Origin of the sequence: Mangrovimonas sp. ST2L15, from assembly GCF_001280515.1 — a bacterium.
GTDB classification, from domain to species: Bacteria; Bacteroidota; Bacteroidia; order Flavobacteriales; family Flavobacteriaceae; genus Mangrovimonas; species Mangrovimonas futianensis.
The window spans coordinates 1-57,671 of sequence record NZ_LBIQ01000019.1; the positions used below are offsets into that span (position 1 = coordinate 1).

The 57,671-nt window shown below is 36.2% G+C and carries 45 protein-coding genes and 1 other RNA gene (1 of these 46 running past the window's edge); 16 read left to right on the plus strand and 30 right to left on the minus strand.

Annotated elements, in window-relative coordinates; all coding sequences use genetic code 11:
- From ZA07_RS01720 to ZA07_RS01730, 3 genes are all read left to right on the plus strand, one after another.
- Window positions 1–2,465 (plus strand): gliding motility-associated C-terminal domain-containing protein (locus tag ZA07_RS01720; RefSeq protein ID WP_157492024.1); only part of this gene is annotated, 2,465 nt, incomplete at its 5' end.
- Between the two features lie 11 nt (window positions 2,466–2,476).
- Window positions 2,477–3,406, plus strand: coding sequence for a type IX secretion system membrane protein PorP/SprF (locus ZA07_RS01725; RefSeq protein ID WP_053970012.1), 930 nt, complete (start codon window positions 2,477–2,479; stop codon window positions 3,404–3,406).
- A gap of 11 nt (window positions 3,407–3,417) precedes the next feature.
- The gene (locus ZA07_RS01730) at window positions 3,418–5,340 is read left to right on the plus strand and encodes an OmpA family protein (protein WP_053970125.1); all 1,923 of its coding nucleotides are present in this window, start codon (window positions 3,418–3,420) and stop codon (window positions 5,338–5,340) included.
- Between the two features lie 367 nt (window positions 5,341–5,707).
- Here ZA07_RS01730 and ZA07_RS01735 read toward each other — a convergent pair whose 3' ends face one another.
- The 10 genes from ZA07_RS01735 to lon all read right to left on the minus strand — a co-directional run bounded on the left by ZA07_RS01735 (window position 5,708) and on the right by lon (window position 16,173).
- Complete coding sequence (locus ZA07_RS01735) at window positions 5,708–6,202, minus strand: CAP domain-containing protein (RefSeq protein WP_053970013.1); 495 nt, start codon at window positions 6,200–6,202, stop codon at window positions 5,708–5,710.
- A gap of 164 nt (window positions 6,203–6,366) precedes the next feature.
- A complete protein-coding gene (gene pdxH / locus ZA07_RS01740) occupies window positions 6,367–7,017 on the minus strand; it encodes a pyridoxamine 5'-phosphate oxidase (protein ID WP_053970014.1) in 651 nt (216 codons plus the stop codon).
- A gap of 40 nt (window positions 7,018–7,057) precedes the next feature.
- Window positions 7,058–7,963, minus strand: coding sequence for a ribonuclease Z (locus ZA07_RS01745; protein WP_053970015.1), 906 nt, complete (start codon window positions 7,961–7,963; stop codon window positions 7,058–7,060).
- A gap of 2 nt (window positions 7,964–7,965) precedes the next feature.
- A complete protein-coding gene (locus ZA07_RS01750; protein ID WP_053970016.1) occupies window positions 7,966–8,298 on the minus strand; it encodes a hypothetical protein in 333 nt (110 codons plus the stop codon).
- Between the two features lie 4 nt (window positions 8,299–8,302).
- Complete coding sequence (locus ZA07_RS01755; protein WP_053970017.1) at window positions 8,303–9,232, minus strand: aspartate carbamoyltransferase catalytic subunit; 930 nt, start codon at window positions 9,230–9,232, stop codon at window positions 8,303–8,305.
- 3 nt (window positions 9,233–9,235) lie between these two features.
- Entirely contained in the window at window positions 9,236–9,775 is a 540-nt protein-coding gene (pyrR, locus tag ZA07_RS01760) for a bifunctional pyr operon transcriptional regulator/uracil phosphoribosyltransferase PyrR (RefSeq protein ID WP_053970126.1), read from the minus strand.
- Between the two features lie 121 nt (window positions 9,776–9,896).
- Window positions 9,897–11,729 (minus strand): 30S ribosomal protein S1, encoded by a 1,833-nt coding sequence (gene rpsA, locus ZA07_RS01765; protein WP_053970018.1) that lies wholly within the window; start codon window positions 11,727–11,729, stop codon window positions 9,897–9,899.
- Between the two features lie 178 nt (window positions 11,730–11,907).
- A complete protein-coding gene (gene cmk / locus ZA07_RS01770) occupies window positions 11,908–12,603 on the minus strand; it encodes a (d)CMP kinase (protein WP_053970019.1) in 696 nt (231 codons plus the stop codon).
- A gap of 2 nt (window positions 12,604–12,605) precedes the next feature.
- Window positions 12,606–13,625 (minus strand): type IX secretion system protein PorQ, encoded by a 1,020-nt coding sequence (gene porQ, locus ZA07_RS01775; RefSeq protein ID WP_053970020.1) that lies wholly within the window; start codon window positions 13,623–13,625, stop codon window positions 12,606–12,608.
- A 97-nt stretch (window positions 13,626–13,722) separates the two neighbouring features.
- A complete protein-coding gene (gene lon, locus ZA07_RS01780; RefSeq protein ID WP_053970021.1) occupies window positions 13,723–16,173 on the minus strand; it encodes an endopeptidase La in 2,451 nt (816 codons plus the stop codon).
- A 226-nt stretch (window positions 16,174–16,399) separates the two neighbouring features.
- Here lon and ZA07_RS01785 point away from each other — a divergent pair, with 226 nt between their 5' ends.
- The 3 genes from ZA07_RS01785 to ZA07_RS01795 are packed head-to-tail and all read left to right on the plus strand — an operon-like array spanning window position 16,400 to window position 18,608.
- Window positions 16,400–16,963, plus strand: coding sequence for an RNA polymerase sigma factor (locus ZA07_RS01785; RefSeq protein ID WP_053970022.1), 564 nt, complete (start codon window positions 16,400–16,402; stop codon window positions 16,961–16,963).
- A gap of 12 nt (window positions 16,964–16,975) precedes the next feature.
- The gene (locus ZA07_RS01790; RefSeq protein WP_053970023.1) at window positions 16,976–17,536 is read left to right on the plus strand and encodes a hypothetical protein; all 561 of its coding nucleotides are present in this window, start codon (window positions 16,976–16,978) and stop codon (window positions 17,534–17,536) included.
- Window positions 17,514–18,608: a hypothetical protein gene (locus ZA07_RS01795; protein WP_053970024.1), complete on the plus strand. Its 1,095-nt coding sequence runs from the start codon at window positions 17,514–17,516 to the stop codon at window positions 18,606–18,608. Before ZA07_RS01790 ends, ZA07_RS01795 begins: the two co-directional genes overlap by 23 nt.
- Before the next feature lie 37 nt (window positions 18,609–18,645).
- Here ZA07_RS01795 and ZA07_RS01800 read toward each other — a convergent pair whose 3' ends face one another.
- The 9 genes from ZA07_RS01800 to ZA07_RS01840 all read right to left on the minus strand — a co-directional run bounded on the left by ZA07_RS01800 (window position 18,646) and on the right by ZA07_RS01840 (window position 30,870).
- The gene (locus tag ZA07_RS01800) at window positions 18,646–19,647 is read right to left on the minus strand and encodes a hypothetical protein (RefSeq protein ID WP_157492025.1); all 1,002 of its coding nucleotides are present in this window, start codon (window positions 19,645–19,647) and stop codon (window positions 18,646–18,648) included.
- A gap of 116 nt (window positions 19,648–19,763) precedes the next feature.
- Window positions 19,764–20,360 (minus strand): hypothetical protein, encoded by a 597-nt coding sequence (locus ZA07_RS01805; RefSeq protein ID WP_053970026.1) that lies wholly within the window; start codon window positions 20,358–20,360, stop codon window positions 19,764–19,766.
- A gap of 107 nt (window positions 20,361–20,467) precedes the next feature.
- Window positions 20,468–21,406, minus strand: coding sequence for a DUF6252 family protein (locus ZA07_RS01810; RefSeq protein ID WP_053970027.1), 939 nt, complete (start codon window positions 21,404–21,406; stop codon window positions 20,468–20,470).
- A gap of 31 nt (window positions 21,407–21,437) precedes the next feature.
- Window positions 21,438–22,772, minus strand: coding sequence for an MFS transporter (locus ZA07_RS01815; protein ID WP_053970028.1), 1,335 nt, complete (start codon window positions 22,770–22,772; stop codon window positions 21,438–21,440).
- A 62-nt stretch (window positions 22,773–22,834) separates the two neighbouring features.
- Entirely contained in the window at window positions 22,835–23,662 is an 828-nt protein-coding gene (locus ZA07_RS01820; protein ID WP_053970029.1) for a M48 family metallopeptidase, read from the minus strand.
- 82 nt (window positions 23,663–23,744) lie between these two features.
- Window positions 23,745–26,153 carry a glycoside hydrolase family 31 protein gene (locus ZA07_RS01825; protein WP_053970030.1) on the minus strand — a complete coding sequence of 803 codons (2,409 nt, stop codon included), beginning with the start codon at window positions 26,151–26,153 and terminating at the stop codon, window positions 23,745–23,747.
- A 120-nt stretch (window positions 26,154–26,273) separates the two neighbouring features.
- A complete protein-coding gene (gene glgB / locus ZA07_RS01830) occupies window positions 26,274–28,184 on the minus strand; it encodes a 1,4-alpha-glucan branching protein GlgB (protein ID WP_053970031.1) in 1,911 nt (636 codons plus the stop codon).
- Window position 28,185: 1 nt separating this feature from the next.
- Window positions 28,186–29,454: a glucose-1-phosphate adenylyltransferase gene (locus tag ZA07_RS01835; protein ID WP_053970032.1), complete on the minus strand. Its 1,269-nt coding sequence runs from the start codon at window positions 29,452–29,454 to the stop codon at window positions 28,186–28,188.
- 9 nt (window positions 29,455–29,463) lie between these two features.
- Complete coding sequence (locus ZA07_RS01840; protein ID WP_053970033.1) at window positions 29,464–30,870, minus strand: glycogen synthase; 1,407 nt, start codon at window positions 30,868–30,870, stop codon at window positions 29,464–29,466.
- A gap of 294 nt (window positions 30,871–31,164) precedes the next feature.
- Between ZA07_RS01840 and msrB the strand changes: the two genes are divergently transcribed.
- Window positions 31,165–31,578: a peptide-methionine (R)-S-oxide reductase MsrB gene (gene msrB / locus ZA07_RS01845; protein WP_053970127.1), complete on the plus strand. Its 414-nt coding sequence runs from the start codon at window positions 31,165–31,167 to the stop codon at window positions 31,576–31,578.
- Window positions 31,579–31,627: 49 nt separating this feature from the next.
- Here the strand turns inward: msrB and ZA07_RS01850 are convergent, their stop codons facing one another.
- A complete protein-coding gene (locus tag ZA07_RS01850; protein WP_053970034.1) occupies window positions 31,628–32,560 on the minus strand; it encodes a nuclear transport factor 2 family protein in 933 nt (310 codons plus the stop codon).
- Window positions 32,561–32,637: 77 nt separating this feature from the next.
- Entirely contained in the window at window positions 32,638–33,924 is a 1,287-nt protein-coding gene (locus tag ZA07_RS01855) for an NAD(P)/FAD-dependent oxidoreductase (RefSeq protein ID WP_053970128.1), read from the minus strand.
- A 107-nt stretch (window positions 33,925–34,031) separates the two neighbouring features.
- Between ZA07_RS01855 and lpdA the strand changes: the two genes are divergently transcribed.
- Together lpdA and ZA07_RS01865 are read left to right on the plus strand one after the other, a co-directional pair.
- Entirely contained in the window at window positions 34,032–35,408 is a 1,377-nt protein-coding gene (gene lpdA, locus ZA07_RS01860; RefSeq protein ID WP_053970035.1) for a dihydrolipoyl dehydrogenase, read from the plus strand.
- 165 nt (window positions 35,409–35,573) lie between these two features.
- Entirely contained in the window at window positions 35,574–36,119 is a 546-nt protein-coding gene (locus ZA07_RS01865; protein WP_157492026.1) for a hypothetical protein, read from the plus strand.
- Here the strand turns inward: ZA07_RS01865 and aroQ are convergent, their stop codons facing one another.
- From aroQ to ZA07_RS01885, 4 genes are all read right to left on the minus strand, one after another.
- The gene (gene aroQ / locus ZA07_RS01870) at window positions 36,120–36,542 is read right to left on the minus strand and encodes a type II 3-dehydroquinate dehydratase (protein ID WP_053970037.1); all 423 of its coding nucleotides are present in this window, start codon (window positions 36,540–36,542) and stop codon (window positions 36,120–36,122) included.
- 66 nt (window positions 36,543–36,608) lie between these two features.
- On the minus strand, window positions 36,609–37,199 hold the full coding sequence (locus ZA07_RS01875) for a porin family protein (RefSeq protein WP_053970038.1): 591 nt from the start codon (window positions 37,197–37,199) through the stop codon (window positions 36,609–36,611).
- A gap of 248 nt (window positions 37,200–37,447) precedes the next feature.
- Entirely contained in the window at window positions 37,448–38,107 is a 660-nt protein-coding gene (locus ZA07_RS01880; protein ID WP_053970039.1) for a porin family protein, read from the minus strand.
- A gap of 107 nt (window positions 38,108–38,214) precedes the next feature.
- Complete coding sequence (locus ZA07_RS01885) at window positions 38,215–38,742, minus strand: hypothetical protein (protein WP_053970040.1); 528 nt, start codon at window positions 38,740–38,742, stop codon at window positions 38,215–38,217.
- A gap of 192 nt (window positions 38,743–38,934) precedes the next feature.
- On the opposite strand from ZA07_RS01885, the gene xerD reads away from it, so the two are divergent.
- Window positions 38,935–39,831: a site-specific tyrosine recombinase XerD gene (gene xerD, locus ZA07_RS01890; protein WP_053970041.1), complete on the plus strand. Its 897-nt coding sequence runs from the start codon at window positions 38,935–38,937 to the stop codon at window positions 39,829–39,831.
- Between the two features lie 33 nt (window positions 39,832–39,864).
- On the opposite strand, the gene rny is transcribed toward xerD, so the two are convergent.
- From rny to ZA07_RS01905, 4 genes are all read right to left on the minus strand, one after another.
- Window positions 39,865–41,442 (minus strand): ribonuclease Y, encoded by a 1,578-nt coding sequence (rny, locus tag ZA07_RS01895; protein ID WP_053970042.1) that lies wholly within the window; start codon window positions 41,440–41,442, stop codon window positions 39,865–39,867.
- Between the two features lie 55 nt (window positions 41,443–41,497).
- A non-coding RNA gene (gene ssrS / locus ZA07_RS15840) (6S RNA) lies at window positions 41,498–41,605 on the minus strand.
- Between the two features lie 52 nt (window positions 41,606–41,657).
- On the minus strand, window positions 41,658–41,951 hold the full coding sequence (locus tag ZA07_RS01900) for a cell division protein ZapA (RefSeq protein WP_053970043.1): 294 nt from the start codon (window positions 41,949–41,951) through the stop codon (window positions 41,658–41,660).
- A gap of 18 nt (window positions 41,952–41,969) precedes the next feature.
- Window positions 41,970–42,260: a hypothetical protein gene (locus tag ZA07_RS01905; RefSeq protein ID WP_053970044.1), complete on the minus strand. Its 291-nt coding sequence runs from the start codon at window positions 42,258–42,260 to the stop codon at window positions 41,970–41,972.
- Between the two features lie 171 nt (window positions 42,261–42,431).
- On the opposite strand from ZA07_RS01905, the gene ZA07_RS01910 reads away from it, so the two are divergent.
- The 4 genes from ZA07_RS01910 to eutB all read left to right on the plus strand — a co-directional run bounded on the left by ZA07_RS01910 (window position 42,432) and on the right by eutB (window position 49,343).
- On the plus strand, window positions 42,432–44,120 hold the full coding sequence (locus tag ZA07_RS01910) for a M23 family metallopeptidase (RefSeq protein ID WP_053970045.1): 1,689 nt from the start codon (window positions 42,432–42,434) through the stop codon (window positions 44,118–44,120).
- Window positions 44,121–44,128: 8 nt separating this feature from the next.
- Complete coding sequence (locus ZA07_RS01915) at window positions 44,129–46,588, plus strand: carboxypeptidase-like regulatory domain-containing protein (RefSeq protein WP_053970046.1); 2,460 nt, start codon at window positions 44,129–44,131, stop codon at window positions 46,586–46,588.
- A 54-nt stretch (window positions 46,589–46,642) separates the two neighbouring features.
- Complete coding sequence (locus tag ZA07_RS01920) at window positions 46,643–46,855, plus strand: DUF2007 domain-containing protein (protein WP_053970047.1); 213 nt, start codon at window positions 46,643–46,645, stop codon at window positions 46,853–46,855.
- A gap of 157 nt (window positions 46,856–47,012) precedes the next feature.
- Entirely contained in the window at window positions 47,013–49,343 is a 2,331-nt protein-coding gene (eutB, locus tag ZA07_RS01925; protein WP_053970048.1) for an ethanolamine ammonia-lyase subunit EutB, read from the plus strand.
- 67 nt (window positions 49,344–49,410) lie between these two features.
- Here the strand turns inward: eutB and ZA07_RS01930 are convergent, their stop codons facing one another.
- Window positions 49,411–52,248 carry a pitrilysin family protein gene (locus tag ZA07_RS01930; protein WP_053970049.1) on the minus strand — a complete coding sequence of 946 codons (2,838 nt, stop codon included), beginning with the start codon at window positions 52,246–52,248 and terminating at the stop codon, window positions 49,411–49,413.
- A gap of 149 nt (window positions 52,249–52,397) precedes the next feature.
- On the opposite strand from ZA07_RS01930, the gene ZA07_RS01935 reads away from it, so the two are divergent.
- A complete protein-coding gene (locus ZA07_RS01935) occupies window positions 52,398–54,113 on the plus strand; it encodes a DUF5597 domain-containing protein (RefSeq protein ID WP_197276686.1) in 1,716 nt (571 codons plus the stop codon).
- A 68-nt stretch (window positions 54,114–54,181) separates the two neighbouring features.
- Window positions 54,182–57,671, plus strand: the 5' portion of a protein-coding gene (locus tag ZA07_RS01940; RefSeq protein ID WP_157492027.1) for a translocation/assembly module TamB domain-containing protein. Its footprint extends 1,547 nt past the window's final position; 3,490 of the gene's 5,037 nt are visible here — the first part of the coding sequence; it begins with the start codon at window positions 54,182–54,184; its stop codon lies off the right edge, out of view.

Sequence of the window (57,671 nt, forward strand, 5' to 3'; positions counted from 1 at the left end):
TCAATATTCAAGATACAACTGCTCCAGTGGCTCCTGACGCTCCTGCAGATATCACTTACGAGTGTATCGGCGATATGCCTGCTGCTGGTGAGTTGACTGCTACAGACAACTGTGCTGGTGACATTACTGCTACTGCTGTAGATAGCATGGACGATACAGATCCTTGTAACATTGTGGTGACCAGAACGTGGACATTCACTGATGCGTGTAACAACTCATCTTCGGTGTCACAGACCATCACCATTCAAGATACAACTGCTCCAGTGGCTCCTGACGCGCCTGCAGATATCACTTACGAGTGTATCGGCGATATGCCTGCTGCTGGTGAGTTGACCGCTACAGACAACTGTGCTGGTGATATTACAGCTACTGCTGTAGATAGCATGGACGATACAAATCCTTGTAACATTGTGGTGACCAGAACGTGGACATTCACTGATGCGTGTAACAACTCATCTTCAGTGTCACAGACCATCACTATTCAAGATACAACGGCACCAGTTGCTCCTGAGGCGCCTGCAGATATCACTTACGAGTGTATCGGCGATATGCCTGCTGCTGGTGAGTTGACTGCTACAGACAACTGTGCTGGTGATATTACAGCTACTGCTGTAGATAGCATGGACGACACAGATTCTTGTAACATCGTGGTGACCAGAACGTGGACATTCACTGATGCATGTAACAATTCATCTTCAGTGTCACAGACCATCACTATTCAAGATACAACGGCACCAGTTGCTCCTGAGGCGCCTGCAGATATCACTTACGAGTGTATCGGCGACATGCCTGCTGCTGGTGAGTTGACTGCTACAGACAACTGTGCTGGTGACATTACAGCTACTGCTGTGGATAGCATGGACGATACAGATCCTTGTAACATGGTGGTGACCAGAACGTGGACATTTACTGATGCGTGTAACAATTCATCTTCGGTGTCACAGACCATCACTATTCAAGATACAACAGCTCCGGTTGCTCCTGACGCTCCTGCAGATATCACTTACGAGTGTATCGGCGACATGCCTGCTGCTGGTGAGTTGACCGCTACAGATAACTGTGCTGGTGACATTACAGCTACTGCTGTGGATAGCATGGACGATACAGATCCTTGTAACATTGTGGTGACCAGAACGTGGACATTCACTGATGCGTGTAACAACTCATCTTCAGTGTCACAGACCATCACTATTCAAGATACAACGGCTCCGGTGGCTCCTGAGGCTCCTGCAGATATCACTTACGAGTGTATCGGCGATATGCCTGCTGCTGGTGAGTTGACCGCTACAGACAACTGTGCTGGTGACATTTCTGCTACTGCTGTAGATAGCATGGACGATACAGATACTTGTAACATTGTGGTGACCAGAACGTGGACATTCACTGATGCGTGTAACAATTCATCTTCGGTGTCACAGACCATCACTATTCAAGATACAACGGCTCCGGTGGCTCCTGACGCTCCTGCAGATATCACTTACGAGTGTATCGGCGACATGCCTGCTGCTGGTGAGTTGACTGCTACAGACAACTGTGCTGGTGACATTACAGCTACTGCTGTGGATAGCATGGACGATACAGATACTTGTAACATCGTGGTGACCAGAACGTGGACATTTACTGATGCATGTAACAATTCATCTTCAGTGTCACAGACCATCACCATTCAAGATACAACAGCGCCAACAGTTTTAACAGATTTGGCAGATATAACCGTAAGTTGTGATGATGTTCCAACTGAACCTACTTTAGAATTTGATGATTGTTCTGAAGTTACTATTACTGATTTTACGGAAGATAATGGATTTGATGGCACAGCAAATGATTACGATATTGTTTGGACATGGACTTTTGTAGATGCTTGTGGTAATGAAGCAACGGCGAGTCAAACCGTACACGTCTTGATAAGTATTGACGTAGTTGAAACTTTTGATCAGCGATGTAATGATGATGGAGAAATTGATTTATTTGATTATTACTCTGGTAATGATTTATCAGGAACATGGACAGTTCTTGCTGGAAATACCGAATTGAACGGTTCCATTTTTGATCCTTCAGAAGTTTTACTAGGTGACTACGTATTTAGTTACACCGTAGCAAATGGAGCGTGTTTGACTTCTTATGAAGTTACCATTAATATCAATGATGACTGTTTGGTTCTACCTTGTGGTGACAATATAGAAATTTCTAAAGCCATCACTCCAAACGGAGACCAATGGAATGAATTCTTTGAAATTACTGGTGTAGAAGAATGTGATTTCATAATTGATGTTAAGATTTTCAACAGATGGGGAGCTATGATCTTTGAAACTGACAATTACCAAAATAACTGGAATGGTCAAACCCATAAATCCTCTATTGGAAATGCCGATAAAGTACCTAACGGAACATATTACTATATAGTAACCCTAAAAAATAGTGGATTGAAGCCTTTCACAGGTCATATCTACGTTGGAACCAAATAAAACCATAACCTATGAAACTTATTAGAAATTTTGTAGTAGCGTTAGCATTATTGAGTGGTATCCAAGGAATTGCCCAACAATTGCCCCAATTTACTCAGTACATGTATAACACCATTTCTATAAATCCAGCTTATGCGGGTAGTAGAGAAACGCTAAGTATAGTGGGACTCCACCGAAGTCAATGGGTAGGATTTGACGGTGGACCAACCACCCAAACCCTGTCCATTCATTCCCCATTAAGGAATGAAAAAATCGGAATTGGTATGTCATTCATTAACGACAAATTAGGGGATGAACGATTCACTTACCTTTACGGAGACTTTTCTTACACCATTAATACCGGTGAGAAAACTAAATTGGCGTTTGGTATTAAAGCTGGTTTTACAAGCTATCGTTTAGACCGCTTAGCATTAGACCCTGGCGCAAACGACCCAAATATTTATGGAATTGAAGATCGCTGGAGCCCAAATATTGGAGCTGGTATCTTTTGGCACAGTCAAATGTGGTACCTAGGATTGTCAACACCAAGAATCCTGAATAACGACTACAATAGACATGATTCCAATGGACAAGAATTCCAAGCATTAGAAAGAGTCAGTTACTACTTTACTGGGGGATATGTATTCCCATTGGGTGACAACACAAAGTTCAAACCTGCATTCTTGGTTAAGGCTACCAATGGAGCGCCTATGTCATATGATTTAACTGGTAATTTTCTATTCTATGAAAAACTATGGTTAGGAGCAGGTTACCGAATTAATGAAAATACTTCAGCTCTAGGAGGTTTGATCGATTTTCAAGTTTCTAAACAATTCAGAATAGGTTACACTTATGAATACCCGCTTTCTGAAATCAACGATTACACTGGTGGTACCCACGAATTGATTGTTATGTTTGAATTATTTAAAATGAAAAGAATTAAATCCCCAAGATACTTCTAAATATGAACAGCATGAAAACAAAAGTTTTACTAATAATCATAGCATTATGCTCAACTTTTACTTTTGCCCAAGAAAAAGTTGCTGACAAATTTTTTGAGAAATATGCTTATTTGAAAGCTGCTGAATTGTATGAGGAAGCTGTCAAAAAAGGAGAGAATAGCGAGCATGTTTTAACACGATTGGGAGACTGTTATTACAACAATTCCAATTCGGAGCAAGCTGCCAAATGGTATAAAATGGCTTTGGACAAATATGAAAACAAAATCAGTCCAGAATACATTTATAAGTATATTCAAACCCAAAGAAGTTTAGGCAACTATGAAGAAGCCGAAAAGTGGTTAGCTAAGTTTAAGGACATTCAAAATGATGACAGACGTGCCGATGAATTGGCCTCTAGCAACTTAAGTCTTTATGAAAAATTATCAACTCCTAAAGGACTTTTCGTAGACGTAAAAGGATTGGATATTAATTCCACTTATGCGGATTTTGGTCCCGTTGTCATGGATAGCGTGATGTTCTTCTCTACTTCAAGAAATACGGAAAATGAAATTTATAAATGGAATGGAGAACCTTTTTTAGACATTTATGTAGCCGACAGGGTTATGGAAGATGGAAAGGCGAAATTTTCTGAGCCACAATTGGTAAATTTTTCTGGAGTTAAAAGAAAAAATATTCATAACGCCAATCCGGTATTTTCAAAAGATGGGAAGACCATGTATTTTACGAGGGATAATGTCGATAAAAGAAACAGACCTCGTTATGACAAGGAAGGAACTACCCATCTTAAAATGTATAGAGCTACTCTAGTTGATTCTTTGTGGAGTAATGTGGAAGAGTTACCCTTTAATGATGATGTCTATTCTACAGGACATCCAGCCTTAAGTTTAGACAACAAAACACTTTACTTTGTTTCTGACCGAGAAGGAGGTTTTGGACAAACAGATATCTATCAAGTAACCATTAATGATGATGGTTCTTTTGGAACTGTAGAAAACATGGGAGAAAAAGTCAACACAGAAGGAAGAGAAGTATTCCCTTTTATTGCAAAGGACAATACATTCTACTTTTCTTCTGACGGATTCTTAAATTTAGGATTATTGGACATTTTCAAATCGGATATCTTGAATAATTCCAATGCAGAAGCCGTGAATTTAGGTGCTCCTTACAATAGTGGTTACGATGATTTTGCTATCTACTTAGATTCTGATTCTGGAGATGGATTTTTCTCTTCAAATAGACCAGGAGGAAAAGGTAGTGATGATATTTACGGTTTTGTTTCTTATGATTGTCAACAAATCGTCCAAGGAATTGTGAGAGACAGTAAGATCCTTTCCATCCTTCAAGGAGCAACTGTTCAACTAATTGATGAATCTGGAAAAATTGTTGCCGAAACAACTACCGATGAAAATGGTGTTTATAAATTGGAAGCTGATTGTGATAAAAAATACACCGTTCTAGCCAGTAAGGCCGACTACAAAGATGATATAAAAGAAGTTGAAACTTCCAACGAGCATATGAAAGAACATCAAGTAGATCTTAACTTGATTCCTCTTATCAATCTAAATGAAATTGTGATCAACCCTATTTTCTTTAATTTCGATAAATGGGATATCAGAGCTGATGCAGCTTACGAATTAGAAAATATTGTTTCAGTCATGAGAGAGCATCCAAACATGGTTATTAAGATTGAGTCCCATACAGATAGCCGTGGTAGTGATAAATACAACATGAAATTATCTGATAGAAGAGCTAAATCGACCAGAGACTACATTCTATCCAGAAACATTGCACCAGAACGTATTGAAAGTGCCATTGGGTATGGAGAAAGCCAATTGGTCAATGAATGTTCCAACGGTGTTAAATGTTCTGAAGAAAGACACCAAGAAAACAGACGATCTAAATTCATCATTCTTTCTGGTAAAGAAGAAAAATAACATGGAGGGTTAAATTATTTTAACTTTTTGTAAGACTATTTCTGAGTAATAAGGTTTAGTGATTATTTAATATTATAGCTTACATATTATACCTTCCTAACAATGCCTTATTACTAAAAAGCCACCCAATCCTGGGTGGCTTTTAAATTTATAACATATTCTAATGTCGTTATACATTCTACCCATATTCCAAAAAAGTACTTACCCTCACCCTGAAAGGATACGACGAGGAATAAGTTAATTAGAATAACTTCCAAGCAAAAAAAAACCACCGATACCGGTGGTTTTCTCACAAGAATTGTTGTTTTGCTACTAATCAATCATGATTTTCAACAATCTTTGGTTATCATCTTAGCTTACATATAACCTATTTCTTTATGAATATATTGGTAAAATACCATTTACCTTGACTGTTCTTTTCAGCGGATACGTCAAAATCTGTAAAATCTCCTATAATATTTTCCCTGTGAGCATCACTGTTAATCCAAGCATTGACAACAGATTCAGCAGATGTAAACCCATAGGCTACATTTTCATTAACTTTAACTGCACCAGTATGGTCCATTAAAAAAGCCTTTCTTTGAAAAAAGTAATCGTGAGATACCGAATTTTGAGCTACCATATAATCTGTATGACTATAGGCTTGTGATTTGATTAAATCCATACCGTTTAATGGAACCAACCCATTATTAATGCGGTAATCATTAATCAACTCCAAAATTTCTATTTCTATTTCTTTGGCTTGAGGTACTACAATTTGCTCTGTGGCCATTTCGGCTTTGTCATCCACACTTTCGGTAGAGCAGGAAAAGCTTAACATGGCGCATAGTACCAAAACTGGTAATATAGTAGGTCGTTTCATGTTGGGCAATTAAGATTTGGTGCTATAAAATTAACCGCCTAACTCAAAATAAATGTTAAATAAATGTTAATTTCGATTAAAAACACGCTTTTAATCGTTATTTATTTCCTTTTATCGATGAAATGCAATTTTAGATATGGTTTTAATGTATTACATCGGTTTTTTTAGGGAGATAATCGTTTTTTTACCCAATTATATTCCGAATCTAATTGATATCTGATTCTATCATGAAGTCTGTTGGGGCGTCCTTGCCAAAATTCTATTTCTACAGGTCTTACAAGAAATCCTCCCCAGTATGATGGCCTTTCAATTTCTTTACCTTCATAAAGTGCTTCTAGCTCAGTCAGTCTATTCTCCAGTTCTTCCCTACTTTCTAAAACTTCGCTTTGTTGAGAGACGATAGCACCTAATTGGCTACCTCTTGGTCTCGATTCAAAATAACCATCACTTAAATTTTCGGCTATTTTTTCTGCCTTTCCTTTTATAATGATTTGTCGCTCTGCTCCAGCCCAAAAAAAAGACAAACAAACATTTGGATTCTTAGCAATAGCTCTCCCCTTTTCACTTAGGTAATTGGTAAAAAATATGAATCCTTCATAATTAAATCGTTTTAAAAGCACCACCCTATTTTTGGGATATCCATCCAACCCCATGGTAGAAATAGTCATGGCATTGGTTTCATCTTCAGGAAAAAACTCATCTACCTCGTGAAACCATTTTTGAAAGAGTTCTAGTGGATTATTTGGTGTTTCTTGAAGTAACAACTCATGTTTTTCATAGGACTTTCTATAATGACTTAAATCGTTATTCTCCATAATTAAAAATTGACCTTAAATTTAAGAATAATTAGATTAATTAAAATTCAAACACTTTCCCTGCCTCTGCCAATTCAACATTAGAAAAAAATTCAGAAGCTTCTGTTCTGAAATCCTCTAAATTGTCATAGCGAGTGGAATAATGTCCCATAATTAAAGTGCCTACATTAGCTAATTTAGCAATAGTTGCAGCCTCCTTGGCAGTGCTATGCTTGGTTGGAGAGGCCAAATGTGCATGTTTCTCAAGAAAAGTAGATTCGTGGTATAGCACATTTACTTCATTAATTATAGGTACTATAGACTTTTCAAATGCTGTATCACTGCAAAATGCATAACTCCTTGCAGGTAAAGGTGGTTTTGTAACCTCTTCGTTTTTTATAAGAGTTCCATCATTACTCTCTACATCATAACCCTGCTTTAATTTCCGATAATAGGCTACATCAATGTCGGCATTAAGAACTGCATTTAAATCTAGTTTACGTTCCCCTGGCTTTTCTTTATATAAAAATCCATTTGTATAAACTCTATGATTTAGCGGAATAGTTCGAACTTCAACTAAATCATCTTCAAAAATCAATTCAGATTCCTTAGAGGTTAGTTCATGAAAAATTAAAGGGTAATTGGTCCATGAATCTCCTAACTTCAAGAGCATGGTAATCGCTTCCTTAATACCTTTGGGGCCATAAATGTGAAGCTCGGTTTCCCGAGTCAACAATCTAAATGTAGATATCAATCCCACCAAACCATAAAAATGATCCCCATGTAAATGGGAAATGAAAATATGTTTAATGCGATTGAATTTTATTTTATTTTTTCTAAGCTGAACTTGAGTGCCTTCTCCACAATCTATCAAAAAAATGTGATTTTTGATTTCTAAAACCTGAGATGTGGGATGCGTATGAATTCTCGGAGTTGCACTATGACAGCCTAAAATGGTTAATTTCATATTTAAAAACCTAGATCTCTTTCCATCTCTTCCATTTCAATGACATCATAGGCCTCCTTAGTGGTTGGTACCACAACTATTTCGTTGGGCATTTCATCAAAATTGACTTTGTCAGTTACGATTACAAACGAATGTTTAGCTTTTCTATGCTTATTTGACAACCTTAAAAACTCAATAATTTGTTCTAAGCTAATGCTTTTTAAACTGTTCAGATTGACAATGATATTATCGTTTTTATAGCGATCATATATCACTTCCATTTTTTTTACCAACTCGACAATAGTTGCCTTTTCTTGAGTAATTATGGTAATATTTTCATCCTTATCAATAAGCATATCTCTAATTTTTAATTTTAGAAGCTAATAAATAGATTACAGCCATTCTAACTGCTACCCCATTTTGAACTTGATCCAAAATAATAGCTTGATCAGAATCTGCTACATCACTAGTAATTTCCACTCCCCTATTGATTGGTCCCGGGTGCATGATTACTATTTCCTTATCTAAAGAATCTAATAAGGCTTTATTTACACCAAATTGCTGTGTGTATTCCCTTGTTGATGGAAAATAGCTGATATCCATTCTCTCATTTTGAACTCTTAGCATATTAGCTACATCACACCATTCCAAAGCCTTTCTTAAGTTGGTTTCAACCTTAACACCCAATTTATCAATATACTTAGGAAGAAGTGTTTTTGGTCCGCATACCATGACATTGGCACCTTGTAATTGTAAGGCAAAAATATTTGAGAGCGCGACTCTACTATGCAATATATCACCTACAATAACGACATTTTTTCCTCCAACTTCTCCTAAACGCTCCCTAATAGAAAACGAATCTAATAGCGCTTGGGTTGGATGCTCATGAGCTCCATCACCTGCATTGACAATACTCGCATTGACATGTTGGGATAGAAAGACACCTGCTCCAGGATTGGGATGTCTCATAACCACCATATCAACTTTCATGGAGAGAATATTATTAACCGTGTCTATTAAGGTTTCTCCTTTCTTTACAGATGATTGAGATGCCGAAAAATTAATCACATCGGCCGAGAGTCTTTTCTCAGCAAGTTCAAAGGACAATTTGGTCCTTGTTGAGTTTTCAAAAAATAGATTAGCTATCGTAATATCTCTTAAAGAAGGAACCTTCTTAATAGGTCTATTAATGACTTCCTTAAAATGATCTGCGGTGCTGAAAATAAGATCAATGTCTGCTTTATTCAGATATTTGATCCCTAATAAGTGATTGACACTTAATTCACTCATGTTTTAATTATTTATAAGATAAACCGAATCTTCTCCTTCGTTTTCACTCCAATTTACCTTTACTTTTTCATTATTTATAGCATCAACTTGTCTGCCTCTATAATCGGGTTGAATAGGTAAATGTCTGCTAAACCTTCTATCTATAAGAGTTAATAGCTCTATTTCAGCCGGTCTTCCAAACGATTGAATAGCAGTAAGGGCTGAACGAATGCTTCGTCCAGTATATAGTACATCATCTATAAACACAATTCGCTTGTCTTCCACAATAAAATCAATATGGGTGGAATTGGCCTGTAATGGCTTATCACTCCTTCTAAAATCATCCCTAAAAAAAGTGATGTCTAGTGAACCCCATTTAATATCCTTTATTTGATAATCCTCTTGCAGAATTTTAACCAATCTATCGGCTAAAAATTTCCCTCTAGGTTGAAGACCAATGAGCGCTGTATTTGAGAAATCGTTGTGTTTTTCAATAAGTTGACAAGCCAATCTATGTAGAATGATGTTTACCTCTTTGTTGTTAAGTAAAACTTTTTGACTCATAGTATTCCCAAACATTGTTTGGTAAACAAAGATAAGCTAAAAATTGAGTTTTCGAATGCTCATAAAATAAAAAAGCCTTCAAAAATTGAAGGCTTTCTTTATTGGTAATGGATTGAAAAAATTATTTCTTTCCGTCCATTTTATCCTTAAGAGCTTGTAAAGCATCATTGGCATCACCTAATGTAGGCTTAGCTTCTGCTGCAGCAGCTTCTGCTTTTTTAGCAGCAGCTTTTACAATCTTAGCTTCTTCTTCTCTGAAGACTGCAGTGTGTGAAGCAACAACTCTCTTGAATTCTTTGTTGAATTCAATGATTTTAAATTCTGCTTCTTCACCTTTCTTAAGTTTCTTACCATCTTCTTTCTCTAAATGACGAGCTGGTACGAAAGCTACGATGTCTTCATTAAATTCTACAGTAGCACCTTTGTCAACGATTTCAGTTACCTCTGCAGTGTGAGATGACCCAACTGCGAAGTCTTTTTCGTATTTATCCCAAGGGTTCTCTGTAGTTTGTTTGTGACCTAAACTTAATTTACGTCCTTCAACATCCAATTCAAGAACAATCACATCCAATTTGTCTCCTACGTTACAGAATTCACTTGGGTGCTTGATTTTCTTAGTCCAAGATAAATCAGAGATATAAATCAATCCGTCAATACCTTCTTCTAATTCAACAAATACACCAAAGTTTGTAAAGTTACGTACAACACCTGTGTGCTTAGAACCTACAGGATACTTAGAAGTAATATCAGTCCATGGATCTGGAGTCAATTGCTTGATACCAAGAGACATTTTACGCTCTTCTCTATCTAAAGTTAAGATAACTGCTTCAACTTCATCACCGATAGCAACGAAATCTTGAGCAGAACGTAAATGTGTAGACCAAGACATTTCAGAAACGTGAATCAATCCTTCAACACCATCAGCAACTTCAATAAACGCACCGTAATCTGCAATTACAACTACTTTACCTTTTACTTTGTCACCAACTTTAACTTCTTCTCCAAGAGCATCCCATGGGTGCTTGCTCAATTGCTTAAGACCTAATTGGATTCTTGATTTATCTTCATCAAAATCAAGGATTACAACGTTTAATTTTTGATCTAATTCAACAATTTCATTTGGATGGTTGATTCTTGACCAAGAAAGATCTGTAATGTGAACTAAACCGTCAACACCACCTAAGTCAATAAACACACCATAAGAAGTAATGTTTTTAACAACACCTTCTAATACTTGTCCTTTTTCTAATTGACCAATGATTTCTTTCTTTTGTTCTTCTATATCAGCTTCAATTAAAGCTTTATGAGAAACTACTACGTTCTTAAATTCGTGGTTGATTTTAACAACTTTGAATTCCATAGTTTTGTTAACGTAAGCATCGTAGTCACGGATAGGCTTCACGTCAATTTGAGAACCTGGTAAGAATGCTTCAATACCAAATACGTCAACGATCATACCTCCTTTAGTTCTACACTTAACGAAACCATTAACGATTTCACCAGTATCATGAGCTGCGTTAACACGATCCCAAGCTTTAATCACACGAGCTTTTCTGTGGGATAATACCAATTGACCTGTTGCGTCTTCACGCACGTCAATCAATACTTCTACTTTGTCTCCTACTTTTAAGTTTGGATTGTAACGGAATTCGTTCAAAGAAACAACACCTTCAGATTTAGCATTGATATCGATAATAGCATCACGATCTGTAATGTGAACTACTTCTCCTTCTACTACTTCATCATCTAAAGTGTCTACGAAATTCTCTGCAACTAACTTTTCGAATTCTTTCAATTGAGAGTCTTCTACTTCGTCGATTCCTTCTTCGTAATTGTGCCAGTTGAAATCTTTTAAAAATTTCTCTGGGTTTGCTTGAGCCGCAGAAACTTGCGGTGCCTCAGCAGTTTTTGCTTCAGTTGCTTCAACTTCAGCTTGTTTTGCATTTTCAGCCATATGCTGATTATTAATTTGTATTCTGCAGTTGATGGAAGTTTAAGCGATGGCTACAGAAGATTATTAATGATAAAATTTTCGGTTCCTTTTTTCTATCCATTGATTCGCTAAAAAAGGAGTGCAAAAATAATACTTAAAATCCAATAAACCTAATGTTATATCGCTAAAAATTAAAGGCTTAGTTTTCAGAATCAATAGCCTTTTGAACCAAGTCCATTATTTCACTAAAAACTTGTTCTTCAGTCAAATAAGAATTATCAATATCAATAGCGCCTTCGGCTCTTTTTAAAGGGGATTGTTTTCTTGTAGAATCAATATGATCACGTTCTCTCACGTTATTCAAAACATCATCAAACGAAATTTGATCTCCGCGAGCCTTTAACTCCTCATAACGTCGTTGTGCTCTCACCTGCTCAGATGCTGTCATGAATATTTTTAATTCAGCATTAGGAAAAACAACAGTTCCAATATCTCTCCCATCCATAACAACTCCTTTGTCTTCACCCAGTTTCCTCTGCTTTTTAACCAAAAAAGTCCGCACCTCAGGAACAGCAGCTACCTGACTTACAAAAGAAGACACATCTAAGGTTCTTATTTCTTTTTCAACATTTTCTCCATTCAAGTAAACCTCTGCAAATCCAACCTCTGGATTAAAATGAAAAGCCAACTCAATATCTTCAAGTTTTGAGATTAAGGTACCCTTATCAAAATGGTTATCATCAATCCATTCGTGTCTCATGGCAAACAAAGTCACTACACGATACATGGCGCCGCTATCTACATAGACATATCCCAATTTTGAAGCTAATTTCTTGGCGACCGTACTTTTTCCTGTCGAAGAATAACCATCTATGGCAATTGTAATTTTATCCATCCTTATCTCAAATCAATTTGTAAGCCAAAGAAATTGGCATTTGATGCACTTGTATATCTAGCGTGTGTGTAGCTAAAACGAAATTTATTCAACTTCACACCAAATCCGGCAGAAATTCCAGAAAAATTTCTTTCATCAACAATCCTTAATTCCTCACCCCTCCTAAAATTATATCCAATTCTAATGTTGAATCCGCCTTTTGGAAAAAATTCTGCTCCTAAGATGGTATGCCTTAATACATTAGTAAAAAAACCAACTTCTTCTTGTGTTTGATTTCCTTCCAAATCGGTTTCTGCCCTAGAAGGGTTGGAAACTGAAATAGGCCACTTTTGAAGATTTTCAAAAGTGATGTGCCACCTTAAAGGAATATGCTCTAATGTTTGGGAAAGACCAAGAGCTACCTCAAATGGCAATGATTCTCTTTGTCCGGCATACGTAGTAATTTGAGTTCCAAAATTGCGTACTACCAAAGCTGCCTGAAATTCGATATCTTCATCTAAATATATCAAACCAGCATCCACAGCTGCACCAAAGGAATTATACTGTTCTAGTTTTGATGTTATTAATTTAATACTTCCGCCTAAGTAAAAATCAGACCAACCCAATTGTTTGGCATAACCAAAAGATACTGCCGCTTCATTACCCGTAAAGGAACCGGTGGCATTACCTAACTCATCATAACCGTCAAAGCTTCCGTAATTAATGTAATTGACACCTATATGAAACGTTTGTGTTCTACGATCGACTGTATAGGCATATGCTGCCGTACCATAATTGATTCCTCCAAGATAATTACTATAGTTTACGGCCAACTGACCGTCCATTTCAACATTTATAGTTGCAGGATTGTATATGGCTTGAGTGACATCATAATCAATGTTAGTGATCGTCTTGCCTCCCAATGCTGCTTGTCTTGGCGATGAAATTAAATTCAAAAACTGATAGGTTGACTCACCTCCTATTTGAGACCAGCCAACCAATGAAGTAAGAAAGAACAATAAAACCGGGTAGTTCTTTTTCATAGAGACGCAAAATAACTAAATCTATCTTAAAACGACTGTATGGTTTATTTATTTTTATTTAAAGAAAAAACCTCGAGGAAGTCTCGAGGTTACTCATTTATAATTCTTTTGCGTTATTGACTTTCTGATTGGTGAGTGCAATTTTAAGAACATCACTCATATCACTAACATAATGGAAGGTTAATCCTTTAAGATATTCTTCTTTTATTTCGTTAATATCTCTTCTATTCTCTTCACAAAGCACTATCTCCTTAATTCTAGCTCGTTTGGCCGCCAAGATTTTCTCCTTAATTCCTCCCACTGGTAACACTTTACCTCTTAAGGTAATTTCCCCAGTCATGGCTAAATTCTTCTTAACCTTTCTTTGAGTAAAGAGTGATACAAGCGATGTCAACATGGTGATACCAGCGCTAGGTCCATCTTTTGGTGTAGCACCTTCAGGTACATGTATATGCACATTGTATTTATCAAATATCTCAGGGTTTAGATTAAATTCATCAGCATGAGCTTTAATATACTCCATGGCAATGGTAGCCGATTCCTTCATCACTTTTCCAAGGTTTCCAGTAATGTTCAATTGACCTTTACCCTTTGACAATATCGATTCAATAAAAAGAATATCCCCTCCTACTTGAGTCCAAGCCAAACCAGTTACAACTCCGGCCACATTATTATTTTCATATTTGTCACGCTCTAATCTTGGTGCCCCCAATACTTCAATAACATCATCATTGGTAACTTTCACGTGATATTCTTCTTCCATGGCTATATTCTTAGCTGCATATCTCACCATTTTGGCGATTTGCTTTTCCAATCCACGTACTCCCGATTCTCTAGTGTAACCTTCTACTATTTTCTCAAGCTGGGTTTTACCAATTTTTAAATCTTTAGCCGTTAAACCATGTTCTTTTAATTGCTTTGGAAGAAGATGCCTTTTGGCAATCTCCACTTTCTCTTCAATGGTATAACCAGTCACATTAATAATCTCCATTCTATCCCTTAAAGCGGGTTGAATGGTTGCTAAACTATTGGAAGTTGCAATAAACATGACCTTAGACAAATCAAATCCCATTTCTAAGAAATTGTCATAGAAATCACTGTTTTGCTCTGGGTCCAATACTTCCAACATAGCAGATGAAGGATCCCCTTGATGGGAATTTGACAATTTATCAATTTCATCCAAAACAAACACAGGATTTGATGTACCTGCTTTTTTAAGGTTTTGAATAATCCTTCCAGGCATAGCACCTATATAAGTTTTTCTATGTCCTCTAATTTCAGCTTCATCTCTTAATCCACCTAAAGACATTCTGATGTATTCCCTTCCCAGTGCCTCTGCAATAGATTTACCCAACGAGGTTTTACCAACACCTGGAGGCCCATACAAACATAGGATGGGAGATTTCATATCGTTTCTTAACTTAAGAACTGCCAAATACTCAATAATTCTCTTTTTAACATCATCCAAGCCATAATGATCGCGATCCAAAATTCTTTTGGCTCGTTTCAAATCAAAATTATCCTTGCTAAATTCGTTCCAAGGTAAGTCCAGAAAAAGATCCAGATAATTTCTTTGGATTGAATACTCCGCTACCTGCGGATTCATACGGTGCATTTTGGCAATCTCCTTTTCGAAATGCTTAGCAACTTTTTCATCCCATTTCTTAGACTTGGAACGCTCCTTCATTTCTTCCAACTCTTCATCATAACTCACACCACCCAACTCTTCTTGAATGGTTTTCATTTGTTGGTGAAGGAAATATTCGCGCTGTTGTTGGTTCATGTCATTTTGCACCTTCAATTGGATGTCATTTTTCAACTCCAATTTTTGGTACTCTAAGTTCATAAACTTTAAGGTTTCCAGAGCACGATCTTTTAAATCACTCGATTCCAACAAAGACTGCTTTTCTTGAACGCTTAAGTTCATATTGGAAGAAACAAAATTGACCAAGAAGGAATTGCTTTGGATATTTTTAATAGCAAAGGAAGCTTCAGAAGGAATATTTGGACTTTCCTTAATAATCATCAATGATAAATCTTTGATAGATTCTATAATTGCCTCAAACTCCTTATTTGCTGGTTCGGGTTTTGTTTCAGAGACACCCTCTATCGTTGCTGTTATATAAGGTTCCTCAGTAATCACTTGATTGATTTGAAAACGCTTTTTACCTTGTAAAATAACCGTGGTATTTCCATCAGGCATTTTTAGCACCTTAAGAATTCTAGCTACCGTACCTGTTTGATGCAGGTCTTTAGCCGTAGGATTTTCAATTGCTTCATCCTTTTGAGCGACAACTCCAATTACTTTTCCACCTTTATTGGCATCATTAATTAACTTAATAGACTTATCTCTACCAGCGGTGATTGGAATAACCACGCCTGGAAACAAAACCGTATTTCTTAATGAAAGAATAGGTAATGTCTCGGGTAATTCCTCTTTATTAATTTCTTCTTCATCCTCGGGTGTCATTAAAGGGATTAACTCTGAATTCTCGTCAAAATCTTGTAATGACAAACTGTCAAGATTTAAAATACTTGTCTTCTTCATATATTTATTTAGGTCAAACTGTCATAACTTAGTAGAAATAACAGCTAATATCTTTTTAATTCATTAACAATTATTGAATCAATTGCCTTGTAACCCTTTAAAATAACTAAGGGAAGAAGGATTTGATTCCCCAATATTAGGCAATTAATATGCCAAGAAACTTTTTTTAATGCCAACTGTAACAATTTAAAAAAGCAATTATCTATATAATAACAAAACGTTTTAATTGTCACTAACCAAACAAAATATTGAGCAATTAGTCGAGCTATGTAAATCCGGTAACCAATTTGCGCAGTTGGAAGTATACAACAGATATTACAAAGCCATGTACAATGTAAGCTATAGAATTGTCAAAGACAGTTTTGAAGCTGAAGACATTATGCAGGATGCGTTCTTATCTGCTTTCACAAAGCTTGACACATTGCACGATACAGTGACTTTTGGTTCGTGGTTAAAACGAATTGTAATTAACAAGAGTATTTACAACTATAAAAAAAGTCATAAATACCAAAACGTTCCTTATGATGATGTCGCCTTTAAAATGGAACAGGCAGATGATGGCATATCGAGTGATTATGAGTATACCAATGTTAAGGCCCAAACGGTCTTGGATACTTTAAGCTCTTTAAAGGAAAGCTATCGAGTTGCCCTAACGCTTCATCTTATTGAAGGCTATGATTATGAGGAAATAAGTGATATCATGGATATGTCTTATGCAAACTGCCGCACCACTATATCGCGTGCCAAAGCTAGCTTAAGACAAAAATTACAACCACAGGTTGAACATTAAATAAACCAAGTTATGAATGATCCATTAGACAAATTATTTGAAAACCTTAATACATCCTTTGATGTGGAAGTGCCCAATGAAGGACACCAAAAAAGGTTTCTAGATAAACTGAACAACCAAAATAAAGAGGTATTGAAAAAACCTTCCAAATTGAGAACACTTTGGAAACCTCTTATGGGTATTGCCGCTACTGCTGCCATTGTATTAACAGTGCTCTTGGTTAATAAGCCTAGTGAATCATCCTATGATTTGGCAGCTGTATCACCTGAATTGGCTAAAACCGAAAGTTTTTTCACAGTCTCTATTGAGTCTGAAATGAAAAAACTGGAAAATGTTACCGATCATGATACCCAAGCTTTGGTAAAAGATGCCATGATTCAAATGAGCAAATTGGAAATGGAGTATGAAAAGCTCAAATCCGATTTGAGAAAAAGCGGCGATGACAAACGTGTGATTTATGCCATGATTTCGAATTTTCAAAATCGAATCAACATTTTAGAAAGTACCCTTAAACAAATTGAATTAGTTAAACAGTTAAAAAACAATAACAATGAAAGCAACCAAACTATATAGCATCCTTTTTATCTTACTTTTGGCACCTGCCTTTTTAATGGCTACAAACCCAACTGAGCCAAAAAGTAAGCATACTAAAGAGAAAACTATCAAAAAAAGCTTTTCGGTGAATTCTGATGCCACACTAAAAGTTGACAATAGTTACGGAAATCTAAATATCATTACTTGGAACGAGAATAAAATTGATATTGAAGTTACCATTACTACAGACGGAAATAACCTAGATAAGGTTCAACAAAAGCTTGATGAAATTACCGTAGATTTTGAAGCATCCCCTAGCCTGGTTTCTGCAAAAACCATTTTTAACAAGAATAAATCCAACAGTTGGTGGAACTGGAACGGTAATAACAAAGTGAATATGAAAATTAACTACGTTGTTAAAATGCCCGTTTCAAATTCTGTTGACCTTAGTAATGACTATGGAAATATCAATCTAGACAAATTGGAAGGTAATGCCAACATCAGTTGTGATTACGGAAAAATTATCACTAAAGAGCTCATGGGAGAAAGCAACCGACTAAATTTTGACTACACCAGTGGTTGTTATTTTGATTACATTAATAATGGATATATCAATGCTGATTACAGTGGGTTTACGGTTTCTAAATCAAAAAACTTAAAGATAAATGCAGATTATACCAATTCTGAAGTGGAAGCTGTGGAAAGTATTGAATACAATTGTGATTATGGCAATATGAAGATCAAAAAGGCCAATAACATTAAAGGATCAGGAGACTACCTTAATGTTATAATTGGAGAAGTATATCAAAATGTTAAGATAGATGCTGATTATGGATCTATAAAAATTGAAGAAATGACAGCTGGAGCAAAAAATATTGAAATCGATGGTGAATATACAGGCATCAAGGTAGGTTATAATGCCAACTATCAGTTTCAATTTGATATAGACTTGGAATATGCTTCCTTAAGTGGTGGAGATGATTTCACTTTTACTTCTAAAGAGAAAGATGGCAGTGATAAGAAATATGTAGGCCACTATGGCGGTCAAAGCAGCGGAAACTATGTTAAGATATCCTCAGATTACGGAGGTGTCACCATGCACAAAAAATAGCCAACTATATTAAGCCACTCAAATTTGAGTGGTTTTTTTAATTAAAATACGGATGATCTAGAGAGTAATCAAATGTTCCGTTCATGCATTGAAATGGACCCAATGCTATTTGTCCTGTATCGGCATATACAATTTCAAAATCAAATTCAAAAGTACCTTTTACAACTTTATCTATTAAATTAAATTCGGTAATACTAAAACTACCATTGGAAATGACCGAATAGACATCGCTATCGCCATCATTGTCTGTATCCCAATAACCGGTTCCATCTCGATATACAATACCTCCAAAGGGAATTGGTTGACCGTTACTATTAAAAGAATCTGAGTTTAAAACATAGGTACCTACTTGCCAATAGGCTTCTGGAATGTACAGGAATATTGTTTTGGTATTACTAGAATTACCTTCTGGGGTGTTAGTCCCACTTATCAAAAGATAATTATAAGAAACGAAATCATCGTTATTTATATGAGCAATGGTAACCACAGTGGGAATACTACTGTATGACGTTAAAAAATTGAACTGTTCTCCATTAATATTGGCAGTCATAACTGCATGTGCTTCACCATCCAAACTTGGAAAGGTAGTACAATCTAAATCATTTATTATTGCCTGCAATGTTCCATCATCCCCACATAATTGAATTTGATATTCCAGTGCCAACAAATAGTTATTGCACAAATCGTTATAGGTTTCTTCAGTTGAAAGATAATAAGCTGTTTGAGCTTCTTGAGTGGATAAGGTTGCAGTAAAACAATTTTCACAAGTGCCTAAGGAATCCAATTGACTCTGGAGTAATCCATCTGGGTCTCCACATGCTTGTATTTGATGCTCCAGAGCATCTGTTAAATCATTACAGAATACTGAATAGGTTGGTTCCGTAGCATTTTCCAAATTCTGAGAGGCCATTTCAACTGCTTGGATTGCTTGTTGACAATTCAAAGCAGCTAATTCATCTGGTAATAGACCTTCATATGGTTCATTATTACACGACACAGACAAAACTAAAAGAATTGTAATAATAATACTCCTACTCAAATCAAAATTAAGTTAAATGACTAAAAATAAGTCTTTTAATCTTGTTATTTCAATATAAAGTGTTAAAAAAAAGCCACTCAAATTTGAGTAGCTTTTATCTTTAATATAAAGTCAATTTATATTTTATAAAGAACGGTAGTTGAATTAATTTGAGTGGTTGTTTCTACTCCATTTACCGTTTCATTGATGGTTTCATTTTGAGATAAAGTTAAAATTTGCCCATCATTACTCAAATTGTAATCGGTGGTTTGTTGTCCTCCGAATTCTGACAAATCCATTCCTTGGAATTCAAAGGTAAAAAATGGATCGCTGATGGTCATCGTTCCATCTTCTGTTGTGTAGGTACCACTACCCGAAACATTACTATAGGTCTCCGATCCATTTTCCATTTCCATACCAGCCATATAAAAAACGGCATTTAGCGTATAACTTCCACTCGTAGTATAAGCATCCTCAGTAAAAGTCACTACATAATCAAAATCAGATCCTGTAATAACCCCATTGACAGATATAGCTTGTCCTAAATAATTGGAGTTTGTAGTTGTTTCAGCTTCAAAAGAAACCATTTCCCAGTCCCCTACTAAACCTGCGGGATCTGTATTGCCAGAGTCAGTTCCAAATTCACCTTCTAAAGTTTCATTGTCGCAAGATTGAAATGTGAAAACCGAAAAGGCTAAAAATAGAAAAGTAAGATATTTGATAGATTGGTTCATAATTTAGTTGTTTTTCGCAAACATAATGAATTTTTACTTTATGAAACCCCATAAATAAAAAAGCCACCCGGTCAGAGTGGCTTTTAAGTATCCTTAGGAAAATATTATTAGTAATAAACATCAAAACTACCATTCGAAATAGTCATGGTAGAACCATCACCAAGCTCTCCAACACAATTAAAAGTTCCTACTATATGGCCCGTAGACAAGTCATGGGTTGTCACATGAACAGTTCCCTCAAGAAGAGGTGTATTCGTAAGATCATTAAAGTCTTGATATTGAACATAAGGACTCATAAAATTTACTGGAATTCCAAAATTATAAGTTCCAGTTGACACATCGGCTGGAAGTGCCACCAGCATATTTTCAAGACTGTTTGTGGTAGCCATAATTCCTATACTCGTGCCGCTGCTTGTATCAATATTGATCGCATCCTCTACAAATTCTACCCCATCAATTTCGGCATAAAATTCATTGCCATTTGGATTATCATTAGGCAACCCAGCTTGAAAACTGATATTGGTGAAACTACCGTTGGTGAATTCAATGGTATTAGGTTGCATATTGGCATTATATCCAGAGAAGAAAAATGTTCCTGAAATGGTATTGTTTTGATTATCTATATTGGTAATAACTACTGTACCGGCCGAACTCATCGGATTAGTTGGATTGATTGAACCCCAAGTTTGGTTCTCTGATTCAGCTGGATTTTGAGTCCCAATATAAGCAGCTATACTTGGAACGCCAGGATTGTTTAAATCAACAATTCCTAGTTCGTAGGAACCTACAGAATTGCCTACAATAGCCAAAGTAAAAGTTTCATCTCCACTTACCGCCCCGATTGAAATCAAGTTATCGAGCACCGTAGCCCCAACTTGGTTTGTTTGAAACGTACTTCCGTTAAAATCTACCTGAAAATTCCCTTCTGAAGCTGGCATTTCCCCATTTCCGAACTCACCTTCCAAAGGTTCGTTCTCACAAGATTGTATAAAAAATAAGGCAATAAAAAGGAATAAGCTGGAATACAGTTGTTTGGTATAGTTCATAAAATTTGGGTTTTAGCAAACATAATAAAAATTATTCTTTTTGATATCTAGGAACCCTGAACAACAAAATTATCCCTAGTAAAAAGAATATAAACAAGAACACAATCGCATTTCTCATACTACCAGTAACTTGGTCAATGGTTCCATACAAAACCATTCCAATGACGATTCCTATTTTTTCAGACACGTCAAAAAAACTGAAGTAAGATGTAGTATCCTTGGTTTCTGGTAAAAATTTAGAATATGTAGATCTCGACAGAGCTTGAATGCCCCCCATTACCAAACCTACCATAGATGCTGTAGCGTAAAATTGGTAGGGTGTAGTTACAAAATAGGCTACAAAACACATTGTCATCCAAACAAAGTTTACAGCAATTAACGTTTTGATATTCCCAAACTTAGCCGAGGCTCTAGAAGTCAAAACAGCTCCTACTATAGCTAGTACTTGGATAACCAAAATACTCACAATCAATCCCATGGTTTTCTCTTCTTCTCCACCCCATTCAATTTCTTGCTCTCCAAAATAGGTTGCCACCAACATAATAGTTTGTACAGCCATACTATAAACAAAAAAAGCATATAGATACCTTTTTAATTGTAAGTTCTCTTTGAGAGCTCCCCAAACTGTTTTCAATTCCTTAAAACCATTGAAGAAAACATCCTTTGTAACTTTATGACCTTTGGAAACACCTTTAGGAAGCACATAAAAAGTGTATTGACTAAAGAGAATCCACCAGATCCCTACAGTAATAAAGGAACACCTCATGGCTTCAATTGCTGCTTCATTTTTTTGCTCCTCTGTGGTTCCTATATCAAACCCAAACCATTGTGGGTATAATACCATCGCCAAATTGGTTATCAATAAAAGAACACTTCCTATGTAGCCCATAGAAAATCCTTTGGCACTAATTTTATCTTGCTGCTCAGGATAGGCAATATCTGGCAAATAGGAATTATAAAAAACCAAACTGGACCAATAGCCTATTAATCCAAAAAAATAAAATAACAGTCCCCAATAAATGTGTTCTATTTTAAACCAATAAATACCAATACAACCTAAGCCGCCCAAATAACAGAAAAACTTCATAAAAGCCTTTTTATTACCAACAAAATCGGCAATTCCCGAAAGGATAGGCGATGTAAATGCAACAACCAAAAAAGCAAAAGCTGTGATAAACGAGATAAGTGCTGTGTTTTTAATCTCTAATCCAAAAATGGGTACTTGATTCCCATTAACGAAATTAAGGGTCCCATAAAATATGGGAAATATGGTTGAAGCGATGGTTAGGGTATAAACCGAATTGGCCCAATCATAAAAGGCCCAGGCATTTAATAATTTCTTGCTTCCTTTTTCAAATTGTGTCATAAAAAAAAACTGCTCATTTTATTGAGCAGCTCCTAAAGTAAGTATTATTTCTTTAACGTAATTTAAAATTTTGTTATGGGTCTGTAAGATGTCACTCCAAATTTTTGAGCTTCTGCCTTAGCCTTTGGAGCTAAAGCTTTTAAGTTTGCAATCCTGGAATCGGTAGATGGGTGAGTACTTAAAATTTCTGGAGGTGATTGTCCGCCACTTGCCCCCATTCTTACCCATAATCTTGAAGCCTCATCTGGATTGTACCCAGCGATAGCCATAATATATAAGCCTATTTTATCTGCCTCCTCTTCGTGTGATCTACTAAATGGTAGCATACCTCCCACCGTGGTCCCAATACCATAGGCTTGATTATATAAACCGATATTTTCATCATCTTGTAAAGCCACATTCAACCCTACAGCGCCAATTTGTTGTAACATACTAGCACTCATGCGCTGTTGACCGTGATTGGCCAAAGCATGTGCAACTTCATGTCCCATAATGGCAGCTATGGCAGTTTCATTCTCAGCAATTGGTAAAATTCCAGTGTAGAAGGCGATTTTCCCTCCTGGCATACACCAAGCGTTTGCCACTTCAGACTGAATTAAATTATATTCCCATCGATAATCCTTTAAATAACCTTGATACCCTAGAGCATTTAACCATCTTTCAGATGCCGTTGCAATTCTTTCTCCTACTCGTTTGATCATTTCTGCTTCAGCAGTACCTTTCACGACTTTACTTTCTGATAAGACTTGATTGTACTGTTGGAAAGATGATGGGAACAATTGGTCATTAGACACCATAGCCATCGTTTGTTTCCCAGTAAATGGATTTGTAGCGCACGATAAGAACAATAGCAACCCGCCAAAGGCTACTATTCTATTTTTAATATTCATAGTTAATGGTTTTGTGTTTTACTAAATTTACGAAAAAACCTACCTTTTGGATGGATATTAACAAAATTGTCACACTTTGAAGTTATTCCTTACCAGAAAAATCCAATTCTGTAAAACTCTCATCCACCACTATGGTTTGACAACCATTAACTTTAAGATGTTCTAATGGTTTTGATTCATTATCCAATTCGATATTGGTAATTTCAAAAGGCAAACCGTGAATTTGAATTTTGAACTTCTTGTACTCCGTTTCAAAGGAACCTTCCTTGTGTTGTTGAATAATCAACTGGTTATCTCTTCCCGTCAATTTAAATGTTCTAAGACAAAAGCGTCCTTTTGTGTAGTCATAACCATCATGTGAATCATCAAAAAATTGACTATCCTCTTTTCCTTTTTTATAATACACATCTAAGACCACTTCATCAATCACTTTTTCTCCCACATATTGTTGTACTGGATACTTTGGAATAATAGCTCCTTCTTTTATAAAAATAGGCATTCTATCAATATCTGCATCTACCCACATTTCCTTACCGCCACGTACTACGGTATCAGTCCAGAAGTTATACCATTTACCTCTTGGTAAATACATTCTTCTACCTTTTGCATTAGGTTCTAAAATAGGACAGCCCAAAATATGTTCACCAAAGACAAACTCATCTGTTCTGTAATGAGTGTGCGAATCTTCTTGATCAAACATAACCAAGGACTTTACCATTGGTGTTCCTTTTTCCACATAATGCCAAAAAGTGGTATATAAATAAGGTAATAATTGGTAACGAAGTTCAATAAATTTCTTTACTATCTCTGTCACATCCTCATCAAAAGTCCATGGCTCTTGATCTCCATGATGTCCTGAGGAATGCACTCTAAAAAATGGATGAAAAACACCCAATTGAATCCATCTAGCAAAGAGTTCGCCGTGTGGTTGTTCAGCAAATCCCCCTATATCACTACCGGCGAAAGAAAATCCTGACATGGCCATACGTTGCACTTGGATATTGGCCACCCATAAGTGTTCCCAATTAGCCACATTGTCACCTGTCCAAGTTGAGGTATATCGTTGTGTTCCTGAATAAGCTGCTCTAGTAATTACAAATGGACGCTTTGGATAAGAAAACTTCTTCAATCCTTGATAGGTCGCCCTTGCCATTTGCATACCGTAAATATTATGTGCTTTTCTATGACTGCATCTGTTACCTTCATAATCATGTCTTACATCATCTGGAAAGGTTTTATTAGGCACTTCCATAACAGCGGGTTCATTCATATCATTCCAAACCCCTTTAATTCCGATATCCTCTATGAGTTCTTTGAACAAACCAGACCACCATTCTCTAACTTCTGGATTTGTGAAATCTGGAAAATAACACTCTCCTGGCCAAACTTTCCCTTTCATGTATGGTCCATCGGCACGCTTGCAGAAGTAATCATTCTCCAATCCTTCCTGATAGACCCAATAATCTTTATCTACTTTTATTCCCGGATCGATGATGGCAACCGTCTTGAATCCTTCTTTTTCCAATTCTTTCACCATTCGTTTTGGATCAGGAAAATAGTCCTTGTTCCAAGTAAAGCAACGGAAACCTTCCATATAATCGATATCCAAGTAAATGGCATCACAAGGAATTTGAAGTTCTCTAAACTTTGAAGTAATTTCCTTAACCTTACTTTCTGGGTAATAGCTCCATTTACATTGATGGAAACCTAAAGCCCATAAAGGTGGTAATTGGTGTGGCTTTCCAGTTAAATCTGTATAGGCTTCTACTACGTCCGTCATTTTAGGTCCGTAGAAAAAGTAATAATTCATTTCACCGCCCTGTGCCCAAAAGCTTGTCACATTGCGTCTTTCCTGAGCAAAATCAAAATAGGAACGGAACGTATTGTCAAAAAATACGCCGTATGCCTTTTTATTGATTAACCCCGTGTAAAACGGAATTGCTTTATAAATGGGATCGGTATCTTTTCCGAAGGCATAAGAATCTGTAACCCAGTTCTCATAGCGTCTTCCTTTCAGATTAAGGTGGTTGGGTTTATCACCCAATCCATAATAACTTTCCCCTTCTTGGGAAACTTTACTCATTTTTACAATATCACCACCAAACTCATAACTTTCTTCCCAGTGGAAACCCAATTCATCTTGGTTGATTAAGGTTTGATCCTTACTATCATAAAGTTCAACCTTTAGATTGGCCTTGGATACTTTACAAATAAGTTTTGAGGTGGTAATAATATAACTGTTTTCTGCCTCTTCAATTTCCAATTGGTTGTAACCAGTACTGGCATACTTGGTGATGGCATATGAAAAATCTGGAGAAAAGATTCCAGTAGTTGAATATCTAAATCTTAAAACACTGTCCCTTAGTATTTGAATTTGAAGTGCGACATCATTTTCAGTAGTAAATACCAAGGTATCAACATCTTTAGTATAAGAAACTATTTTAGAGGGAAACGTATTTCCTTTTTGCTCTAACTCTGTATTAATAATCATAACCTGACATTGATTAAATAAAAATATTGTAAAAGAAAACAATTGCTGTCATAAAAAAAACTGCTTATGTAGAAACATATGCAGTTTTTATTAACTATAACGTTTGAAACAAGTTAATTATCATTTTTCATATTTAAAAGCTACCATGGCCAAGGGTGGTAAATCAATCACAACAGAATATTTCCTAAAATGCCATGATTTGGCTGAAACCGACTTTGTCGGATTTTTATAGTTTCCTGTTCCGCTATATTTTTCCAAATCACTATTAAAAACTTCTTTGATTTTTCCAGTTTTTGAAAGACCTATTCGATACTTTTCCCTTGGTACCGGCGTTAAATTACAGACTACAATGACATCTTCCTTTTTATTCTCCCCTTTTCTTATAAAAGATAAAACAGAATTTTCATGATCATTGTAATCAATCCATTCAAAACCATCTTGAATAAATTGTGTTTTATAAAGTGCTGGTTCTTGCTTGTAAAAAATATTCAAGTCTTTAATCAATAATTGAACACCTTTATGGACTTTATAATCCAATAAATGCCAATCCAAACTCGATTGAAAATCCCATTCATCATATTGACCAAATTCATCTCCTTGAAACATCAACTTGGTTCCTGGATGGGCAAACATATAACTATATAGTAGTCTTAAATTGGCAAACCGTTGCCATTCATCACCTGGCATTCTACCTATTATAGAGCGCTTTCCATGTACAACTTCATCATGAGATAATGGCAACATGAAATTCTCTGTAAAGGCATAAGTCATGGAAAAAGTAATATCATCTTGATGATATTTTCTATGAACCGGTGCTTTTGCAAAATATTCCAAAGTATCGTGCATCCAGCCCATCATCCATTTCATTCCAAACCCCAATCCTCCTAAAAAAACTGGTTTTGAAACTCCTGAATAAGCCGTAGATTCTTCGGCTATCGTTTGAACGTCTGGAAAAGAGGCATATACTTCTTTGTTTAGATCTTCAAGAAATGAAATAGCATCCAAATTTTCATTGCCACCAAATTGATTCGGTTCCCATTCACCTTCTTCTCTACTATAATCAAGATAAAGCATAGAAGCAACAGCATCAACCCTTAGGCCATCAACGTGATATTGATCCAACCAAAATATGGCATTACTAATCAAAAAGGATCTGACTTCATTTCTACTATAATTAAAGATCAAACTTTTCCAATCAGGGTGGTACCCTTTTCTTTTATCTGGATGTTCATAAACACAGGTTCCATCAAAATTTCCTAAACCATGTGCGTCCTCTGGAAAATGAGAAGGCACCCAATCCAGAATAATACCAATACCCTCTTGATGTAGTTTATCAACTAAAAATTTAAATTCTTCTGGGTACCCAAAACGGGACGTTGGTGCAAAATACCCCGTAATTTGATATCCCCAACTGGGATCAAAAGGATATTCCATAACCGGCATCAACTCAACATGTGTAAAGTTCAAATCTTTCACATAAGCAACCAACTCGTCAGCCAACTCAAAATAGGAAAGTGAACGGTCTTCTTCTACCCTTTTTTTCCAGGATCCCAAATGCACCTCATAAACTGAAAATGGCGATTCTAAAGAATTATGATTCTTTCGGCTTTTCATCCACTTGGCATCTTTCCATTTATAAGAATCTTCCCAAATAACAGATGCAGTACTTGGTGGATGCTCACATCTTCTGGCATAAGGATCGGCTTTCTCAGTAATGATTCCGTTATGGCTACTGTGAATTTTGTATTTGTAAAGGTTGCCTTTTCCTATTCCAGGGATAAAACCTTCCCATATACCACTACCATCCCAACGAACCATTAATTCATACTCACCATCCTTCCAAAAATTGAAATCGCCAACAACAGATACCTTTTTTGCTCCAGGAGCCCAAACCGCAAAATATGTTCCTTCTATTCCTTTGACCTCAGTAATATGGGATCCCATTTTCTCATAAAGTCTGTAATGTTTTCCAGCTTTAAAAAGATTGATATCAAACTCTGTAAATAAACTAAAGGGAGTTACTTTTGCCATATTATCCAATTACTGTTCCAGAAGGTATCACTACTCCTTTTTTAAGAACCACTATTCCATCCTTGATTACATATAAATCTGTTTCACCATCTTCCAAATGTGAGCCTCCATTAATGGTCACATTATCCCCAATTCTGCAATTCTTTTCAACGATTGTATTATTTATATTGCAATTTTCACCTATACCGGCTAAAATTTCAATATGCTTTCTTTCTATTTCTTCTAAGGACTCATAAAAGTCGGTACCCATCATGTAAGTTTTGGTTACCACGGAACCTTTTCCAATTCTAGATCTAATCCCAATGACTGAAGAAGTGATTTGTTTGGCATGTATGATACATCCTTCACCAATAACTGCCTTATCTAAATGAGTCCCGGCAATTTTGGAGGTTGGTAAAATACGTGCTCTGGTATATATTCTTTGGTCGATATCATATAAGTTGAACTTAGGAATATCATCCGTTAAACCGATATTGGCCTCAAAAAAGGAATCGATATTCCCGATGTCAGTCCAATAACCTTCAAATTGATAGCTACAAACCTTTTTATTTCCAATAGCTTGCGGAATAATTTCCTTTCCAAAATCAACTGTTGATGGGTCATTCATTAAATCGACCAGCAATTGTCTGTTAAATACATAAATCCCCATACTTCCAAGATAATGTCTTCCCTCAGCTTCCATTTCTGGACCCGTTGGTGACGTCCAATCCGGTAATAAATCACTGGTTGGCTTTTCTGTAAAAGAGGTTATATTATTCTCCTCATCAGTTTTCAAGATTCCAAAACCTGGGGCATCTTTAGCATTCACTGGAACGGTACCAATAGTAATATCTGCCCCAGTGCTGATATGCTGTTCAATCATTAAATTGTAATCCATATGATACAATTGATCTCCAGACAAAATCAAAAAGTAATCAAACTTATGTTTTGCAAAGTGATGCATACCTTGACGCACTGCATCAGCAGTTCCTTGATACCATGTTTTATTCTCTGGTGTTTGTTCCGCTGCCAAAACATCGACAAATGCCGAACTAAAAAAACTGAAGTGATAGGTGTTTTTGATATGTCTATTAAGAGAGGCTGAATTGAACTGGGTCAATACATACATCCTTTTAATATCAGAGTTGATACAATTGGAAATAGGAATGTCTACCAAACGGTATTTTCCTGCAATTGGCACTGCTGGTTTGGATCGACTATCTGTAAGCGGGTATAACCTTGTTCCTTGACCTCCGCCTAAAATGACGGATAATACTTTCTCATTGATCATAATAGCTTGTTAATTTAAAGATTTATATAATTTCAAATATTGTTTGGCTGATGCATTCCATGAATGGTCAATATCCATCATGACTTTTTTAACCTTTTTAAAAGCGGTTGTTTTCTTATAAAACTGGGTAGCTCTTTCTATGGAGAAGACGATATCATGAACAGATGTTTCATTGTGGCAAATACCAAAACCACCATCACCTATATCAATAACAGTATCTTTTAAACCTCCAACCCTTCTCACAATTGGAACCGTTCCATACCTAAGGGCATATAATTGATTTAATCCACAAGGCTCTACCCGAGATGGCATCAACAAGAAATCTGCACCAGCATAAATGATATGAGATAACTTTTCGTCATATCCTATAAAGGCATTATAACTCCCAGCATATTTATTTTTTAAATTATCTAATTGTTCCTCTATTTCCTTGTGACCAGATCCTAACACCAACACATTAATATCGTTAGATTCTAAACCTATTTCAATAGCTTGAGGCAATAGATCTGCTCCTTTTTCACCTACTAATCGACCTATGAAAGCAAACAATGGTTTTTCATTATCCAATCCAAATTTATTACAAAGCCAATCTTTATTTTCTTGTCTGCCCACATGCACGTTCCTTGCGGAATAATTTTTGACTATAAATTCATCTGTTTCGGGATTCCAGACTTCATCGTCTATACCATTTAAAATACCTACACATTTGTCCTTTTCTTCACTTAATAGACTTTCCAATCCGTTAGCAGCATGTTGTAATTCTTCCATATAACTTGGAGAAACAGTGGTAACTGCCCAAGCACATTTAATACCCGCCGCCAAAGGATTAATTACTCCGCCCCAATCCAACAAACCAACTTTTTCAAAATCAAAAGGAGGAATATAACTCACCTTATCATGTGAAAACCAACCTTGATATTGTGCATTGTGGATTGTCAAAATAACTGGAATATCTTTTAAGTTTTTATATTTCAAAGATTCTTGAAGCATAAATGGAACCAACCCTGTATGATGGTCATGGCAATGTATGATGGAAGGCTGTTTATTCAACGTTAACAACCAATCTAAAAAGGCAATTTGAAAAGCTAAAAATCGATCTGTATCATCAAAGGAGTAAACAAAATCCTTGTAGAGTAAATCTGGAACATCTATGAAGAACACATCAATATCCAAAATATCTGTGTCCTGTAATTTCAAAACACTAAACGAATGACTTATGCCTCCTAACAATAATTCCGAATCATAGATGCTCTCAAAATGATTTGAATTAGTAAACTTATTCTCATAGAAGGGCATAATTACCGAACTTTCAACTCCTTGGTTTTTTTGATATTTAGGCAAAGCCCCAACCACATCTGCAAGACCTCCTATTTTAGCAATAGGGTAACACTCGGCACTTACATGTAATACTTTCATTTTAAGTAAATTGGAATTAATTAAGGAATAAATTAAAAATGGCTAGAACTATCAAATTGGTATGTTTTATCCACTTTTTTTACAGATTTTAAAATTTAAACTGAATGAACATTATAAATTTAATAAATTATGTGGTTAATAAGAAGTTATTTCCGATTAATTAAACTTAAAATCTACGTTAGGTATTTCCTACATATACGACCAAACAGGTAAACCATAAACCTCATGAAATATTTACCATTTTTATTAGCTATTTTTATTTTTACCAATTGTCAATCTCAAGAACGTAAAACCATGACCGAAAAACCAAACTATACCGTTCAAAAAACGGATACAGAATGGAAAAATGAGCTAACTGATGAACAATACTATATTTTAAGGCAAAAAGGAACCGAGCGTCCTAATACAGGAAAATATAACCTTCATTTTGAAAATGGCACCTATTATTGCGCTGGATGTTCCCAAAAGTTATTTGAAAGTGATAGTAAGTTTGAGTCTCATTGCGGCTGGCCAAGCTTTGATAAAGCCATCAAAGATGCTATTGTTTATAAAGAAGACCGAACTCATGGGATGGTGAGAACAGAAATTTTATGTTCACAATGTGGCGGACATTTGGGGCATGTGTTTAATGATGGCCCAACAGTTACCGGTTTGCGCTATTGTGTTAATTCTGGAAGTTTGGATTTTGAAAATGGCACCAAAGAATAAAAAAAAGCCTTCTTTTTTAAAAGGCTTTTTTTAACTATTATTTTTACACTTACTCCTTCATTGAACTCAAAGTGTAGTAACCTGATTCCCTTGTGATTTTTCCATCATCATTAAAATAGTGGATGAAGAAAATAGGAATTTTATATTTTTTCCCATCAGACTTGCGTTTGATTCTAAAATCCCACCAAGATTGAACAAGTTTGGATTTCCCTATCTCATATTCCAAGTAATCGGGGTAACCTCGCATATCCATTCCCTCAATATCATAACCCTTTAAGAATTCATAAAAATGTTCTTTTTCATCTTTTGTAGTTCTAAATTCACCCTCTTTCATGTCTAAACTGGTAAATCGGGCATCATCAGTAAAATAGCTAAAACCTTTATCAACATCACCATTCTCCAAGGCGCCTACCATTTTACGAACGGTATTGATATTCTCATGTTGGTTGTAAATCGTTCCGTTTGTTCTCGGGTTAAAAGCTTCCCTGTTTTTCATCCAAACAGCATTATCATCATAAGTAATCAACATCTGAATCTTGTTGTTATCATCCATTTTATACAAGCGATGAACAGGCATATTCAATTTAACTCCCGTTTCTTTATCCATGCCTTTTAACATATCCCACGTTTGTACCCATAACCCAGATTCATCCTTTTTATATTCTAAGGCATCTGGATAAGCACCGGGGAAACGTTCTAAACTCATATAATCCGTGTATTTCTGCCAACCCTTGATCGAGTTTAAAAATTGGTCTCTCGTTCTTCCCTCATAATCGGGGTTTGAATTAAAACCATCATACATTTTAAAATCACTAGTTAGATAAGAAGCCACTTTGGCACTGTCACCTGCAACAAAGGCTTGTTGCATTTCTTCGACCACGCTTATAGCAGGATGCTGGTCATAAATAGTTCCATTTTTTTTCATTTGGGGATACATAACCATGGTGAAGATCATCACCATTGGAAGGATAATTTTTTTCATCGAATAAAATTTTAGTTAGTATCTCCCTATAAAGTTAACCAAAAAACATTGTAAGTCAGAATTTTACAACAAATTTTTCAATCCCGATACTTCCTTTTTTTAAAAGGTCTGATAATTAATCGCGCCTCCCTATCAAATCGAATGTAATTATATACCCAGTTTACGAAGACCACTACCCGATTTCTAAACCCTATTAAAGCATATAAATGAACCAACATCCAAACGAACCACGCAAAAACCCCTTGAAACTTCCAATGTTTTAAATCCACTACGGCTTTGTTTCTTCCTATAGTTGCCATAGCCCCCTTATCCTTATAAACAAATGGTTTTAGAGATTTCCTTTCAAGCAATCGTGTGATATTCTCTCCCAATTGCTTTCCCTGCTGAATGGCCGGTTGAGCCATCATAGGCAAACCTTGCGGAAATTCTTCACTCACCATACAAGCTACATCTCCAACAGCAAAAATATTTTCAACCCCTTTCACCTGATTGTAGGCATCCACTAAAATTCTATTGCCTCTATTTACAAAGTCCTCACTATCCAATCCTTTTATAGATGCCCCTTTCACACCTGCTGCCCAAACCAGTGTGGCAGCCTCAAAAGAAACATCTGTATTGGTAGTGACCAATTGGCCATCATAACCCGTCACGCGTAAATTTTTCCAAACATTGACTCCCAAATCCTCTAAAAATTCTTCAGCTTTTTCTGAAGCTTTTTCACTCATTTCCTTAAGCACCCGATCACCCGATTGAATTAAATTAATCTGAACCATTCTTGTGTCCAAATCGGGATAATCTTTTGGAAGTATCCCTTTCTTAATCTCCGCCAAGGCCCCTGCTAATTCCACACCTGTTGGACCTGCGCCAACGATGACAAAATTCATCAGTTTATTGCGTTCATTTAAATCGGAAGTCAACAAGGCATCTTCAAAGTTTTCCAACATTAAACTACGCAAATTCAAAGACTGCGGAATAGATTTCATAGCCATCGCATGGGTTTCCAAAGCTTGGTTGCCAAAGAAATTAGTTTCTGAACCCGTGGCAATGACAAGATAATCATACTTTAAACTCCCTATGTCTGTAAAGATCTTTTTAGCTTGTACATCTATCTCTTCCACATGAGCTAACCTAAAAAGAATATTAGGATAATTTTTTAATACTTTCCTTAGGGGATAAGCTATAGAATCTGGCTCTAATCCACCGGTAGAAACTTGATAAAGTAACGGTTGAAATGTGTGATAATTATGCTTATCCAGCATAACAACTTGGGCCTCCTTACCCGCTAACTTCTTAGCTAAACTTAAACCGGCAAATCCGCCGCCAATAATCACGATTCGGGGATAACTCAATCGAGGTATATTCATAGATGATGGCTTTCCTAACAAAGGTATCATTTTTTTAAATGGTAAATTCCTTTTTAGCTTTAGGTTTCGTACCTTCGTAGCTTCTAAAAATGACAAAATAATTTCTCATGAGTAAATACGATATTATTGTTCTAGGTAGTGGTCCTGGAGGTTACGTTACTGCCATTAGAGCATCACAATTAGGGTTTAAAACAGCCATTGTAGAAAAAGAAAACTTAGGAGGGGTATGTTTGAATTGGGGATGTATTCCTACCAAAGCCTTGTTGAAGTCGGCACAAGTTTTTGAATATTTAAAACATGCTGGAGACTATGGTCTTTCCGTATCAGAATATGATAAGGATTTTGATGCTGTTGTGAAGCGTAGCCGAGGGGTTGCAGAAGGTATGAGCAAAGGTGTTCAATTCTTAATGAAGAAGAACAAAATAGACGTTATTGAGGGATTTGGGAAGCTAAAACCAGGTAAAAAAATAGACGTTGATGGTACTGAATATAGTGCTGATCACATTATAATTGCTACTGGTGCACGTTCTCGTGAACTACCTAGCTTACCACAAGATGGAGAAAAAGTAATAGGTTACCGTGAGGCTATGAGTCTAAAAACACAGCCTAAGAAAATGATTGTGGTAGGTTCTGGAGCTATTGGAGTGGAGTTTGCTTATTTCTACAACTCTATGGGAACAGAGGTTACCATCGTTGAATTTATGCCGAACGTAGTTCCTGTGGAAGATGAGGAAGTGTCTAAACAGTTGGAAAGAAGCTTCAAGAAAAATGGTATCAAAATCATGACTTCTGCCGAAGTGACTAAAGTGGATACTTCTGGAGACGGTGTGAAAGCTACGGTTAAAACCAAAAAAGGAGAAGAAGTTTTAGAAGCTGACGTGGTACTTTCTGCAGTTGGAATCAAAACAAACATTGAAAACATAGGGTTAGAAGATGTCGGGATTGTAGTTGACCGCGACAAGATTCTAGTTAACGATTTCTATCAAACTAATATTCCAGGATATTATGCCATTGGAGATGTGACTCCAGGACAGGCATTGGCACACGTTGCCTCTGCTGAAGGAATTCTTTGTGTTGAAAAAATTAAAGGGATGCACGTTGAGGCATTAGATTACGGGAACATTCCTGGTTGTACCTATTGTGCCCCTGAAATTGCATCAGTAGGTTTAACTGAGAAAGCTGCCAAAGAAAAAGGATATGAAATTAAGGTGGGTAAATTTCCTTTCTCTGCTTCAGGAAAAGCAAAAGCTGGTGGAAACAGTGATGGATTTGTAAAGGTTATTTTCGATGCCAAATATGGCGAATGGTTAGGATGTCACATGATTGGTGCTGGTGTTACAGATATGATTGCAGAAGCCGTTTTAGGTAGAAAACTGGAAACCACTGGACACGAAGTATTAAAAGCTGTCCACCCTCACCCAACCATGAGTGAAGCGGTTATGGAAGCTGTTGCAGCTGCTTATGACGAAGTGATCCACTTGTAAATCAAATAATAATTTGCATGTAATTATTAAATAATTTTAAAAAGCCCCATATTTAGGGGCTTTTTTAGTTTTAAATCAACACATTACATGAGACCTGCCTTTTTTGTTTTCGCAATTGCTTTACTATTTATTTGTTGCAAATCCTCACACATCCAAAGCAAAAAATTGGGCAATAAACCTAAATTACCACGTGCCACCTATTGTGAGGATGATATTAAGCTGAATGATCCAGATAAAAACGACTTTAGTAATTTATTAAGCTTAGATGATCTGGCTTTCTCTACGGCTTATACTCTTATCTATAATCCCACCGATTCCATTCAAAAAGATTCCCTGAGATTCAAAATAGCTCATTTGACTACAGACCTAATAAAACAGCAGTGGCCAGATTTACCAAAAATCGAAAATCATAATTTGTTAAGTAAAACCTATAATCAAGTTATGTTTGCCACCAGCCCATTGAAATTCTACAACAAACGGAAGGTTTCATCAGATCTTATGGTTGAGAGCCAATTCCAAAATCTCTTTATAGAAATTATATTTTTTTCAAAAAATCAATCCAACAACACGTCAGTCAATATTTTTGTATTTGACACAAAAAATAACTTGAGGTATCTAGACCAAATGAATTATTCATGTGATGTCAGGGATTTTGCATCCCTGGAAAAGGTTTTGTCTTATGGATTACAGAAATTAAGAACCAAATTTTAGCTAAAAAAAGCTCTGAATAGCCAATTCATAACTTTGTAATCCAAAACCAACAATGACACCTTTAGCATTGGGAGAGATAAAAGAAACGTGTCTAAATTCTTCTCGGTCAAAAGTATTGGAAATATGTACTTCAACTACAGGTGTTTCTATTGCGGCTACAGCATCCCCAATACCTACTGACGTATGGGTAAAAGCTGCGGCATTTAAAACAATGCCATCGTAAACACCATCAAAACCTGCTTCCTGAATTTGACTAATAAGTTCGCCTTCAATATTGGACTGAAAATGATCAATTTGCAAGTTGGCATACTTTTCCCTTAATTCTTCAAGAAAGTCTGTAAAACTTAAGCTACCATATATTTTGGGCTCTCTTTTCCCTAAAAGATTTAAGTTGGGCCCATTGATGATCATTATTCTTTTCATAATATAAATGTATAAAAAAAGCTAGAGTTTTCACTCTAGCTTCAAAATTGAGATATATTACTTAAACTATAAGGTCACTACAAGTCCAAAATTGGCAGATACTCTAAAATTGGTAATGCTGTCTTCAAGAACATCATTCTTGTCCATATTCACAAATCCTTTGTAGCCTTGTATGTCCACAAACCATTGCATAAACTGGCCTAAAGAGAACATGCGACCTACTCCAACACCTAATCCAAAATCTACAGGTGCTATGTCGTCGTTAATATTAATTAATTCATCGTTGGGTCCTCTGCATTCGGCATTAGCCAAAAAGCCAATAGAAGGACCAAAATTGACATACCATTGTCTTTCCCATCCTAAATGGACATTGGCATTAAGAGGTATGGTAATGAAACTTAACTTGTCGGTATAACCGTCTTTGGTCTTGGCCCCCATAGGTTCAAAGGTTAAACCAGTACGTCCGCTCCAGTTGTCACTAAAGTAATATTCAGCTATAACGCCAAAATGGATAGAATTTCTTGTTTTGTAATCGCCTCCACTGTAAGAACTCATATTGAATCCTGCTGTGGGTGCTAGTGTTATATCCCTATATTCTGGTTGTGCCATGAGGGAGAAATAACATAAAAAAGCTAAGATTGGGGCAACTTTTTTCATGAATAAATAGGTTTTTAAGTGTCAGCAAATATAGCGAGATTTTCGACAAAAACAATATTTTATCGATTTTTTTTGCATTACAACGAGTTTAATATTACAATATGTAACTATTTTCTTTCAACATAAAATTGATTAAATACTCGATTAAGGACAAATTACTCAAAACGAGCTATTTGTATCCCTTAAACTAAAAAGCAAAAAAAAACCGAAGCTAATGCCTCGGTTTTAATTATTTGAAAAATGATGCTTTAGAACATGAAACCAACAGATACTTGGATGACACTGTTTTTGATTTCAAAATCATCTGAATCTTCTGCATCATTCACATTTACAAATCCAGCATTGTATCTAGCACTAAATTCTAAACCATTAGTCATTCTATATCCTAATCCAATATGTCCACCAAGATCTATAGGTAGTACATCATCTTTAATATCTTCATCACCAGACCCTGAATCAGTACTATCAAAACCACCTCCAGATACAGACTCTGTAAACTCATACTCACTTTTTGCCGATGCTAAAATACCAACTTGAGGTCCTGCACTTGCATAAAAACCGTTTACGATATAATACTTGAAGCTAAATGGGATATTAATGTAATCAAAACGGATATTTTCTTCTGCTTCATATCTATAAGTTACACCATTAAAAGTTTCAGATTCAGAATCACTGTACTTAGTTCCCTGTCTTGAATACAAAAGTTCTGCTTGTACAGCCATTTTCTCGTTAAATTTAAATTCTGCTGCTCCACCAACATGAAATCCAACTTGCATGTCATTATCTTCAATATCTCCAGTTAAAGTAGCGAAGTTCACACCTGCTTTAGGGCCAAAGCTAAACTCCTGCGCATTGATAGATGTACATCCTAATGTTGCAACACATGCCGCGAAAAATAATTTTCTCATAATAAAATAATTGTTAATAGTATATAATATAAATAGTTAATAAAATTTATGAAAAAATCCAGACCCAAAAGACCTGGATTGTAGATAGGGAGTATTAATTAATATGATTAAAATTCGAATAAAATACCAGCATTTAAACTGCCAAATTTATAATCATCAAAACCTTCAACATCTGAAAGTTTGTATTTACCGGTGTAAAGGTCATAAGCTAGAAATATCTCAATGGCATTAGCTATATCAATTCCAACAACTGGTTTGGCAAAAAAACCTCCATCTGTGTTATCAGAAAGACCAAAAGCATAACCTAAATCAGCCCCAGCATAAAAGGTACTAAACAAAGTCACTCTACCTGCCGCTGTTACCGGTAAATATTGTACATTATCTACCGTATAAGATGCTCCTAAGATATCAATATCTTTTCCGAAGAAATTTCTATATCCAACGTTAACTCCTAAATTGAAAAAGGAATCAACATCAAAGAAATAAACATATAAATCCGCTCCAGCAGTTAAATCTGAAATATCTGAAGCATCACCCATTGGAAGTCCAATGTTACCACCCAATTTAAACACCTGTGCCTGAGTTGAAGTCCACCCAGCCAAGGATAAAATCACAATAAACAATAGCTTTTTCATGTTGTTATAATTAAGGTTTATAATGTGAAAATAATCATTTTTTTATGGTTATCAACATATTATACCACCGTTTTCAACAGGTTTATTAACAATTAACCCTAACCTATTGAGACTCTGAGTCTGTAGGAATTACTTACAAAACGGCAGTTTTGATCTATTGGTCATTCAAAATGGAAGGTTTATTTTAGTGCCATGAAATGGGAAGCAGCCTTAAAAGATTACCGCCTTTATTTAAAGATAGAACGCGGACTTTCTGAAAATTCCATTGACAATTATTGTCTGGACGTTGAAAAACTTATTTTATTTTTAGAAAATAGGTCTCTTTCTATTTCTCCTCTTTCCATTGAGAAGGATATTATTCAGGAGTTTATTTATACCATTGCCAAAGAGCTTCATGCGCGCTCCCAAGCGAGAATCATCTCAGGTCTAAGAAGTTTTTTTGGGTATTTGGTGTTTGAGGATTACCGAAAAGACAATCCGTTGGATCTCATAGATTCTCCTAGAATAGGTAGAAAACTACCCGACACTCTATCTGAAAACGATATTGATTTATTGATTCAAGCCATTGATTTAAGCAAACCAGAAGGGGAACGCAATCGCGCCATATTGGAAACACTATATAGTTGTGGTTTGCGTGTAAGTGAATTAACCCATTTAAAACTATCAGATCTCTATTTTGAAGAAGGCTTTATTAAGGTGACTGGGAAGGGCGATAAACAACGGTTTGTACCTATAGTGCCTTCTACTCAAAAATACATCCATATTTATCAATCAGAAATCAGGAATCATTTGAACATTCAAAAAGGTCATGAGGACACCTTGTTTCTAAACAGACGAGGAAAACAATTGACACGAGCCATGATTTTTACCATTATCAAACGACTATCGGAGAAAATAGGATTAAACAAAACCATTTCACCTCATACCTTTAGACATTCGTTTGCAACTCATTTGCTTGAAAATGGTGCTGATTTAAGATCCATTCAGCAACTTTTGGGTCATGAAAGCATCACAACAACTGAAATTTATATGCACGTTGAGAAAAGCCACTTAAAAGACGTGGTCAATAACTTTCATCCCAGAAAATAAAAAATCCGATGTTTCCATCGGATTTCCTTTAATCTATTTAGCGATATTCACCGCTCTTGTTTCCCGAATTACGGTCACCTTAACCTGACCTGGATAGGTCATATCGGTTTGAATTTTTTGTGAGATATTGAATGACAGATCCGCTGCATTTTGATCGTTTACTTTATCACTTTCTACAATCACCCGAAGTTCACGACCTGCTTGAATAGCATATGCTTTTTTCACACCTTGGAATCCGAAAGCGATATCTTCTAAGTCTTTCAACCTTTGGATATAACTATCAAGTACTTGACGACGTGCACCTGGTCTTGCTCCTGAAATGGCATCGCAGACTTGGATAATTGGAGCTAGTAATGATTTCATTTCTATTTCATCATGGTGTGCACCAATCGCATTACAAACATCATCCTTTTCACCAAATTTTTCTGCCCATTGCATTCCTAAGATAGCGTGAGGGGTTTCCATGTCCGCTTCCGTATCTGGAACTTTTCCTATATCGTGAAGCAAACCAGCACGTTTAGCCAACTTAGGATTTAATCCCAATTCAGCAGCCATAACGCCACACAATTTTGCTACTTCTCTAGAGTGCTGTAATAAGTTTTGGCCATATGAAGAACGGTATTTCATTCTACCTACCATTTTCACCAATTCTGGATGCAGGTTATGAATTCCTAAATCGATAACGGTACGCTTACCAACCTCAATTATTTCTTGATCTATTTGCTTACGTGTTTTCTTAACGATCTCCTCAATTCTAGCTGGGTGAATACGTCCGTCGGTCACCAATTTATGCAATGATAAACGAGCTACTTCACGTCTAACGGAGTCAAAACAAGATAAGATAATTGCCTCTGGTGTATCATCCACGATAATCTCTACACCTGTAGCCGCCTCAATAGCGCGAATGTTTCTACCTTCACGACCAATGATTCGTCCTTTTACGTCATCAGACTCTATGTTAAAAACAGAAACACAGTTATCCACTGCTTCCTCGGTTCCGATACGCTGAATGGTATTAATGATGATTTTCTTGGCTTCCTGTTGGGCCGTCATCTTGGCTTCTTCCATGGCATTTTGAACATAACTCAATGCCTCATTTTTAGCCTCACCTTTAAGAGATTCCACCAATTGTTCTTTGGCTTCTTCAGCTGATAAGCTAGAAATTACTTCTAGCTGTTGTACTTGGCTTTTATGTAATTTATCTAATTCATCTTGCTTTCGGTCTAAAATTTCCAACTTGTGATTGTAATCTTTCACCTTTTGCTCCAAAGAATCATTTAATTTTTTGTTTTTGGAAAGCTCACTAGATACCTGAGATTCTTTATCTCTTGTGCGCTTTTCGGCATCAGCCATCTTCTTGTCTCGAGACATGATTACTTTTTCATGCTCAGATTTTAATTCAATAAACTTCTCCTTTGCTTGAAGTATTTTATCTTTTTTTATTGACTCTCCTTCTGATTGAGCCTCTTTTAAAATTGATTCAGCCGATTTTTTAGCTTCGTTAATGAGTTTTGATGCAGCTTTCTTTTCTATCATTTTAGCAATGATAAAACCAATAACCACTCCTAAAACTACGCCTCCTACAATTAATATAATTGCGTTATTATCCATGTTTAGTTTAGTTAATTATATATAAAAAAAGCCTACACTAGTTTGACGTTTTTATAAACTCCTTAAAAACAAGTTTAGGGCTAACAAGCTGATCAAGTATCTGCTCAAAGACAGCACGCTTTTACAACTTAAACTCACCCTTTTTAAAGAATTAATGTTGAGTTTACCAAAAAAAATAACTAATGTAGGCAGTAACCTTTTTATTTTAAAGAACGTTAAGAGCTGTGATTTTCAAGAAGTTGATTTAAAGCTATTAACTTATCCTCCACTTGCTCACTTATCACATTTTTATCTATAGTTTTCTGCTCCGCCTGTGAGGCAAACTGTAAGGCACACATGGCCAAAACATCTTGTTTATCTCTAACGGAATAACTTTGCTCAAATTGTCTAATCATGGCCTCAATTTTTTTTGATGCCTTACGTAGACCTTCTTCCTGACTTGGATGAATAGTCAACGGATATACTCTATTTGCTATCGAAAGCTTGATTTTTAGCTTATCATCCGCCATGAAATCCGTTTTTTGACATTATTCGGACAACTGTGCTATACAATGGTCAATTTCCCGAATCAATGAATTTATTTTGAGCTTGGTCTCTCTTTTATTATTGTCACTACCTAGCATTGTATTAGCTACCTTTAAAGCTTCGTATTTTTCTTTCCAAGAAGTAATTTCATTCTCCTTTTCTTGAAGCTCTAAGCGAGATGATTGAAGCTGATGTTCCAATTTTTGATTGTTTTCCTTTAGCACTTCCATTCTATTTAAAACCTTATTAATTCTAGTTTCTAAAGTGCTGACAATCTCTTCAATCTTGCTCATTGGCTAACGCAATACTATTAAGACAAAGTTAATATACCTTACTATAAATAACAATTGTTTTTAAATAAAATTGTGAAGAACCTATCTTAATAGACTTTATTATGGCCTTCAAGCGTTTAGTGTTTTGACAAGTGACCTCAAATTAATAATTTTAGCAACAATAAAAATTTTATGAAATATACCCTAGCCTTATTCCTACTTTGTTCTCCCTTATTGAAAGCTCAAAATATCTATCCTCAGGATTATTTTCAAAGTCCTCTGGATATAACCCTCGTGATGGCGGGGACATTTGCCGAATTACGCTCCAATCATTTCCATTCAGGAATAGATATTAAGACACAACAAGTAGAGGGTCTTAAGATTTATGCAGCGGCTGACGGATATATTAGTCGAATCAAAATTGCCCATTTTGGATATGGTAAAGCTATTTATATTACGCATCCCAATGGATATACCACCGTGTATGCCCATTTGCAAAGATTGAGTCCCACTCTAGAAGCTTACATTAAAAAACTGCAGTATGAACAAGAAAGTTATGAAGTGGAAGTTTTCCCCAATCCTGATGAGTTAATAGTTTCTAAAGGAGAGGTCGTTGCCTACAGTGGTAATACAGGAAGTTCTGGTGGCCCGCACCTTCATTTCGAAATTCGTGATAATGCGGAGCGCCCTATTAACCCTATGTTATTTGGACTGGACATCAAAGACACCACTCCCCCTTTCATTAAAAATGTTTATGCCTACCCAATTGGACCAAATTCCCATATCAACAAATCCAACGAAAAGCAAAAACTACGCTTAATTCGACAACCAAACAATGATTATGTAGTGGAAAATGTAGAAGCCTATGGGAAAATTGGATTTGCCATTGAAGCAAATGATAGACAAGATTTGGCTTATAACAATAACGGCCTATACAATATCCAAACCTTTATGAATGGAAATCAAAAGATTGAAATTGATTTTCACAAATTTTCGTTTGATGAATCAAGCCACATCAATCGTTTCATTGATTATGAGCAATATATCCATGAAAAACACCGACTACAAAAACTATATAGGGACACAAACAACCCCTTGAGCATTTATAAAAATTTGGATGATGAAGGTTATTTACAGATTCAAGATAGCACGTCTTCCATTTATAAGGTCAAAGTTTCCGATTATAAAAACAATAATACTTGGCTTACAATCAACATCAAAGGAAAAAAATACGATACCATTAAAAAAGAGGAACCTTTTAAATCCAATTACTTTATATACGCCAATAAAACCAACGAATTGGTGCATGACAAAGTAGCTGTAGAATTTCCTTCCAACACCTTTTATGAGGATTTTTACATGGATTTTGCCCAAACCAATGATACCATTAAACTGCATGATGAATCTATTGCAGCCCAAAAATATTTTACAATCACCTATGATCTCAGTCATTACAAACCAGAGGATTTAGAGCAGCTTTACATTGGCCGTTTGGTAGGCTACTACAAACGTCCTTATTATAGCTCCACAAAAAAAGAGGGCCACATACTTTCTACACGAACCAAAACGTTAGGTATTTATGCCTTAGCGAAAGATACAGTGGATCCCACCATCAAGCCCATCAATTTTTCAAATGGAAAATGGGTAAGCAACTTTAGGTATTTAAAATTAAAAATTGAGGATAAGGAATCTGGAATTTCTAAATACCGAGCTACGGTAAATGGGAAATTTATTTTAATGGAATACGAATATAAAGATGACATGTTAACCTTTGATTTTAATGATAATGTCATCACAGAAACCGAAAACAATTTAAAAGTCATCGTAACGGATAATGTCGGAAATAGTAGTACATTTGAAGCTACATTTTATAGAAAATAAACCAACTATTGAAATCACTAATCTGCTATTTAGGTCTTATTCTATTAGTTCCTGTTTTAGGTTTTTCTCAACAAGGTATACTGAAAGGAATCATCCTAGACGAAAAGAATGCCCCAGTTGAAGATGTCAACATTCAAGCGGGTGATGTAGGAACGACCACCAATGAAAATGGTTTTTTTATTTTAAAAATTCCTGCAAACAAAGAGATAACGGTTCAATTTACACACATTGCGTTCCAGAAAATTTCGGCCACTTTTAAGTTGGAAAGTGGTGAATCCATGGAATTCAATCCGGTCATGAATGCCTCAACCGAGCAAATTTCGACTGTGGTCATTACTGGTAGAAAACGAAAGGATGTACAAGGGATAATCACCTTAGAACCAGAAACAATTCGTTTAATACCAGGAGCCAATCCAGGTGTTGAAAACATCTTGCAAACCTTACCCGGAGTAAGCAGCAACAACGAATTAAGCACTCAGTATTCGGTACGCGGAGGTAACTTTGATGAGAATTTGGTCTATGTCAACGGGATTCAAGTGTATCGCCCATTTTTGATTCGTTCGGGACAACAAGAAGGCTTGAGCTTTGTGAATACCGATATGGTTCATAATGTCGATTTCTCCGCCGGTGGATTTCAAGCTAAATATGGGGATAAATTATCTTCGGTCTTAGACATAACTTATAGACAGCCCACGGAATTTGGTATCACAACCGATTTGAGTCTTTTAGGAGGAAGTTTGACTGCTGAAGGCATTTCAAAAGATTCCAAGTTTCAAGCCATTGCAGGAGTGCGATATCGCGACAACAGTTTATTGGTGGACGCGAAGGAAACCGAAACCAATTACCATCCTGTATTTGTAGATTTCCAAACCTATCTCACCTATAGTTTTTCAGATAAATTTCAGTTGAGTTTTTTAGGAAACGCCTCTTTAAACAAGTATGATTACGAACCCTTGACCAGACAAACCAATTTTGGAACCCTGGAAAACCCCATGGCTCTTTTGGTTTTTTATGAAGGCCAAGAAAAAGACCAATATCAAACACTGTTTGGTGCTTTAAAGGGAACCTACCAATTAAATGATCAGGTAACGCTAGAGCTTATTGCTTCCAAATATCACACTACAGAGGAAGAATATTTTGACATTTTGGCTCAATACCGTCTAGGGGAAGTAAACACCAATATTGGAGATGAAGATTTAGGTGAAGTTCAATTTAGTGAAGGAATTGGCGGACAATTGACTCATGGAAGAAACGACTTAGATGCCCTTATTGCCAACCTAGAGCACAAAGGAAGCTATGAAAAAGAAAACAACCATTTTGAATGGTCCTTAAAGTATACACAGGAAGATATTAGGGATCGTTTGGTAGAATGGGAAGTTATTGATTCTGCTGGATTTTCAATCAATCCCCCAAGTAGTGATGCTTTCAATGACCAACCTTATACACCTTATGAAGGCCCCTTGGAAGCTTACAGTAATGTGAGATCTAGAAACAATACAACTATAGATAGACTACAAGCTTATTTGCAATATAGTCGCAGAACCAAAATAGGAACACATGATGTTTGGTTTAATATTGGAGGCCGTGTTCACAACTGGACGGTAGATGGTGACAATTTGGAAAAAAACACACAAACTGTAATTAGTCCGAGAGCACAGTTTGCAATAAAACCAGATTGGAATAAAGACATGCTATTTCGACTAGGAACTGGTTTATATTACCAACCGCCATTTTACCGAGAACTAAGAGATTCAACTGGGATGGTGCAACCCAATGTCAAAGCACAAAAGTCTTTACATGTAGTTTTAGGAAATGAATACAGTTTCAATATGTGGGAACGCCCTTTTAAACTGACTACCGAAGCCTATTACAAACATCTTACAGATGTAAATCCCTACACCATTGAAAATGTTAGGATACGCTATAGAGCTAAAAACAATGCCACCGCTTATGCTTATGGATTGGACCTAAGATTAAATGGTGAATTTGTCCCCGGAACAGAATCTTGGTTTAGCTTTGGCTACCTAAAAACCGAAGAAAACATAGACAACCGTGGGTATATTTCTAGACCAACGGACCAGCGCCTTAAATTTGCAGCCCTCTTCCAAGATTATGTACCTGTACTTCCAAAAATGAAGATGTATTTGAATTTGGTTTACAACACAGGGCTTCCTGGAGGCTCTCCAAGCTACGCAGACCCATATGTTTATCAAACCCGACTGCCTGATTATAAAAGAGCTGATTTAGGACTTTCCTATGTGTTAGTAGAACGTAATGAGACCTTTGATAAGGGTTGGAAAAAACCATTCAAGTATCTTTCTTTAGGTTTTGAAATATTCAATTTATTTGACGTTCAAAACTCCATTACCAATACATGGGTAAGAGATGTATATAGTAAGAGACAGTACGCCATTCCAAACTACCTCACCCCACGAGTTTTTAACGTGAGACTATCAGCCAAATTATAATCTATTGATTTTGCTATTTTTCTTATCTTAGAGTATTAGTTAAATAATACACTTATGATCTGGAAGACCGTAAAAAAAGCGCACAATGAATCTGAATTATTGGTTTTGAAAAGCCGATTGGAATCAGAAGGAATTCCTTGTTTTTTAAGAAATCAATTCACGACCCAAGTGATGAATTATATGCCCACCTTCTTGGTGGAACTTCAGGTACCGGAACCAGATTATGCCATGGCCATGGAAATAATGGACGAGATAGAAACACATTAGTTTTCATTTGTCTATTAATTTTCAATTTCAAATTGAAAATATGGAAATTCAGAAATAAAAATCCAAGCTTTCTGAGGATTTACTATTTCATTGAAATTATCTATTCCTTTTAGTATCTTTAAGACTAACTGATTTTGTGAAAGTTAACTTTAGAGCTATGGATAGGAAAGATTTTTTAAAACAAACTGGTTTGATTGGGGCCTCTGTATTGTTACTCAACCGATGTCAAATGTTCAGTCCTACCAAGACAACTACCAAAGAAAATCAGGCTGTAAGTATTGAAAAACCCAACGGTAAAGAAGACATATTTCAATATATCCAAAGAAAAAAGGGAGCTTTTGATAGAGTGCTTTACAAACAAATTTTAGGGTCGGCTAATGAATTCAAAGAGGGCGATCAAACTATAAAAGTGGCAGCCACCAGTTCCAGTTCCAGATTTCATGCGCGAGAATTGTTGGCCAATACATCTTTAAAAGACCTCAATCAACATCCAGTTTATGAAGATGACCTCTTTAAATTCATCCAAAATTCAACATTACCAGATAAAACCATCCAAGATTGGACCATAAATGATTTAAAGACATTCGTTTTATCAAAACCAGAAGAAGAAATCAAAATGATTATGCCTAGTTTGTCTAGCGATATAATAGCTTGTTTGGTTAAATTGATGACTAATAAAGAGTTGATTCAAATAAGTCAAAAGGTATTCAATCCGTTACCAGATTCCAAAATAGGAAGTAAAGGATACATGGGTGCCCGTGTCCAGCCCAACTCGCCTACTGATAATATTGAAGATATATCCTGGCAAGTTTTTAACGCTTGGTCCTATGCCGTAGGCGACGTTGTTTTGGGTACCAACCCTGTTAGTAGCAATCCAACTTCTGTGGCAAAAGTTGAAGCAGCCTTACTTGATATTATTCAAACCTTTCAACTAGAAACCACCATTCCTAATTGCGTGTTGTCCCATGTAGATGTTCAAGCAGAAGTAGAAAACATGCATCCGGGAACAACGGGGATTTGGTTTCAAAGCATCGCAGGAACTGTTAATGCTAACAAAACCTTTGATGTAACTATTGATAAAATGCTCCAATATGCCTCTGAAAGAAATGGTCAATTTGGATTTTATGCCGAAACAGGTCAAGGTGCCGACCTTACCAATGGCCATAGTGAAGGATTTGACATGGTCATGCACGAATCCAGAAAATATGGATTCTTAAGAGGGTTAAAATATAAGATTAATGAGATCAAAAAAGATAACAACTCATGGGTACATGTTAATGATGTAGCAGGTTTTATTGGACCCGAAGTCTTCAAATCAAAAGAACAGTTGGTAAGATGCTGCCTAGAAGATACGGTTATGGGTAAACTGCATGGACTCACCATAGGTTTGGATATCTGCTCCACGCTTCATATGGATATCAACCTAGAAGATCTTGATTGGTGCATTGAGCAAGTCATGCCCGCTAATCCAGCATACCTTATGGCATTACCTACTAAAAATGACCCCATGCTTAGTTACCTAACTACCGCCTTTAGCAATCATGTAAAGATTAGGGATCAATTTGGATATCGTGTAAACGATGCCATGTGGGACTTTTTCAAACACATTGAAGTCATTGACGAGCTAGGAAATCCTACCGAACATTTTGGAGACCCCATTTGGGTTTATTATAAATATCAAAAAGCAAAAGGAGATGTTAGATCTTATGAGATAATTACTGAAGAAGGTCAAGCCTTTATCGATAAAATAGAAAAACGAGGGGTATCTATTGCACAAGGCTATGGGGAAAATCCTTGGGATTTGGAACCAAAATTAGATGCAAAAGTACATCAACTGTATGAAGATGCCAAAATCAGTCTTTGGACGGAAATGTCGTCAGAATTTATTCAAACCATTCCTGCCGCCTACCCTATTATTACACAAGCACAAAACCGAAAGGATTATGTTTATCATCCCGCTACTGGTGAGCGCTTATCTGAAAGTTCCATAGATAAATTAAAACGACTCAAAGCCACTTGGGGAAGCTCAGCTCCTGATATTCAGATTATCATTTCTGATGGTCTTAATGTAAGAGCACTTCAAGACACTGGTCATTTGCAACCCTATTTAACCGAATTAATTCAAGGTATTACTGAATATGGATTCAGCTTGAGTAAACAACATTTAGTCATCACCCACGGAAGAGTAAGAGCTGGTTATGCCTGTGGCGAACATTTATTTGGTACTTCAAAGCATGTAAATAAATATCATGGAATTATACATATCATTGGAGAAAGACCGGGATCTGGACATCACAATTTCTCAGCTTATGTAAGTGTAGCATCAACAGATTTATGGCACAAAAAAGGAGGTGTAGATCATGATATTACTAGAGTGATATCTGGCATTTCAGATACTGCCTTGAAACCTAAAGAAGCTGCCAAGGAAACAATGACCCTTATAGACAACTTATTTAAATCTCAACACAGCAAACAGCAGGTTTCATAAAACCAAATCCCCGAATAATAAAAAAGCACTTCAATGGAAGTGCTTTTCATTTTTTATTCAATATTAATTACAACTGATTGCCATGTATATCTAATTCGATCATAGGTTTTCCTAGTTTCTTCACTTCATCCCACTGAGTTGATTTATCACCAACAATGACATAGATCATTTCTTTTTCTTGTAGGTACTTGTTTATGATCTCCTTATAGTCAGCAACAGTCATACTGATCAATTCTTCCTGATCCTTTTCGATATAATCCAATGGTTTGTCATATTTACTAATATTCCTAAGAATACCCATTTTGGAACCCAAACTCTCAAAGGCTCTGGTATTATCTTTTAAGATTTTATTCTTGGTGATTTCAACTTCCTTTTCACTGAAATTAGGTCCGTAATTAGTGAGCATATCCTGAATAATTTCCAAAGATGGTAAGGTTGCATTTGCTCTAACATTAGTAATTACATAAAAAGGACCTACCTCTTTACTAGTGGCAATTCCTGAATAGGCACCATAAGTATATCCTTTTTCTATCCTAAGGGTTTGGGTCAACATGCCACTAGAACCACTACCTAAAACTTCATTTGCAAATTCTAAATTATTAAAATCGGCATCTTCAGCAGAAAGCGCCAATTTACCGATATAAAGAACTGATTGTTTGGAGTCTGGAACGTCAATAAAATAGATTGTATTTGCTTTTGGAGACTCTGGAAGAATGTAAGATGGCATTTCGGGAGCAGGCGCTTTCCAAGTATTTAAAGCCGCAAACACTTTTTCAGCTTGAGCTTGGGAAACATCCCCTACCACATGAACCTTAGCATTTTCAGGAGAGAGCATCGCATAATATGCTTTTAAATCTTCCAGTGAAATCCCAGCTGTTGTTTCTAAAGTACCACTGCCTGGAATTCCAAAAATATGGTCATCACCATAAAGTAATTTGGCGTAATTGATGGATGCAATAGATCTAGGTTCTGCTTCCCTTCCTTTTAAACTCGTTTCAAGAGCCTGTTGTAATCTTGAAAATTCTTTGGAATCCCATCTTGGTTCCAATAACATTTCTTTTACCAAGGCGACGGTACCTTCTAAGTTTTTACTTAAACAAGATCCCGTGATTCTAAAATCTTCATTAGAACTTGAGAATGAAATACTAGCTCCAAGCATCCCTATGGCCTCTTCTAATTCTGCTGGCGTTTTGGTGGCGGTACCTTCCATCATTAAATCACCAAGTAAATTGGCAACACCTGACTTTTCTTTAGAATCCAAAAGGTGCCCTCCGGGAATGGTTATTTCAAATTGTACTAAAGGCACTTCATTATTTTCAATCCCATATAAAGCCAATCCATTATCTAAATTGGCCTTATAAATTTCGGGAGCTTGAAATAAAGGCATGTCACCAAAAGGAGGTTCACTCCTATCATATTTACTCGGTGTTTTCTCATAATCAGCCTCTTCTCCTTGACCTACTTCTTCGGCTGCAACATCCTGTTTTACCTCTTCCACCCAAACAGTAGCCTCTTTGGAATTTGCTACTGCCAAATCCAATTGCCCTTTGGGAACCACACTGGTCATTACATAATTCTGACCTTTGATATATTTGTTATAAACCCTCATAACATCCTCCTTTGTGACGGCATTGGTAAGATTGGCTGTTTGGGTAATATAACTAGGGTCACCATTGAACTCATTATCTTGAACTAATTGAAATGCTTTATTTAAAACGGTACTAACACCTTGATATAACTGCGTTTCCAATTCTGCTTTGATACGCTTCAAATCTTTATCCTCTACTCCATTAGTTTCAAATCGCTTCAAACCTTCATCCAAAGCTATTTTCACAGAATCCAAATCAACCGCATTATTGGCTCTTACCCTCAATACAAATTCCCCTGCCAACTCACTACTGCTTTGATAAGAACCAACATTGGGAGTTAATTTCTTTTCCTCAACAAGCACCTGATAAAGAGGCGCTTTTTTACTTCCACTCAAAAGATTTCCCAAAATATTTAACGCATAGGTATCTGGATGATACTCTTCAACGGTTGGAAATACCATCCGTAATTCAGGTAACTTGGCAAAAGTATCTTCAAAATATAAATACTTGCTTTCAGTTAAAGTAACAGGCATTGGCTCAAGAGGATCTACATCTGGCCCTCTGTTAATTTCACCAAACCACTTTTCAACTAATTCTTTGGTTTTGGCAATATCAATATCTCCAGCGATAACCAAAGACGCATTTTTAGCTCCATAGTATTGAGCATAAAACTCTTTAACATCATCAATCGTAGCTGCTTGTAAATCTGGTAATTGCCCTATTACCGTCCAGTTATAAGGATGACCCTCTGGATAAAGATTTTTTCTAATAATTTCATCAGTATATCCGTAGGGTGAATTATCAACTCTTTGGCGTTTTTCATTTTTAACAACCTGTTTTTCACGTTCCAAAGCTGCTTCTGTTACTGTATTAATCATATACCCAAATCGATCAGAGTCAATCCAAAGGATTTTTTCAAAAGCGTCTTTTGGAACCACTTCATAATATACTGTTCCATCACTCCAAGTTCCTCCGTTACGCTGACCACCCCATTCTGGAATTAATTTTCTATTGGCTCCTACAGGTACATTTTCAGAATCATTAAAACTCATGTGTTCAAAAAAGTGGGCAAATCCCGTTTTCCCTGGTTTCTCCCTATTGGAACCAACATGCATCATAGTTGCCACCGCAACGATAGGGTCACTATGATCTTCATGTAAGATAACTTCCAATCCATTGTCTAAAGTGAATTTTTCATATGGAATTTTAAAATCAATAGTGTTTTCTGAATTTTGAGCGGTATCCTCGGTGCCAGTATTTTGATTACAGGAGGTAGCCAACAAAAAGACAGCCAATAAAGTAAAGAGTGCTTTCATTTAAATCTTGTTTTCTGATTAAGTCTTAAAAATACAGAATATATTTAAAATGTCATGCTGACATAAAGCATCTCTATTTCTGACGGATTTAAGTGTGTTTTTCACGCTTATTCAGCTTGTCATTTTTTATCTTTACTACTTTAATCTATATGTCATTTCCTAAGATGAATTTTTTCCGTTACAAAAAAACAGTAAATCACATTTTAAGTATCTTTTTACTCGTCACTACTTTAGGTATATCACAAACAAAAGAGAATCTTATTCCTCGTATTGAAACCCAAAATGGGCGACATGCCTTGATTGTTGATGGAGAACCTTATCTTGTTTTGGGAGCACAAAGTAACAATTCCAGTTCTTGGCCAGCCACCCTTCCTCAAGTCTGGTCGGCCATGGATCAATTACATATCAATACTTTAGAAATACCTATTTATTGGGAACAATTTGAACCCCAACCTGGCGTCTATGATTATAGCGTAATGGATAGCATCATTAAACAAGCCCGAGAACGCGATCTAAGAGTTATATTACTTTGGTTTGCCACTTGGAAAAATGGTTCCAATCATTACATGCCACAATGGATGAAATTAAAACCAGATACCTACTTTAATATGGTGAACAAAAATGGAGAACCTATTGATTCCCCATCCCCTCATGCCCAAGCTACCTTAGAAGCAGATATAAAGGCATTCTCAATGTTTATGAATCATCTTAAGGAAGTGGACCCACAACATACCGTCATTATGGTACAGGTTCAAAACGAACCAGGTTCTTGGGGAAGTGTCAGGGATTATTCTAAAGAAGCAAACAAACTCTTTGAAAGTAAGGTTCCTAAAGAAGCTTTAAAAGCCATGGAAGTATCCTCAAATAATGGAGGAACCTGGAAACAAGTCTTTGGAGAACATGCTGAAGAATACTTTCATGTTTGGCATGTGGCCTCCTATATAGGACAAGTCGCCTCGGCAGGAAAAGCCATATATTCTCTTCCTTTATACGTGAATGGCGCTATTAGAAACCCTATTAATCCAGGTCCTCCCTATTATCAGGTAGGTGGACCCAATGATAATGTTTTGGATCTATGGAAAGCCGCAGCGCCTGATATTGACCTATTAGCACCTGATATTTATTTTAAGGATACCCAAACCTATTTAAAATCATTAGAGGTTTACAGTACCAAAACCAATCCGTTGTTTGTTCCTGAAACCTTTTGGCATGAAGATTTCCCCAAGTTTTTCTACGCTGCTTTGGGAGAAGGCGCCATAGGTTATGCCCCGTTCGGATTGGATGATACCAGACTACGTATAGGTCCAGATGGTAAGCCCATGACTGCCAAAGATATGTATGAACCCACCGCGCTTAACTTTAAGTTATTTAAGCCCATGGCAGATGTGATTGCCAAGTTGAATTATGAAGGTCACATCCAAACAGCCATTCAATTACTACCAATTGACCATGAAGCCGAAAAAGGAGGTGCTGTTGACCGTGAGAATTATGTCACCGACCAAACGATTTCTTTAAAATCATGGGATTTAAATATCGCATTTGGGACTTTTGATAGAATGTCAAGATCTCCTTTTCAACCCAAACATCCTGATGGACGCCTATTGGTTGCCGAACTCGATACCAACGAATTTTTGTTAGTGGGTTACCATTGCCGAGTCATGTTTGAACCTTCTGGAAAATATGCCGATAAGCCTTGGTGGTTTTTAAGTGTTGAGGAAGGACACTATGAAAATGGCACTTTTGTTATGGACCGTATCCTAAATGGAGACCAAACTGATTGGGGGTTAAATTTTGACACTCCAAAAGTACTACGAGTCAAACTTTATACCAGGCAACTAAAAAGTAGGCCATTTCTGATGGATTAGCAATTTATTAAGAACATGTAACTTACATTTAATTACATTTGTAAGAACCATCTAAATTGTATTAGGAATTGTCTACAGATTCTACCAAAACCTCAAAGAAGAGGAGACATCGTGTCTTCCGAATTCTTGTAAAAGTGTTTTTGGTACTCCTAGTTCTTTTTATCCTTTTGGTTCTTTTCATCAGGAGTCCGTGGGGACAAGATATTATTGTTCACAAGGCCATAGACTATGTCACCAATAAAACCCACTCCAAAATAGAACTGAAAAAGGCTTTTATAACCTTTGACGGCGATATTCAAATTGAAGATCTCTATGTGGAAGATCAACAAGGAGACACATTAGTTTACTCTAAAAGACTTGAAGCCAATATGCCGTTGTGGGCATTAATTACAGGTAAGGGAATGGGTGTTGATGATTTGGAATGGGAAGGATTACGTGCCAACATCATCAGGAAGGATTCTATCAATGGATTTAATTTCCAATTTTTAATTGATGCATTTACTTCCAATGAAACACCGGTTGAATCAACTCAAGATACGGTTTCCAAACCCTTTAATCTTGTATTGGGGTCTTTGGACTTAAAGGATTTTAATATCGTTTATAATGACCAAGTAACAGGCATTCAAAGCACTTACAAGTTTAAAACCTTGGAAGTTGATATGGATGAAACCAATTTGGAAACCATGACTTTTAAAGTCGATGACCTTGAGTTACAAGATGCCTTTATTGATGTTACCCAAACTCCAGTAATAGCCAGTTCTGAATCAGAAACGTCCATACTTCCATTCATTTCAGTGGATAACCTAACCCTGAACAAAGTAAAAGCACATTATAAATCCATTGGAGACGGCTTAGAAGTGAACACAAATATTGATGATTTTAATACTGAAATTGAAAGCATTGACTTAACAAACCAAGCGTTTGTTTTTGGGGAATTGAATTTAAAACAATCTCAAATTGACATCAAAACAACCAAAAAAAATTCAACCGAATTCAATGAACCATTGGCTTCTGATTCCAACTCCTTTGAATGGCCAGACTTTCAATTAACCATTGGTGAAATAGATTTTGAGGACAATCAATTCAGTTTTATTTCCAACAATCAAAAACCGAAAAAGGGCACTTTCAACCCAGAAGCCGTAGTCATCACAAATTTCAACCTTCAAGCAGCTAATGTGCTTTTGAAAGATAAGAATGCTGGATTAGAATTGAACACTTTAAATTTTAATGAAGCTTCAGGAATTAACGTACAAGAAATAGGTGTTGGATTAACAATAACAGATCAAAATCTTAAAATTCAACAACTAAACGCCGCAGTAAATCAAAATAAAATCAAAGGAAGCCTAGACTTACAATATGCCTCTTTAGCCTCTTTTTTGGCAAACCCAGAACAAGCTAAAGTAAATTTGAATCTAGCAAACATGACATTTGACTTGAATGATGTGTTTAAGTTTGAACCCAGTCTTAGGGACAATACATATATGCAAACACTCGGACAAAAGGCACTTCAAGGTAACCTAAAGGCACAAGGAACTTTGTCTGATATTCAAATTTCTCATTTGAATATCCAATGGGGAAAAGAAACGCAAATAGACTTAAAAGGTCAGATTAAAAAAATAACCACTCCAGATTCCATAACTTTTGACATTCCGAAATTTAGAGCAACTACGGTAAGATCTGATCTCATCAAATTTGCTTCGGAAGATTCATTAGGTATCCAATTCCCAGAAACCGTTAATATACAAGGTAATGCCAAAGGCAACCTCAACAATATTCGAGCTACCGCCTTGTTAAACACCTCACAAGGAAACGCCAAATTAGAAGGCTTTTTCAATAAAGAAGCAGGTATTCATTTTGATGTAAATGGTCAGATTGATAATTACCAACTTAATGAATTGCTTAAAAATGAAGATTTAGGTGCTTTAAGTTTGAGTATAGAAGCTAATGGCACAGGAAGCAACATCAATCATTTAAATGCTCAATTGGATGCTGTTGTTTCAGAATTCAAACTAAAGCAATATGATGTTAAAGACCTAAGCATTCAAGGAGAATTGGTCAATGGACAAGGTCATATTACATCAAATTACAAAGATGACAACCTTAATATGAATCTGGATGCCTTAATCACTTTAGACTCTATTGCCCCTGAAGCGAAGATAGATTTGAATGTTATTGGGGCTAATTTAAACGCCTTGGGAATTACAGACCAATCTCTTAGAACTGGGTTTCAGTTAGAGGCTGATTTTAAAGGTAATAGTTCGTCATTTGATGTTGAAACGCAAATTAATGAAGGCGTAATCGTTTATGACAATAAAAGGTATTTACTTGGTGATTTACAAGCTCAAGCCCATGTGAGACCAGATACCACTTCTGTCACTATACACAATAAAATAATTGATGCCGATTTGGAATCCAATTCAAACCCGAAAACCTTTAGCAAAGCTTTATCACAACACATACAAAGTTACTTTTACAGAGATCTCCAGAGGGTGGATACTTTAGAGCGGCCTGTTAAATTAAAATTCAAGGGTACTATAAATCCGTCTCCTCTGTTAAATGAAGTATTACTTGTCAACGTTGAAGATTTAGACACCATTCAAATTGCCATGGATTTTGATGAAATGGCTTATCGATTAGACACAGAAATTACGGCTCCTCATATTAATTATGATGGTAATAAATTGGATAGCCTTCATTTTGATATGCTTACTGATAAAGAACATTTTGATTTCAATTTCAGGTATAAAGAATTAACGGCTGGTCCATTGGTACTACCTCAAACCATTTTTTCAGGTCATCAGGAAAACCATGAACTCTCACTACAATTTATCGCTAAAGATCAGGACACTACCGTAATGCGTATGGATTCCAAAATTACCGGTGATAGCGAATTGCTTCATTTCCATATAGAACCCGAAACCCTTGTATTGAACAAAAACAATTGGCAAATTCCTGCCACGAATCAAATTGATTATTCAAATCAGAAACTAACCTTTCAAGATGTTCTTTTTCAGTTTCAAGACCAGGAAATTCAATTGACTCATGAATTCCTTAACATACAAAAAGATCATGTAGCTATGACCTTCAAGCAATTAAACCTTGAAGAACTCCTAGGATATTTCAATCCTGACAAAACACTTGCAACTGGTTTAATAAATGGGGATTTAATAGTTGAGGATCCTTTTGGTAAAACTGGTTTAAATGCCCAATTGGACATTAATCAACTTCATGTATTAGACGTGGACTTAGGCACGCTTTACCTTAAAGGAAAACCGATACAAAACCAGCAGTATGATTTTTATCTATCTACAAAAGGAGGCATGGTTGATTTAGACCTTAAAGGCGACTATTTAGCTGGAACAGAAAGAGCAGCCTTAGATTTAGATCTCAATATCAATGAATTTCAAATGAAAGCATTGGAAGGTTTCAGCATGGGAGCATTGACTGATACAAATGGTAGCATGACAGGTAAATTTCAAGTTAATGGAGCACCTAGTGATTTAAAATATCAAGGTCAATTGGATTTTAATAATGCAGCTTTTAATATAGCCAAGTTCA

Coding starts and splice junctions, on each gene's coding strand:
- ZA07_RS01725 (WP_053970012.1), top strand. CDS start 2,477: ATGAAACTTATTAGAAATTTTGTAGTAGCGTTAGCATTATTGAGTGGT.
- ZA07_RS01730 (WP_053970125.1), top strand. CDS start 3,418: ATGAAAACAAAAGTTTTACTAATAATCATAGCATTATGCTCAACTTTT.
- ZA07_RS01735 (WP_053970013.1), bottom strand. CDS start 6,202: ATGAAACGACCTACTATATTACCAGTTTTGGTACTATGCGCCATGTTA.
- pdxH (WP_053970014.1), bottom strand. CDS start 7,017: ATGGAGAATAACGATTTAAGTCATTATAGAAAGTCCTATGAAAAACAT.
- ZA07_RS01745 (WP_053970015.1), bottom strand. CDS start 7,963: ATGAAATTAACCATTTTAGGCTGTCATAGTGCAACTCCGAGAATTCAT.
- ZA07_RS01750 (WP_053970016.1), bottom strand. CDS start 8,298: ATGCTTATTGATAAGGATGAAAATATTACCATAATTACTCAAGAAAAG.
- ZA07_RS01755 (WP_053970017.1), bottom strand. CDS start 9,232: ATGAGTGAATTAAGTGTCAATCACTTATTAGGGATCAAATATCTGAAT.
- pyrR (WP_053970126.1), bottom strand. CDS start 9,775: ATGAGTCAAAAAGTTTTACTTAACAACAAAGAGGTAAACATCATTCTA.
- rpsA (WP_053970018.1), bottom strand. CDS start 11,729: ATGGCTGAAAATGCAAAACAAGCTGAAGTTGAAGCAACTGAAGCAAAA.
- cmk (WP_053970019.1), bottom strand. CDS start 12,603: ATGGATAAAATTACAATTGCCATAGATGGTTATTCTTCGACAGGAAAA.
- porQ (WP_053970020.1), bottom strand. CDS start 13,625: ATGAAAAAGAACTACCCGGTTTTATTGTTCTTTCTTACTTCATTGGTT.
- lon (WP_053970021.1), bottom strand. CDS start 16,173: ATGAAGAAGACAAGTATTTTAAATCTTGACAGTTTGTCATTACAAGAT.
- ZA07_RS01790 (WP_053970023.1), top strand. CDS start 16,976: ATGAATGATCCATTAGACAAATTATTTGAAAACCTTAATACATCCTTT.
- ZA07_RS01795 (WP_053970024.1), top strand. CDS start 17,514: ATGAAAGCAACCAAACTATATAGCATCCTTTTTATCTTACTTTTGGCA.
- ZA07_RS01805 (WP_053970026.1), bottom strand. CDS start 20,360: ATGAACCAATCTATCAAATATCTTACTTTTCTATTTTTAGCCTTTTCG.
- ZA07_RS01810 (WP_053970027.1), bottom strand. CDS start 21,406: ATGAACTATACCAAACAACTGTATTCCAGCTTATTCCTTTTTATTGCC.
- ZA07_RS01815 (WP_053970028.1), bottom strand. CDS start 22,772: ATGACACAATTTGAAAAAGGAAGCAAGAAATTATTAAATGCCTGGGCC.
- ZA07_RS01820 (WP_053970029.1), bottom strand. CDS start 23,662: ATGAATATTAAAAATAGAATAGTAGCCTTTGGCGGGTTGCTATTGTTC.
- ZA07_RS01825 (WP_053970030.1), bottom strand. CDS start 26,153: ATGATTATTAATACAGAGTTAGAGCAAAAAGGAAATACGTTTCCCTCT.
- glgB (WP_053970031.1), bottom strand. CDS start 28,184: ATGGCAAAAGTAACTCCCTTTAGTTTATTTACAGAGTTTGATATCAAT.
- ZA07_RS01835 (WP_053970032.1), bottom strand. CDS start 29,454: ATGATCAATGAGAAAGTATTATCCGTCATTTTAGGCGGAGGTCAAGGA.
- ZA07_RS01840 (WP_053970033.1), bottom strand. CDS start 30,870: ATGAAAGTATTACATGTAAGTGCCGAGTGTTACCCTATTGCTAAAATA.
- msrB (WP_053970127.1), top strand. CDS start 31,165: ATGACCGAAAAACCAAACTATACCGTTCAAAAAACGGATACAGAATGG.
- ZA07_RS01850 (WP_053970034.1), bottom strand. CDS start 32,560: ATGAAAAAAATTATCCTTCCAATGGTGATGATCTTCACCATGGTTATG.
- ZA07_RS01855 (WP_053970128.1), bottom strand. CDS start 33,924: ATGAATATACCTCGATTGAGTTATCCCCGAATCGTGATTATTGGCGGC.
- lpdA (WP_053970035.1), top strand. CDS start 34,032: ATGAGTAAATACGATATTATTGTTCTAGGTAGTGGTCCTGGAGGTTAC.
- aroQ (WP_053970037.1), bottom strand. CDS start 36,542: ATGAAAAGAATAATGATCATCAATGGGCCCAACTTAAATCTTTTAGGG.
- ZA07_RS01875 (WP_053970038.1), bottom strand. CDS start 37,199: ATGAAAAAAGTTGCCCCAATCTTAGCTTTTTTATGTTATTTCTCCCTC.
- ZA07_RS01880 (WP_053970039.1), bottom strand. CDS start 38,107: ATGAGAAAATTATTTTTCGCGGCATGTGTTGCAACATTAGGATGTACA.
- ZA07_RS01885 (WP_053970040.1), bottom strand. CDS start 38,742: ATGAAAAAGCTATTGTTTATTGTGATTTTATCCTTGGCTGGGTGGACT.
- xerD (WP_053970041.1), top strand. CDS start 38,935: ATGAAATGGGAAGCAGCCTTAAAAGATTACCGCCTTTATTTAAAGATA.
- rny (WP_053970042.1), bottom strand. CDS start 41,442: ATGGATAATAACGCAATTATATTAATTGTAGGAGGCGTAGTTTTAGGA.
- ZA07_RS01900 (WP_053970043.1), bottom strand. CDS start 41,951: ATGGCGGATGATAAGCTAAAAATCAAGCTTTCGATAGCAAATAGAGTA.
- ZA07_RS01905 (WP_053970044.1), bottom strand. CDS start 42,260: ATGAGCAAGATTGAAGAGATTGTCAGCACTTTAGAAACTAGAATTAAT.
- ZA07_RS01910 (WP_053970045.1), top strand. CDS start 42,432: ATGAAATATACCCTAGCCTTATTCCTACTTTGTTCTCCCTTATTGAAA.
- ZA07_RS01920 (WP_053970047.1), top strand. CDS start 46,643: ATGATCTGGAAGACCGTAAAAAAAGCGCACAATGAATCTGAATTATTG.
- eutB (WP_053970048.1), top strand. CDS start 47,013: ATGGATAGGAAAGATTTTTTAAAACAAACTGGTTTGATTGGGGCCTCT.
- ZA07_RS01930 (WP_053970049.1), bottom strand. CDS start 52,248: ATGAAAGCACTCTTTACTTTATTGGCTGTCTTTTTGTTGGCTACCTCC.
- ZA07_RS01935 (WP_197276686.1), top strand. CDS start 52,398: ATGTCATTTCCTAAGATGAATTTTTTCCGTTACAAAAAAACAGTAAAT.